Raw genomic sequence first — 57,544 nt, forward strand, 5'->3', positions numbered from 1 at the left:
ACCCCCGCTACGCGGTGGAGAAGGCGGTCATCGCCATCACCGCCGCCCGCGCCGGCTGACGCGGCGCGCGGACGCGTGGTCTCCCACCGGGGGAGGCCAGCGAGCCCCGGGCCAGGTGTGGAGGCTGGGTGCCGCTTCCGGCGCTGCACCCGGCACTGAGGCTCCCCGCTGGCGCTCAGGCTCCCCGCCGGTGTGGCGCGCACGCGCTCGACCCGTGGCGGGGACGACGAAGGGCGGGGACGGACTCGCGTCCGTCCCCGCCCTTCGAGGAGAGCTGTGGTGCCCCTGCCTCAGGAGGCGCTGGACACCGTCTTCGCCAGGGCCGACTTGCGGTTGGCGGCCTGGTTGGAGTGGATGACGCCCTTGGAGGCGGCCTTGTCGAGCTTGCGCCCGGCCACCTGCAGCGCGGCGGTGGCCTTCTCGGCGTCACCAGCGGCGACGGCCTCGCGGACGTGGCGAACGGCGGTGCGCAGCTCGGACTTCACGGCTTTGTTGCGCAGGCGGGCAGCCTCGTTGGTGCGGATGCGCTTGATCTGGGACTTGATGTTGGCCACGGGCCGGTCTCTCCGTCGCGTCTGGGGTCTTTGAACTGTGCTGGTGGCGGGCGGTGGCAGCTGGTGCCCCGACCGCCGAAGCCCTCGTGCGGCCCCGTCGCAGGTGGGCGGAGCGCGCGCAGCCACCCAGGTTACCAGCGCCGGGAAGCACCCCGCGACGCGCTCGTCGACCCGTCACCCGGGGCGCCAGGACGCGCCCGAGACTCGCCAGCGACTTGGCGGTCAGCGTGCCCACGGAGCCTCCGCATCGATACGGTCGCGACCATGGACGTGGGGTCGTCGGCCAGCAGCGCTGGCGGTGGTGTGGACGAGCTCTCCGGGGGCCTCTTCGACGGGTACGGCGAGGCCTCGGCGGCGAGCGGCGCGTGGGACGAGATGTTCACCGCGGACGGGTCGGTGCGCGAGGCGAGCGCGCCCGTGCACGCGGCGCTGGCGAGCACGGCGGTGCGCGACCTGCGGGGCCGCGCCGACGCGCTGGCCACCTCCTACACCGACAAGGGCATCACCTTCGCCGTGGGCGGGGAGGAGCGGCCGTTCCCGCTCGACGTCGTCCCCCGGGTGGTCAGCGCCCAGGAGTGGGCCGTGGTGGAGGCCGGCGTGGCGCAGCGGGTCCGCGCGCTCGAGGCCTTCCTCGCCGACGCCTACGGTCCGATGCGCGCCGTGGAGGACGGCGTGGTCCCCCGGGGGGTCATCACGTCCTCCTCGCACTTCCACCGCGTGGTGGCCGGCATCGAGCCGCCCAACGGCGTGCGCGTGCACGTGGCCGGGGTCGACCTCATCCGCGACGCCGACGGCGTCTTCCGGGTGCTGGAGGACAACGTCCGCGTGCCCTCCGGCGTCAGCTACGTGCTCACCAACCGCTCGGCCATGGCCGGTGCGATGCCCGAGGCGTTCAGCGACCAGCGGATCCGCCCCGTCGCGGCCTACCCCCGCCGGCTGCTGGCCGCCCTGCGCGCGGCGGCGCCGGTGGGCATCGAGGACCCGACCGTCGTGGTCCTGACCCCCGGCGTCTACAACAGCGCCTACTTCGAGCACGCGCTGCTCGCCCGCAGCATGGGCATCGAGCTGGTGGAGGGCCGCGACCTCGTCTGCCGAGGCGGCCGGCTGCACATGAGGACCACGGCCGGCCTGCGGCCCGTGCACGTGGTCTACCGGCGCGTGGACGACGAGTACCTCGACCCGGTGCACTTCCGCTCCGACTCGATGCTCGGCTGCCCGGGCCTGCTCAACGCCGCCCGCGCGGGCAACGTGACGATCGCCAACGGCATCGGCAACGGCGTCGCCGACGACAAGCTGCTCTACACCTACGTGCCCGACCTGGTCCGCTACTACCTGGACGAGGAGCCGGTGCTCCCCAACGTGCCCACCTGGCGGCTGGAGGAGCGCGAGGCCCGCGAGGAGGTCTTCGACAGGCTCGCCGAGCTGGTGGTCAAGCCCGTCGACGGCTCCGGGGGCAAGGGCATCGTCATCGGTCCCGCGGCGAGCCCGGCGCAGCTGGAGCAGCTGCGGGCGCGCGTCAGCGCCGACCCGCGCGGCTGGATCGCACAGCCGGTGGTGCGCCTGTCCACCGTGCCGACCCTGGTGGGGGACCGCGTGGCCCCCCGTCACGTGGACCTGCGCCCGTTCGCCGTCAACGACGGCTCGCGGGTGTGGGTGCTGCCCGGTGGTCTGACGCGCGTGGCGCTGCCCGAGGGGGAGCTGGTGGTCAACTCCTCCCAGGGCGGCGGCAGCAAGGACACCTGGGTGCTCGCCGACGACAGGCCCGACGAGGCAGCGCCGTCGCGCACCCGCTCGGCCGCCGCACCGACGCTGCCGGGTGCACCTCCGGACCGCGGGCCCGGCGTCGCCGGGACCGCGGACGTCAGGGACCAGCAGCAGCAGCAGCAGCAGGCAGCGCAGACAGGGGAGGGGCAGCCGTGCTGAGCCGCATCGCCGAGGCGCTGTTCTGGATCGGGCGCTACGTGGAGCGTGCGGAGGACACCGCCCGCCTGCTCGACGTGCAGCTGCAGCTGCTCGTGGAGGACCCGTGGCTGGACGAGGGCACCGCCTGCGCCAACCTCCTGGCGGTCATGGGCGCGCCCCTGGAGCCCGGCCAGGTCGGTGAGGACGGCGCCGCGGCGGTCGCCGACCGCCGCACCGTGCTCGACCGGCTCGGCTACGACCCGTTCTCGAGCGCGTCGATCGTGGCCTCCATCGGCGGCGCCCGCGAGAACGCCCGCCGGGCCCGCGAGACGGTCTCCACCGAGATGTGGGAGGTGCTCAACACCGCCTACAACGCCGTCCCGTCGGGGCGCTGGCGCGCGGTGAGCCCCCACACGTTCTTCGCGTGGGTGCGCGACCGCACGTCCACCGTCACGGGCATCGCCGACTCCACGATGAGCCGCGACGACGGCTGGCTGTTCCTCGTGCTGGGTCGCAGCATCGAGCGCGCCGACATGACGGCCCGCCTCATCACCTCCACCGCGAGCCTGGGCGGGCCGGCGAGCCGCTGGCCGTCGCTGCTGCGGGCCTGCGGCGCGCACGAGACGTTCCTGCGCACCTACCGCGGCCTGGAGGACGAGACCGAGGCCGCGGAGTTCCTCCTGCTCGACAGGCTCTTCCCGCGCTCGATCGTCCACGCGCTGGCGCAGGCGGAGAAGTGCCTGGCGGACCTGGAGTCGAGCGGGCAGCGGGCCGGCGTCTTCGACGAGGCCCAGCGGCGCCTGGGACGGGCACGGGCGGAGCTGGAGTACCGCCCGCTGACCGACGTCCTGGCGCACCTGCCCGACGAGATGGAGCGCGTGCAGCGCACCTGCTCGGCCGCCTCCGACGCGGTGGCCCGTCGGTACTTCTCCAGCGCCGAGGCGCTGACCTGGGTGGGAGGCACCGCATGAGCGCGCGGCTGCGCATCGCGCACCACACCGGATACCGGTACGGCACGCCGGTCACCAGCTCCTACAACGAGGTGCGGGTGGCCCCCATGACCACGCCGGAGCAGACGGCGCTGCGCACGCGCCTGGAGGTCCGCCCCGCGCCGTGGCAGCACGTCTACCACGACTACTGGGGCTCCCAGGTGACCGTGTTCGAGGTGCACGAGCCGCACTCGGAGCTGGCCGTCACCGCCACCTCCACCGTGGAGGTGGACCGGCCCGGCACCCCCGCCCCCGGCGGTGGCTGGGACGTCCTGCGCGACCCGCGCGCCGCCGACGAGATGGTCGAGCTGCTCGCCACCTCCCGCGCGACCGCCCCGCCGGAGGAGCTCGCCGACCGCGTCCGGTCGCTGGCCGCCTCCGGCGCCAGCCCCGACGACCTCGCCGCTGAGGTGTGCTCCCTGCTGCACCGCGAGGTCCGCTACGTGGCCGGCGCCACCGGGGTGCACTCGCACGCGGCCGACGCCTGGGGCGAGCGCGCCGGGGTCTGCCAGGACATGGCGCACCTCGCCCTCGGCGCACTGCGCACCGCGGGCATCCCCGCGCGCTACGTCTCCGGCTACCTGCACCCCGACCCGTCGGCGCCCGTGGGCACCACGGTGACGGGGGAGTCCCACGCCTGGGTGGAGTGGTGGACCGGGGAGTGGTTCGGCTGGGACCCCACCAACGACGTCCCCCCGGGGGACCGGCACGTCATCGTGGCCCGCGGCCGCGAGTACTCCGACGTGCCGCCGCTCAAGGGCGTCTACGCGGGCAGCGCGCCCTCGGAGATGGTCGTCAAGGTGGACATCACCCGCCTGGCCTGAGCCGACCCCGCGGCCCGGTCGTCGTCCTCCCCGGTGCGCCGGGGAGGACGACGACGTCGGGTGCCGGTCAGCCGGCGGTCGGGAGCAGGCGCGGGGCCCTGCGGGCGTCGACGGCGGCCTCGAAGGCCGCCGCGTAGCCGAGCACGTCCACGTCGTCCCACCGGGCGCCGGTGAAGGTCACCCCCACCGGCAGCACGTCGCCGGGGCCGGCGAAGCCCGCCGGCACGGTGACCGCCGGGTACCCCGCGACCGCGGCCGGGGTGGAGCTGGCGTAGACGAACGCCGGCGGCTCGCCGTCGGTGTTCTGGTAGCTGATGAGGTCCGGCGGCGTTCCCGTCAGCGAGACGACGGCCGCGAGGTCGTCGTCGCCGCCGGGCCCCTGCGCGAGCACGGTGTCGATCGAGGCGCGCGCCAGCCGCCGCGCGTCCGCGCGGGCCGCAGCGACCTGCGGGGAGTCCGCGCTCGGCCCGGAGGCGGCGGTGGTGAAGGTCTCCTGGCCGAACAGGGCCAGCTCCACCGGGTCGGCGGCGTTGAAGGCGATCAGGTCGTCGAGGGTCTTCGGCAGCGGCGCGCCGGCGGCCCCGGCGCCGAGCCCGCCCAGGTGGGCGTCGACGTCGCGCTCGAACTCCGGTCCCAGGGCCAGGCCCTCCCCGGCCCCGACCGCGTCCTGGTCGGGCAGCTGCACCGGCACGAGCGTCGCCCCGGCCGCCTGCATCGCGGTCACCGCGGAGGCGTAGACGGCCTCGGTGCGGTCGTCGACGGCGGCGGACTGCTCCGGCGTGAGCGTCCAGTAGCCGAGGCGGGCCCCGGACAGCGACGGGCCGTTGCCCTCCGCCACGCGACCGAAGGACGTGTCGACGCCGTCCGGGCGCTCCAGCGTGGCCGGGTCCGCAGCGTCGGTGCCGTCGAGGACCTCCATGGCCAGCGCCGCGTCGACGGCGTGCCGGGCCAGCGGGCCGGCGGTGTCCTGCTCGAGCGACAGCGGCACCACACCGGTGCGGCTGACCACGCCCAGCGTCGGCTTCACGCCGACCACGCCGTTGGTGGCCGCCGGGCACACGATCGACCCGTCCGTCTCGGTGCCGATGGCGAGCTGCGCCAGCGAGGCGGCCACGCTGGCGCCCGAGCCGGAGGACGAGCCGCACGGGTCCCGGTCGAGGGCGTACGGGTTGCGCGTCTGCCCGCCGACGCCGCTCCAGCCGCTGGTGGCGCTGGTGGAGCGGAAGTTCGCCCACTCCGACAGGTTCGCCTTGCCGATGACCACCGCGCCGGCCGCGCGCAGCTGCGCGGTGAGGAAGGCGTCGGGCGCGAGGTTGCCCAGCAGCGCACGAGAGCCCGCCGTCGTCGGCAGCCCGGCGGAGCCGATGTTGTCCTTGAGCAGCACCGGCACCCCCTCGAGCGGGCTGCGGGCGCCGTGCGCGGCGCGGTGGGCGTCGCTGGCGCGCGCCTGCTCCAGCGCCGTCGGGTCGAGTGCGAGGACGGCACCGACCTGGGGGTCGACGTCGCGGATGCGCTGCAGGTACGCGGCCGTCAGGCCCTCGGCGGTGAGGTCGCCGGCCTCGACGCGCTCCTGCACCTCGGGGACCGTCAGCGGGTCGAGGTCGAGCTGGGGCACCTGCAGCCCCGCGGCCTGCGCGGCGGCGAGCAGCTCGCCGGCGCGCGCAGGGGCGGCCGTGCCGGTCTTCGCCGGGTCGGAGGCCGTGGGGCCGCCGACCGCGCCCGCGCCGGCGGCTGCGGGCGGGCCCGCGGCCTCGACGTCTGCGGCCGGGGGCGCGGTCGGGTCGAGGCCGGCGGCGGAGGCGGACAGCGCACCCGCCGGGAGGACCAGGGCGGCGACCAGGGCCGACGCGGCGGCGCGCTGGCCCCGACCGCCAGGGCGCGCGGCTCGGCGGGCGGCTCGACGGACGGGACGGGGCACGGGGACCTCCCGGAGTGCTGGGCGCCGGCTCGTCGACGGACTGACCGGCTGGGCCTTCGAGTGGTTCGTCACCGTACGGGTGGTTCGTCCCGCTGTCTCCTGGGTGTGCGGTGCTGGCAGCGGTGGACCCGTGGGAGTGACGAGGTCGTCACCGGGATGGGGCCACCGCTGCCAGCACCCGGGACCGGGCTCCGGTCGCCACCGCCGTCGGCGCCGATGGCGGGTCCGCTGCATGGGAGCATGGGCCAGTGCCAGCGTCCCCCACGTCGTCGTCCGCCGGGCTGGCGGGCATCCAGCCCGCGTCCACGGCGCCGGAGCGCCTCCGCAACTTCTGCATCATCGCCCACATCGACCACGGCAAGTCGACCCTGGCCGACCGCATGCTGCAGATCACCGGCATCGTCGACGCGCGCGCCATGCGCGCCCAGTACCTCGACCGCATGGACATCGAGCGCGAGCGCGGCATCACCATCAAGAGCCAGGCCGTCCGCATGCCGTGGACGCCCCAGACGAGCACAGCACCGGGGCGGGTCGGCCAGGCGTACGCGCTCAACATGATCGACACGCCGGGGCACGTCGACTTCACCTACGAGGTCTCGCGGTCCCTGGCGGCCTGCGAGGGCGCCGTGCTGCTGGTCGACGCCGCCCAGGGCATCGAGGCCCAGACGCTGGCCAACCTGTACCTGGCGATGGAGAACGACCTCGCCATCGTCCCCGTGCTCAACAAGATCGACCTCCCGGCGGCGCAGCCCGAGCGCTACGCCGAGGAGCTCGCCGGCCTGGTGGGCGGTGACCCGGCCGACGTCCTGCGGGTCTCCGGCAAGACGGGCGTGGGCGTGGAGGCGCTGCTCGACAGGATCGTCGACGTCGTCCCCGCCCCCGTGGGTGACCCGGACGCCCCGGCGCGAGCCATGATCTTCGACTCCGTCTACGACACCTACCGCGGCGTGGTCACCTACGTGCGCGTGGTCGACGGTGTGCTGCGTCCCCGCGAGCGCATCGCCATGATGTCGACCCGCGCGCAGCACGACCTGCTGGAGATCGGCGTCTCCAGCCCGGAGCCGACCCCGTCCGAGGGCCTGGGCGTGGGTGAGGTGGGCTACCTCATCACCGGCGTGAAGGACGTGCGGCAGAGCCGCGTCGGCGACACGGTGACGTCGGCGTCCAAGCCGGCGAGCGAGCCGGTCGGCGCCTACGAGGACCCCAAGCCCATGGTCTTCTCGGGCCTGTTCCCCATCGACGGGTCCGACTACCCGCTGCTGCGCGACGCCCTCGACAAGCTGAAGCTCAACGACGCCGCCCTGGCCTACGAGCCGGAGACGTCGGTGGCGCTGGGGTTCGGGTTCCGCTGCGGCTTCCTGGGGCTGCTGCACCTGGAGATCACCCGCGACCGCCTGGAGCGCGAGTTCGGGCTGGACCTCATCTCCACCGCGCCGTCGGTGGTTTACGAGGTCACCCTCGACGACGGCCGCGAGGTCACCGTCACCAACCCCAGCGAGTACCCCTCGGGCAAGGTCTCCGAGGTCCGCGAGCCCGTGGTCAAGGCCACCGTGCTCACCCCGGCCGACTACATCGGCACCGTCATGGAGCTGTGCCAGCAGCGCCGCGGCGAGCTGCAGGGCATGGACTACCTCTCCGAGGACCGGGTGGAGATGCGCTACCGCCTGCCCATGGCGGAGATCGTCTTCGACTTCTTCGACGCGCTGAAGTCGCGCACCCGCGGGTACGCGAGCTTCGACTACGACGTCGACGGGGACCAGGCCGCCGACCTCGTCAAGGTCGACATCCTCCTGCAGGGCGAGCAGGTCGACGCGTTCAGCGCCATCGTCCACAAGGACAAGGCCTACGCGTACGGCGTGATGATGGCGAGCAAGCTGCGCGAGCTCATCCCGCGCCAGCAGTTCGAGGTGCCGGTGCAGGCCGCGATCGGCGCGCGCGTCATCGCCCGCGAGACCGTCCGGGCCATCCGCAAGGACGTCCTCGCCAAGTGCTACGGCGGTGACATCACCCGCAAGCGCAAGCTGCTGGAGAAGCAGAAGGAGGGCAAGAAGCGCATGAAGATGGTCGGTCGCGTGGAGGTCCCCCAGGAGGCGTTCATCGCCGCGCTCTCCACCGACGCGCCCACCGGCAAGGACGCCGCCGCCAAGAAGTGAGCCGTCAGCCGCAGCGGGCCGTCATCGCCCGCTGCGGCCCGGCGTCGCCGCCCAGGTAGCGGCCGACGTCGGCGAACCCGGCCTTCGCGTACGCCCGCAGGCCGGCGGGGTTGCGCTCGTTGACCGTCAGGACGACGACGCGCGCGGCCGGCGCGACGGCCGGTGCCAGCGCCACGGCCTCGCGGGCCGCGGCCGTCCCGGCCCCCGGCCCTGGTGCTGCTCCCCGATGACGAACGAGCGCAGCAGCACCGCGGTGGCCGGGTCCCCGCCCGCGGCGGTGAGCAGCTGCGCCAGCTCGGCGTCCTGGTCGGGTGCTGCCGCACCGGCGTGGAGGACCCCGGCGCCGACCACGCGCTCGTCCTCGATCTCACCGCTGAGGACGACGAACGGCGTGCGGGCGGGGTCTGCGAGCGCCAGGGGGAAGGACTCCGCCGGCGGCTTCGCGAACCGCGCCTGCTCGTCGCCGATGCGCAGGTGCTGCGCCTCGGCGAGCAGCGCGTCGTCGTCAGGTCCCACCACCACGAGCCTCACCGCCACAGCACCCATCCTGCCGTCGCGGAGGCCCCCCTCCCGCACGATCATGCACCTGAGCGCCACCTCCGGGGCATGATCGGGCGCCGTGGGAACCCTGATCGCCGTCTGCCGCGTGCACCAGCTGCTGCCCGACGCCGGGACCGTCGGCGTCACCGCCATCGACAAGCGGCCCGTCGACGGGCCGGTCAGGGTGCGGGCGCTGGGCGCCTACGGCGACGTCCAGGCCGACCGGTACGACCACGGCGGCCGCGACAAGGCGCTCTACGCCTACGCGCAGGAGGCCGCCGACCGCTGGGCCGCCGAGCTGGAGCGCGAGGTGCCGCCCGGGCTCTTCGGGGAGAACCTGCGCACGTCCGGGGTCGACGTCGACGGCGCGGAGGTCGGTGAGCGCTGGCGCATCGGCACCGGAGACGACGCCCTCGAGGTGGAGGTGACGATGCCCCGCACGCCGTGCGCCACCTTCGCCCGCCGGATGGGCGAGGAGCGGTGGGTGAGGCGCTTCGCCCGTTCCGGCGCTCCCGGGGCGTACCTGCGGGTGCTGCGCGCGGGGACGGTCGCCGCCGGTGACCCCGTGGAGGTGCTCTCGCGGCCGGGCCACGGGGTGGGCGTGGGCCGTTGGCTGGCGCAGACCGACCCCGCTGACGCGCGGACCCTCCTGGCGTGCGCCGCCGACGGCGGCCTCGACCTCGCCCCCGACGTGCGCGAGGTGGTGGAGGTGGTCGCCCGCCGCTGACGCGGCTCGTCAGCGGGGCTGCAGCGCCGCCACCATGACCACCTGCGGGTCTGCGGCCTGCGCCATCCACCGCGCGCCGCTGTCGGCGAAGCCCGCCCGGGCGTACGCGGTGCGCGCGGCGGTGTTGGACTCGTGCACGCACAGCACGAGCAGCTGCGCCTCCGGCTCCAGCGCGTGCGCCAGCGCCCGCGCCTGCCGCGCGGCCGCCGTCCCGTAGCCGCGGCCCTGGTGGGGGCGCCCCACGTAGAAGGCGCGCAGCAGCAGCCCGCGGGCCGGGTCGTCGAGGAGGTGCTCGAGCTGGCCGTGCCGGTCGAGGGTGCCGAAGCCGACCACGCGCTCCCCAGCGCCGGGACCGGGCAGCTGCGCCATCACCGCGAACGGGAGACGCAGCGGGTCGGCGCTCGCGGGCGGGTACGTCATGGAGGCTGGAAGGCAGTACCGGTCTTGCCCGGGCCCCGGCCTGAGCGCCAGCACGGACGCGAGGAGGCGCGGGTCGGTGGCCTCCGACAGCGCCTCCAGCCTCACCGCAGGCAGCGGCCGGGGCGCGCTCGCAGCTCCTCCACCCACGTCCCCCATCCCAGCACTGCCCGCCGTCAGGCGCGGCAGGGGTGGGATCGGGTGCGACGATGGACGGCGATGAGCCCCGCCCTGCCCGACGGCGACCCCGCCCCCGCCGACGGGCTCCTCCCGCCGACCGCGGCGGTCAGCGCCGCAGCCCGCGACCTCGGCGTCTACCTGCACGTGCCGTTCTGCCGCGTGCGCTGCGGCTACTGCGACTTCAACACCTACACCGCCTCCGAGCTCGGTCCGCCCGAGCTGCCCGGCGCCTCCCAGGCCGGCTACGCCGGCGCCCTCGTGGAGGAGGTGGCGCTCGCGGCACGGGTGCTCGACGCCTCGGGCCTGCCGCGCCGCGAGGTCTCCACGGTCTTCGTCGGCGGCGGCACGCCCACGCTGCTGCCCGCCGCCGACCTGGCCCGCGGTCTCGACGCCGTGCGTGAGCACCTGGGCCTGGCCGCGGGTGCGGAGGTGACCACCGAGGCCAACCCCGACTCGGTGACCCCCGCCTCGCTCGCCGAGCTCGCGGAGGCCGGGTACACGCGCGTCAGCTTCGGCATGCAGTCGGCGGTGCCGCACGTCCTCGCCGTCCTCGAGCGCACCCACGACCCCGCCCGCGTGCCGCAGGCCGTCCGCTGGGCCCGCGAGGCGGGCCTGGCCGTCAGCCTCGACCTCATCTACGGCGCGCCGGGGGAGTCGCTGGACGACTGGCGCACCAGCCTGGACGCCGCGCTCGCCTGCGAGCCCGACCACCTCTCCGCCTACGCCCTCGTGGTGGAGGACGGCACCGCCATGGCCGCCCGCGTGCGCCGCGGCGAGCTGCCCGCGCCCGACCCCGACGACGAGGCCGCCCAGTACGAGCTCGCCGACGCCGTCCTGCGCGAGGCCGGCTACGGCTGGTACGAGGTGAGCAACTGGGCGCGCACCCCCGCCGACGCCTGCCGCCACAACGTCGCCTACTGGCGCGGCCAGGACTGGTGGGGCGCAGGCCCCGGTGCGCACAGCCACGTCGGCGGAGTCCGTTGGTGGAACGCCAAGCACCCCGCCGCGTGGGCCCGCCGCCTGGCCGCCGGCACCAGCCCCGCGGTGGGCCGGGAGGTCCTCGACGACGACGCCCGCGCGGTCGAGGCCGTGCTCCTCGGCGTCCGCCTGGCCGAGGGGCTGCCGACCGCGCTCGTGCCGCCCGCCGGGCTCGCGCAGGTGCCGCGCCTCGTGGCCGACGGCCTGCTGGAACCCCCGGCGACCGGCGCAGCACGCGACGGCGCCCCCGACACCGACCAGCCGCGGCTGCGGCTGACGCTGCGGGGGCGCCTGCTGGCCGACGCCGTCGTCCGCGCCCTCCTCGGCTGGGATGGGCAGGACGACGACGCCACCGGCGTCACTTCACGAGCCGCCAGTTGACCGGGTAGCGGTAGTCGACGCCCTGGTTGGCCTTCACCGCCGCGATGATCACGAACACGAGCGCCGCGACCCCGACCGGCAGGTACAGCAGCAGGCCCAGGCCGAACGTGACCACGGAGACGACCCCGAGCGCCAGGAACACGACGTTCACGAGGATCTGGAAGTCCAGCGCCTCGGCGGCCTGGCTGCGGACGAAGTGGCCGCGGTCCTTCAGCACCAGGTAGATCACCAGAGGGCCCACGAAGGTCAGCCCGATGATCGAGCTGACGATCGACGACACGTGCGCCAGGCACGCCCACAGGCGCTGGTCCTGCGGGCTGATCTCCGCCGGGAGGGCGTAGCCCTGCTGCGGGTGGCCCTGCTGCTGGTACCCGGACTGCGGGTGGCCCTGCTGCGGGCCGGGCGCGGAGTACCCCTGCTGCCCCGGGTGCGCGTACCCCTGCTGCGGGGGCGGCGGCTGCTGGCCGTAGGGCGGGGCCTGCTGGCCGTAGGACGGGGCGGACGCTCCCGGCGCCGTCGCGGTGCCGGGCTCGGTGGGCTGCTCGCCGTAGCCGCTGCCGTACTGCCCGTGCTGCGGCGGTGGCACCTCTCCGGGCTGGTCAGGCTGGTCGGACGGCCGGCCGTGCTGCTCGGGCACTTCTCCTCCTCAGGGCCCGGGGCTGTCCGCGGACCCGCCCCCAGCGTCTCGGAAACGCGGGCGCGGCACCAGCGCCACACGCCCGGACGGCGGCCCTCGTCGTCGTCCTGCTCGGTCGAGGCGTCAGCGGTCGAGCTGGTCCCCGGTGACGAAGTCGATGAGCTCCTCCACCCGCCCGGACAGCGTCGGCTCGAGGTCGGCGATGGTCCGCACGCTGGCCAGCACCCGCTGCCAGCCGCGGGCGAGGTCGGCGGGGGTCTCGCGCGGCCAGCCGAGGGCCTCGAGCACGCCCTCCTTCCAGGGGCGCCCGCGCGGCACCACGGGCCAGGCGTCCAGGCCGAGGCGCGCCGGGCGCACGGCCTGCCACACGTCGACGTAGGGGTGGCCCACCACGAGCACGTGCTGGGCGGCGCCCGGCGCCGCCCTCAGCGCGTCCGCCACGAGCCGGGTCTCCTTGGAGCCGGTCACGAGGTGGTCGACGAGCACCCCGACGCGCCGCCCCGGACCGGGCTGGAAGTCCGCCACCGCCGCCGCGAGGTGGTCCACGCCCTGCAGGCCCTCCACGACGACGCCCTCGACGCGCAGGTCGTCCCCCCAGACCTTCTCCACCAGCTCGGCGTCGTGCTTGCCCTCCACCCAGATCCGCGACCCGCGGGCCACGCGGGCCCGAGCCCCTTCCACGGCGAAGGACCCGCTGGCGGTGCGGCCCGGGCGCAGCGGGGCCGCCCCCGAGGCCGTCCGGGCGGCGGCGGGGGGAGCGACCGGTGGCACGAGCCTCACGGGCTGGCCCTCCTCGAGGAACCCGGCGCCGAGGGGGAAGGAGCGCGTGCGGCCCTTCCAGTCCTCCAGCACCACCACGTGCACGCCGCCGGCCTTCTCGACGCGCACCACGGCGCCGCTCCAGCCGGTCTCGACGTCCTCCACCACGAGGCCGGGGGACGCGGGGACCTCGCGGCTGGCGGCGCGGGCGCGGCGGCGGCCGGTGGTGGGGTCGGTGACGGTGTCGCCGCGGCGCAGCGGCTCCCGAGCGCCCCACCCCCCGTACAGCGCTGAGGACGACGACGCGGGCGGCGCCGAGCGAGGTGCGGACGCGGGCCGGCGCGGGGGTGTCGGGGGAGTCGGCACCCGATCGACGCTACCTGCGCCTCCGGCCGGACGGCGTAGGATTGGCACTCCGCGCCGCTGAGTGCCAGAGCCCGTGCCGGGCCCGCCGCACCGGAGGCGCCGCAGCACCGACAGGACCGTCGACAGCAGGGAGGGACGCACCGTGACCGAGCCCCGGCGCCTCGCCGTCCTGCGGGCCATCGTCGAGGACTACGTCGCCACGCAGGAGCCGGTCGGCTCCAAGGCGCTGGTCGAGCGGCACGCCCTCGGGGTCTCCCCGGCCACCATCCGCAACGACATGGCGGCGCTGGAGGAGGAGGGGCTCATCGCCCAGCCCCACACCAGCGCCGGGCGCGTCCCCACCGACAAGGGCTACCGCGCGTTCGTCGACGGCCTGCCCGCCGTGCGCCCGCTGTCACCGGCGGAGAAGCGCGCCATCGACAGGCTGCTCGGCGGGGGCGGCCAGCCGGTCGACCTCGACGACGTGCTCGAGCGCACGGTCCGCGCGCTCGCGCAGCTGACGCACCAGGTGGCCGTCATCCAGTACCCGTCCCTGGCGCGGGCCCGGGTGCGGCACGTGGAGCTGGTGCAGCTGGCGCCGCGGCGCCTCGTGCTCGTCCTCATCACCGACAGCGGCCGCGTGGAGCAGCGCTCCGTGGAGGTGGCACCCGAGGCCCCCGAGGTGGCCGCTGACCTCGTGACCGAGCTGCGCGGCAGGCTCAACGCAGCCACCGCCAGCCGTCGCGCCGACGAGGCCGTGGCCGCCCTCGACGCCCTCGTCGCCAGCACCCGTCCCGAGGACGCCGCGGCCGCCGCCGCGGTGGCCGGTGCGCTGCGGTCGGCGCTGGACGCCACCCGCGAGGAGCGGATGGTGCTGGCCGGCACCGCCAACCTCGTGCGCGGCGCGGGCGGCTTCTCCGCCTCCGTCGCGCCGGTGCTGGAGGCCATCGAGGAGCAGGTGGTGGTGCTGCGCCTGCTCGCCGAGATGGCCGACGACCCCGCCAGCGGCGTCTCGGTGCGCATCGGCCGCGAGATCGTGCACAGCGGCCTGTCCGACGCCGCCGTGGTCGCCTCCGGCTACGGCTCGGGCGGCGAGGTGGTCGCCCGCCTGGGCATCCTGGGTCCCACGCGCATGGACTACCCCACCTCGATCGCCGCGGTGCGCGCCGTCGCCCGCTACCTCAGCAGGGTGCTGGCGCGGTGAGCCGCCCCGGCTCGTCCGCCGACCCCTCCCGACTCCTCAGGAGCATCTGACCCGTGCCGACCGACCACTACACCGCCCTCGGGGTCCCGCGCGACGCGAGCACCGAGGACGTCAAGAAGGCCTACCGCAAGCTCGCCCGCCAGCTGCACCCGGACGTCAACCCCGACGCCGGCGAGCGCTTCAAGGAGGTCTCGGCCGCCTACGAGGTGCTGAGCAACCCCGACAAGCGCCGCGTCTACGACGCGACCGGCAGCTCCGGCGGTCCCGGCGGCTTCGGGGGCGGCGGCTTCCCCGGCGGTGCGCAGGCCTTCGACCTAGGCGACCTGTTCGGCACCTTCTTCGGCGGCGGGGGCGGTGCCGCCCGCGGCCCGGTGCCCCGCGCGCAGCCGGGCCAGGACGCGCTGATCCGCCTCGAGGTCGACCTCGCGGAGGCGGTCTTCGGCGCCGAGCGCGAGATCACCGTGGACACCGCCGTCGTCTGCCCGACCTGCGGCGGGAACTGCGCCGCGCCGGGCACGCAGGTCCGCACCTGCGACGTCTGCCACGGCCAGGGGCAGGTGCAGCGCGCCGCCCGGTCGCTGCTGGGCCAGGTGCTCACCACCTCCCCGTGCCCCGCCTGCGGCGGCTACGGCACCACCATCCCCGACCCCTGCAACGAGTGCGCCGGTGACGGCCGCGTGCGCCGCCGCCGGACGCTGACCATCCGCGTGCCCGCGGGTGTCGACACCGGCACCCGCATCCAGCTGTCCGGCCAGGGCGAGGTCGGCCCCGGTGGTGGCCCCGCGGGTGACCTGTACGTCGAGGTGGTCCAGCGCCAGCACGACCTGTTCACCCGCCGCGGAGAGGACCTGCACGCCACGCTGCCCGTGCCGATGACCGCCGCGGCGCTGGGCACGGTGCTGGAGATGGAGACCCTCGACGGCATGCGCGAGGTCGAGGTGCGCCCGGGCACCCAGCCCGCCGAGGTGGTCGTGCTGCGGGGCCTGGGCGCGGCGCGCCTGCGCTCCGGTGGCCGCGGGGACCTGCACGTCCACATCGACGTGCAGGTGCCCAGGGGCCTGGACGACGAGCAGGCCGACCTGCTGCGCCAGCTGGCGCGGCTGCGCGGCGAGGAGCGCCCGGAGGGGCGCCTGTCGCCGGCCTCCGGCGGGGTGTTCTCCCGCCTCAAGCGCGGCTTCTCCGGCCGCTAGGCCGGCGTCAGCCGACGGTGAAGGTGACCTTGGCGGCGCCGGTGGGGACGGTGCCCTCACCGGCGGACTCGTCGGGCACCCAGACCTCGGCGGTGCACGGCGTGCAGGTGCCCTCCTGCACGGTCTGCGGGATGGAGAAGTCGCCGACCTGGCCGTTGGCGCCGGCGTCGGTGTAGCCGTCGGACAGCACCGCGCCGTCGGCCTGCGTGATCCTGTAGAGCAGCGTGCCCTCGGGCGCCGAGCCCTGGCCGACGATCCCCATCGGGCCGGCGGGGAGCCGCTCGCCCTCGGTGGGGGCGGTGATCACCACCGACGCCGACCTGCCGGTCCCGGTGGCCGCCGGCCCCGCGGCGGTGGCCGCGGACGCGCTCGCCGTGGTCGTGGCGCTGGAGGACGACGACGGCGGAGCGCTCGTGCCGGACGCGCCCGCGCTGCTGGTGCCGCCGCCGACCGGCTCCGTCTCGGGGGAGGCCTGCCCTCCGCACCCGGCCAGCAGGAGCGCGAGGGCGGCGGCGGGGACGGCCGTGCGGACCGCGAGGCGGGCGGTGCGACGGGCGGTCGTACCCGCGGTGGTGCGGCGCGCGTGCTGGGTCCGGGTCTGGGCTGGCATGCCCCGTTCCTACCGCTGCGAGCGGTCCGCGGGGGGTGGAACGCGCCGACCGCGTCGGCCGGGTGACCCGATCGTCACCCGCTGGGTACGGTCGGCGCGTGGCCCAGGACCCCGACTGCATCTTCTGCCGCATCGCCTCCGGCGACGTGCCCGCAGACGTGGTGGCGCGCACCGACCGCGTCGTCGCCTTCCGCGACCTCGACCCGCAGGCCCCGCTGCACGTGCTGGTGGTGCCCGTGGACCACCACCGCGACGTGCCGGCCCTCGCCGCCGCCGACCCCGAGGCCCTCGCCGAGCTGACCGGCACCGCCGCGCGCGTGGCCGCCGAGCTGGGCGACGGGCAGTTCCGCTTCGTCTTCAACACCGGCGCGGGCGTGGGGCAGAGCGTCTTCCACGTGCACGGGCACGTGCTCGGCGGGCGGCCGATGGGCTGGCCGCCCGGCTGAGGCTCAGCGCCCCGCGTGCTCGTGCACCGTGACGGCGGCGTTGACGAGCGCCAGGTGGCTCAGGGCCTGGGGCAGGTTGCCCAGCCAGTCGCCCGTGGCCGGGTCGACCATCTCAGCCAGCACCCCGACGTCGTTGAGCACCGGGGTCGGGCCGTCCACCAGCTGCTCCATCAGCGCGCGGGCCTCCTCGCCGCGGCCGCACAGCTGCAGCGCCGAGACCATCCAGAACGAGCACGCGACGAACGAGCCCTCCTCGGCCGCCGCGCCCGTGTACCGGTACAGGTGCGGCCCGTGCCCCAGCTCGCGGCGCAGCGCGTCCAGCGTGGAGCTCATGCGCTCCCCGCGGTCGAAGCCGCTGACCGCGTGCAGCAGCACCGAGGCGTCGAGGCGGTCGGTGCCGGGGTACCAGGTGTAGGCGCCCACCTCAGGTGACCAGCAGTGCTCGGCCACCCACTCTCGCACCAGCTCGGCCTCCGACCGCCAGCGCGAGGGGTCGCCGGGCACCTGGCCGAGCTCGGCGAGGTGGACGGCGTGGGTCAGGGCCTGCCAGCAGCCCATCTTGCTGCTCGTGTAGTGGCGGGCGGTGTGCAGCTCCCACATCCCGGCGTCGGGCTGGCGCCACCGGTCGCAGGCGACGTCGGCCGTGGAGGCGAGCAGCCGGCCGGTCTCGGCGTCCAGCGCCCCGCCACCGTCCACGTACAGGCGCAGGATGCTGAACAGGTCGCCGTAGACCCCCAGCTGCAGCTGCGAGGAGGCGGCGTTGCCGCGCACCACCGGTCCCGCGCCGCGCCACCCGGGCGCCTGCATCTGCTGCACCTCGCCGCGGGGGACCTCGCCCGAGAGCGCGTAGAAGACGTCGGGGGCGGTGCCGCGCTCGCGGATGGTGCGCAGGAGCCAGCTCACGGCGGCGTGCGGCTCCTCGCGCAGCCCGAAGCGCATCATCGCCTCGAGGGCGTAGGTGGAGTCGCGCACCCACGCGAACCGGTAGTCCCAGCACTTGCCGCCCGCCGGGTCCTCGGGCAGCGACGTGGTGGCCGCGGCGGCCATCGCCCCGCTGGGCGCGTGCAGCAGCAGCTTGAGCACCATGACGCTGCGGCGCACCGCGGCCTCCCACGGCCCGTCCCAGGAGACGGTCCGGGAGTAGGCGCGCCAGTTGTCCGCCGTCCTGTCGATGCCGGCGTCCACGGCCCGCCCCGAGGGCATCCACAGCGGCTCGGCGGCGGTGGCGACCAGCCCGAGCACCGACCGCGAGCCGGCGGTGACCTCGAGGTCCACGCGGACCTCGCGCTCGGCGTCGGTGCGGTGCAGCCGCGTGGGCCCCTGCACGTCCTCGCCGGGCTCGAGCACCTCGGCCACCACGGCCATGGTCAGCCCGTCCACGCGCAGGAGCGCCCCCGCGGAGGACCCCTGGACCCACGGGCCGGCCGTCCCCAGGCAGGTGCCGGGGCGCACGACGGCCCTCATCGGCACGCGCCCCTCGAGCCCCTCCACCCGGCGGCCCAGCTCCGCCCACGGCAGCCGGCCCGCGACGCCCGTGCTGAGCGCGTCGGTCACGCGGACCCGGCCGCTGGCCGTGGTGTACGTCGAGGCGAGCACGTTGGTGTGCGGCACGTGCTCGCGGGAGGCCGTGAAGGGCTCCACCGGGCGCAGCTCCACGCACCCGCCGTCCGCCGGGTCGAGCAGGGCCGCGAAGGCGGGGGTGTCGTCCAGGTCCGGCAGGGGCAGCCAGTCGACCTGGCCGTCGCGCGCCACCAGCGCCACGGTCCGGCCGTCGCCCACGGCCGCGTAGGTGCGCAGGTCGGCCCAGCCGTGCTCGTCCCGCTCCAGGACCGGGGCGGGGTCGGGCGCGCCGCCGCCGGACCACAGCACGGGAGGGACGCCCCGGTGGGACCCGGGCACGGGGGACCGCCGCGCCTCGTCGGCGCGCAGCCGCTCGGACGAGGCGCCGCCGGGGTGGTGGGGGGCTGCGCCGGACGGGGACGACGCGCGGGTGCTGTCAGTGGTGTCGATGCCCTCGACGCTAGGTGGGTCGCGCCCGACGCGCCTCGCGGAACGCGCCCGCGGGGCAGCCGGCTCGGGCCGGCTGACCGTGCTCGACGGCTGACCGGCGCTACCCTTGACCTCGATCGGCCCCGGTCAGGGGCCCGGCCCGCAGGAGACCGGGGCGTCCAGCCCCTCCCATGCCCGACTCCACCCCGCCCGCCGGCCCCGCGTCCGCTCCGGGCGCGCGCCCCGCAGGCAGCCAGCCCGCCGTCGTCCACACCATCGTGGTGCCCCCCGAGGTCTCCATGGTGGCCCTGCTCGGCACCCGTGACGAGCTCGTCCGCGCCGTCGAGCGGGCCTTCCCGCGCGCCGACGTGCACGTGCGCGGCAACGAGGTCACCGTCACCGGCAACCCCGCCGACGTCGCCCTCGTCGAGCGCCTGCTCGACGAGATGACCGCCGTCGTGCGCACCGGCCAGCAGCTCACCGTCGACGCCGTCGAGCGCTCCCTGGGCATGCTGCGCGCCCAGACCGCCGAGCGCCCCGCCGACGTGCTGACCATGAACATCCTGTCCGGGCGCGGGCGCTCCATCCGGCCCAAGACGCTCGGCCAGAAGCGCTACGTCGACGCGATCGACAGCCACACGATCGTCTTCGGCATCGGCCCCGCGGGCACCGGCAAGACCTACCTGGCCATGGCCAAGGCGGTGCAGGCGCTGCAGGCCAAGCAGGTCAGCCGGATCATCCTGACCCGCCCCGCCGTGGAGGCGGGGGAGCGGCTCGGCTTCCTGCCGGGCTCGCTCACGGACAAGATCGACCCGTACCTGCGCCCCCTGTACGACGCGCTGCACGACATGCTCGACCCCGACTCGATCCCCAGGCTCATGGCCGCCGGGACCATCGAGGTCGCACCGCTGGCCTTCATGCGCGGCCGGTCGCTGAACGACTCCTTCGTCGTCCTCGACGAGGCGCAGAACACCAGCCCCGAGCAGATGAAGATGTTCCTCACCCGCCTCGGCTTCGACTCCAAGATGGTCATCACCGGTGACTCCACCCAGGTCGACCTGCCGGCGGGGACCCAGTCCGGCCTGCGCGTGGTCGAGTCCATCCTGTCGGGCATCGAGGACATCCACTTCTCCCGCCTGACCAGCCTCGACGTGGTCCGCCACCGGCTGGTCGGAGAGATCGTCGACGCGTACGGCCGCTGGGACGAGGCGCACCAGCAGCCCGGCTCCGCGGCGCGCGCCCAGCAGGGCCGCCGCGGCGGGGGTCCCCGATGAGCGTCGAGGTGGTCGACGAGTCCGGCTTCACCGACCCCGCCGGCACCGGTGGTCCCGGCGTCGCCGTCGACGAGGTCTCGGAGCTGGCGCGCTTCGTGCTGGCCGAGATGCACGTGCACCCCGCCGCCGACCTGTCGGTGATCCTGGTCGACACCACGGCGATGACGGCCCTGCACGAGCAGTGGATGGACGAGCCCGGCCCCACCGACGTCCTCAGCTTCCCCATGGACGAGCTGCGTCCCGGCAGCGAGGACGAGCCCAGCCCGCCCGGGCTCCTCGGCGACGTGGTGGTCTGCCCCGAGGTCGCCGCTCGGCAGGCGCGCGAGTCCGGCCACTCCACCGCCGAGGAGGTGCTGCTGCTCGTCACCCACGGCTGCCTGCACCTGCTCGGCTTCGACCACGCCGAGCCCGACGAGGAGCGCGAGATGTTCGCGCTGCAGCGCCGGCTGCTGCTGACCTTCCTGTCGCGCCGGCCCCAGCCCTCGTGACCCGCCCGTGACCCGCGTGGGTCGGTCGTGACCCCGGTCCCGGACGCCTCGCTGCCGTGGCTCGCGGCCGCCGCGGTGCTCGGGCTCGTCGTGGCCGGCTACCTCGCGGCCGCCGAGGCGGCGCTGTCGCGCCTGACGCGCGCGGAGGCGCAGCGCCTGGCGGCCGACGGGCGCCGCGGCGCGCCCGCGGTGGTGGCCCTCGTGGCCGACCCGGTGCCCGCCCTGTCGGTGGCCACCCTCGTGCGGGTCACCTTCGAGGCGCTGGCCACCGTGTGCGCAGCGCTCGCCTCCGCCGCGCTGTTCTCGCAGTGGTGGGCGGGCCTGGTCACCGCCGTCGTCATGGGCGGGGTGGTCTTCACCCTCCTCGGCGTGAGCCCGCGCACCGTCGGCCGGCAGGACCCGGAGGGGATGGCGCTGCGCTCGGCGGGGCAGCTGCGCGCGCTCACCACGGCGCTCGGCCCGCTCTCCCGCGGTCTCGTGGCCCTGGCCAACGCCGTCACCCCCGGGCGCGGCTACCGCGACGGCCCGTTCTCCACCGAGGGCGAGCTGCGCGAGCTGGTCGACCGGGCGAGCGAGTCGGCGATCATCGAGGCCGGCGAGCGCGAGATGATCCACTCCGTCTTCGAGCTGGGTGACACCATCGTCCGCGAGGTCATGAGCCCCCGCACCGACATGGTGACCATCGGCGAGGACACCGGCCCCGGGGAGGCGCTCGACCTCTTCCTGGCCTCCGGGCACTCACGGCTGCCGGTGGTGGGCTCCACCGTGGACGACGTGGTGGGCGTGCTCCACCTCAAGGACGTCGTCAGGGTGCTGCACGACCGGCCCGTCCGGCGCCGCGGCGCCACCACCCGGGCCCGCGACCTGGCCCGGCGGCCGGTGTTCGTCCCGGAGACCAAGCAGGTCGACGCGCTGCTGCGGGAGATGCAGGGCGCCTCCCTGCACCTGGCGCTGGTCATCGACGAGTACGGCGGGGTCGCCGGGCTGGTGACCCTGGAGGACCTCCTGGAGGAGATCGTCGGGGAGATCACCGACGAGACCGACACCGAGACCCCCGACGTCGTGCCCCTGGAGGACGGCGGCTTCCGCGTCAGCGCCCGGCTGCACGTGGAGGACCTCGGGGACCTGTTCGGCCTCGAGATCGACGAGGACGAGGTCGACTCCACCGGTGGCCTGCTCGCCAAGGCCCTCGGCACCGTCCCCGCCGAGGGCGACGAGGCCGAGGTGGCCGGCCTGGTGCTGCTCGCCGACGAGGTGGACGGGCACCGCATCACCACCGTGGTCGTCCACCGCGCCGAGGAGCCCGAGACGGGCGAGGACGACGACGAGGACGAGCGCGCCCGCGAGCAGCAGGAGAAGGCCGAGCGCAAGCGGGAGAAGCGCGAGCGCAAGGAGCGCGAGCGCGAAGAGCGCAGGCAGCAGGACGACGAGCGCAAGCAGCAGGACGAGGAGCGCGAGCGCGCCCTCGAGCAGCAGCAGCAGGAGCAGGAGCTGGTCCACGGTGAGCACTGACAGCAGCGAGGTCGCGCCCGGCACGGGCGGCGCAGGCGACGGGCACCGCTCGGGCTTCGCCTGCCTGGTGGGACGGCCCAACGCCGGAAAGTCCACCCTGACCAACGCCCTCGTGGGCGAGAAGGTGGCCATCACCTCGTCGCGGCCGCAGACCACGCGCCACACGGTCCGCGGGATCGTGCACCGGCCCGACGCGCAGCTGGTGCTGGTGGACACCCCCGGACTGCACCGCCCGCGCACCCTGCTGGGGCAGCGCCTCAACGACCTCGTCCTCGGGACGCTGGCGGAGGTGGACGTCATCGCCTTCTGCCTCCCCGCCGACGAGCGGACCGGTCCCGGTGACCGCTGGATCGCCGCGCAGCTCGCGCAGGTGCGTCGCACGCCCGTCGTCGCCGTCGTCACCAAGACCGACAAGGTCGACCGGGGGCGTCTCGCGGAGAGGCTGCTCGAGGTGACGGCGCTCGGTGAGGAGGAGGGCCACCGGCCGTTCGCCGACGTCGTGCCGGTCTCGGCCACCGGTGACTTCCAGGTGGACGCCGTGACGCGCGTGCTGAGCTCCCACCTGCCTCCCGGGCCGCCGCTGTACCCCGACGGCGAGCTGACGGACGAGCCGGAGGCCGTCATGGTGGGCGAGCTGGTCCGCGAGGCGGCGCTGGAGGGCGTGCGCGACGAGCTGCCGCACAGCCTCGCGGTGGTGGTGGACGAGATGACCCCGCGCCTCGGTGAGGACGGGCAGCCCACGGGTCTGCTCAAGGTGCACGTGCTGCTCTACGTGGAGCGCGACAGCCAGAAGGGCATCGTCATCGGTCGGGGCGGGGCCCGCCTCAAGGAGGTCGGCACCACCGCGCGCCAGAACATCGAGGCGCTGCTGGGCACCCGGGTGCACCTGGACCTGCGGGTCAAGGTGGCCAAGGACTGGCAGCGCGACCCCCGCCAGCTGGCGCGCCTGGGCTTCTGAGGCTCCGGGCGGGGCTGTGACGGGACCGTCACGGCGAGGTGCGGGACTGCCACAGCCGTGACGCCCGGCGGGCGCTCCTCCGGCGTCAACTGGTGGTGTCCGCAGGAAACCATCGCAGTCCCGGAGGTCCTCCCGTGCGCTCCACCCCCGTCCTCGTCGTCGCGGCCGCCCTCGTCGCCGCCACTGTCGCCGGTGGCCCGGCCCTGGCCGCTGTCGCCGCCCCCGTCCCCGCCGCCGCGAGCACCGCGGTCAGCGCTGCGGCGCGCTCGACGACCCCGGTCCGCTTCGCCCCGGGCGCCACCGCCGCCGCGGTGCGGGGCCACCTGGCCGCCGGCAGCTCGCGCACCTACGCCCTCGACCTGCGCGCCGAGCAGGTGCTGGAGGTCTCCTTCCAGCGGGGGTCGACCACGCAGGCGTTCACGCTCGTGGCACCGGACGGCACGCCGCTGCACACCGACCACGGGCAGGACCAGAGCGGCGGCACCTTCGTCGTCCCGGTCACCGGCACCTACCTGCTGGCGGTCCGCTCGGGCGCCGGCGCCGGCGCCGGCGCCGCCTACGCCCTGCACCTGACCGTCCCGCAGCAGCTGCGCTTCGCACCCGGTGCCACCTCCACGAGCGTGCGCGGCCAGCTGCCCGCCGGGGACGACCACCCGTACAGCTTCGCCGCGCGGGCCGGGCAGCGCGCCACCGTCTCCTCCAGAGCCTCCCGCCCTGACGCGGTGTGGTTCCTCGTGGGGCCCGACGGCAGCCCGCTGCACACCGACCACACCAGCGCCCAGCAGGGCAGCACCACCGTCCAGCTGCCCGTCAGCGGCACCTACCGGCTGGACGTGCGCTCCGGTGCGGCGACCAGCTACGAGCTGGCCCTGTCCGTCCCGCGCTGACACCAGCGCCAGGGGGGGCGCCAGCGGTCGCGGACGGGTCGACGCGCGGGTGGCTGGCCCGGCGGGGCGGCCGGGGGGTAGGTTGGCCGCGATGTTCGCGGTGAGCCTCCTCCTCGGCTGCCGCGACGAGGTCTCGCAGCCCTAGGTCGGCTCCCTCGTCGCGGAGTCCCGTCCTGCCGGCCGCCCCCACGGGGCTGCTCGCCGCAGCCCGGACCCAGGAGAGCCAGTCATGCGCAGCACCCAGAAGCCGTCCCCGATGGCCGCCCACCGCTACCCGCCGTTCGCCTTCGGCGTCGACCTGCCCGACCGCACGTGGCCGGGCCGCCGCATCGAGACCGCCCCCCGCTGGTGCGCGGTCGACCTGCGCGACGGCAACCAGGCCCTCATCGACCCCATGGGCCACGACCGCAAGCTGCGGATGTGGGACCTGCTGGTCTCGATCGGCTACAAGGAGATCGAGGTCGGGTTCCCCTCGGCCTCCCAGACCGACTTCGACTTCGTGCGGTTCCTCATCGAGACCGGCCGCATCCCCGACGACGTCACCATCCAGGTGCTGACCCAGGCGCGCGAGCACCTCATCGAGCGCACCTACGAGGCCATCCGCGGCGCGAAGACCGCGATCGTGCACCTGTACAACTCCACCTCGGCGCTGCAGCGCGACGTCGTCTTCGGCATGGACCGCGACGGCATCGTCGACCTGGCGCTGCAGGGCGCTCGGCTGTGCAAGAAGTTCGAGGAGGGCGTGGCCGACCAGACCGAGGTCTTCTACGAGTACTCCCCGGAGAGCTACACCGGCACCGAGCTCGACTTCGCCGCGCGCATCTGCAACGAGGTGATCGAGGTCTTCGACCCCACCCCCGAGCGCAAGATGATCATCAACCTGCCCTCGACGGTGGAGATGAGCACGCCGGACCTGTACGCCGACTCCATCGAGTGGATGACCCGCAACATCCGCCGCCGCGACGAGGTGCTCATCTCGGTGCACCCCCACAACGACCGCGGCACGGCCGTCGCCGCAGCGGAGCTGGGCCTCAAGGCCGGCGCCGACCGCGTCGAGGGCTGCCTGTTCGGCAACGGCGAGCGCACCGGCAACGTCGACCTGGTCACCCTGGCGCTGAACCTCGTGGTGCAGGGCGTCGACCCGCAGGTCGACCTGCGCGACGTCGACGCCGTGCGCCGCGCCGCAGAGCACTGCAACCAGATCGCCGTCCACGAGCGCCACCCCTACGCGGGCGACCTCGTCTACACCGCCTTCTCCGGCTCCCACCAGGACGCCATCAAGAAGGGCTTCGACAAGATGGGCGAGCGCTCGGCGGCTGCTGGTGCCGCCGTCGAGGACGCCGAGTGGGCCGTGCCGTACCTGCCGATCGACCCGCGCGACGTGGGCCGCTCCTACGAGGCCGTGATCCGGGTCAACAGCCAGTCCGGCAAGGGCGGCGTCGCCTACCTCATGCGCACCGAGCACTCCCTGGACCTGCCGCGCCGCCTGCAGGTGGAGTTCTCCCAGGTGGTGCAGGCCCGCACCGACTCCCAGGGCGGCGAGGTGACCGCCGCTCAGCTGTGGGAGGTGTTCGCCGACGAGTACCTGCCGTCGGCCGACTACGCGGAGGACGGCGCCGCGACCGAGGCCTGGGGCCGCTTCGCGCTGCGCGGTCTGCGCACCAACTCCTCCGCCACCCGCGACGGTGGCGCCGGGGGCGTCGACAGCATCGAGGTCGACCTCCTGGTCGACGGCGAGCAGCGCACCGCGAGCGGCGCCGGCAACGGCCCCATCTCGGCGTTCGTCGCGGCCCTGGCCTCCCAGGGCACCGCGGTGGCCGTGCGCGACTACTCCGAGCACGCGCTCGGTGCCGGCGGCGACGCCACCGCCGCCGCCTACGTCGAGTGCGAGGTGGGCGGCCGCGTCCTGTGGGGCGTGGGGATCGACGCCAACACCACCGTCGCGTCGCTGAAGGCGGTCGTCTCCGCGGTGAACCGCGCCGCTCGGGGCTGACACGCTGCTGACCGGTTGACCGGCTGACCGCCAGGTGGGCGCCGGGGCTCAAGCCCCGGCGCCCACCTGCCGAAGCCACGTCGACGGCGGAGTGCGGGGGCGCTCGGCCGGGGGAGGTCGACGTGGCTGGTGGAGCGCTCGTGGTGCACGGGCTGCCCGGACCCTTCCACGCGGTGGTGGACGAGGCCGGGGACCTCCTCGACGCGTGCGACTTCCGCGCCTGCGCAGCCCGTTGCGAGGCCGCGCTGCCGTGGGTCGAGGCGCTCGGGGACCGCAGCACCGCCGGCTACCTGCGCTACGTCGGTGCCCTCGCGCTGGTGGAGCTGGTCGAGCTGGACCGCGCCGGTGAGCTCCTGGAGGAGCTCCTGGGCGCCCCTGCGGGCCAGGACCCGCTGTGGCGGGCCAAGGCGCTGGCCCTGGCCGCGGAGATCGCGTTCACGCGGGGTCGGCCCGCCCGGGGCGTCGAGCACCTCGCGGAGGCCCTCGGCCTGCTGGAGTCCACCGGGTCGCGCCACGTCAACCGCCTCTCCGCGACCATGGCCTCCGGCCTGGCGCTGCAGGCGGCGGGCGTCCACCCGGAGGCGGAGGTCCTCCTGCGGCGAGTGCTGGCCGACGTGCCCGGCACTCCCGGTGTCAGTGAGCTCAACGTGCTGCCCGAGCTGGTGCTCCTCGTGGCCGAGCGCGCCGCCGGCGCGCAGCTGCGCGGTGAGCCGGCCGAGGCCGACCACCAGTGGGGCAGGGTGCTGGAGCTCTCGCTGCGCTGGCGCCGGCGCGGTGTCCTCGAGGGCGAGGCGTCGCAGGTGCTGAGGTCGTCCGCTGCCGAGGCGCTCGCGTGGCAGCGGCTGGGTGACCACGCCGCGGCCAGCGCGGCCGGCGCCGCCGTCGGGAGCGGCCTGCTCGGCGCTGCCCGCTCGGGAGCCCTCCTGGGCAGGGTGGAGGGCGTCATGGCGCGGCTGCACCTGGCGGGGGAGGCGCACCACCGCGGCCATGCCGCGGCCGCTCGCACCCACCTCGACGAGGCCCTCGCCGAGACCCGCCGCACCGAGCCCGGCGTGTGGGCGTACACCGTGCTCGCGGCGCTGGCTGAGCTGGACGCCGAGGAGCGGCGCTCCCTGCACGGCGAGGACGCCCGCCCCGACCGCTGGAAGGAGCTGGCCCAGGCGCTGCTGGTGCGCACCGCGGCGAGCAGCCGCGCGATCGCCTCGGAGCTGGAGGCCCGCCGCCGCGCCGCGCGCGCCGCGGACGCGCACGACGCCGCGGCCCTCGCCGTCCTCACCGATCCCCTGACGGGGGTGACCAACCGGCGTGGCCTGGACGAGGCGCTCCGGGCAGCGGCTCGCGACGGCACCGAGGTGGCGGCGTGCTTCGTGGACGTCGACAGGTTCAAGGCCGTCAACGACGGCTTCTCCCACGAGGTGGGCGACGAGGTGCTGCGCCGCGTGGCGACGCTGCTCGTGGACGTCACGCGCGGCCACGACCTCGTGGCGCGCTACGGCGGCGACGAGTTCGTGGTGCTCAGCGGCCATCCACGAGACCTCGCCGCCCTGGGGCAGCGCGTGGTCGACGAGGTGGCGGCGCTGCCCTGGGCGCAGGTGGCGCCCGGTCTGCGGGTGAGCGTGTCGGTGGGCGTGACGGGACCGCTGGCCGCCCACGCCGTGCTCGCCTCCGCGGACGCGGCGATGCTCGACGCCAAGCGGCGGGGCCGCGCCCGCGCCGTGGTGCGCCGCGCCTCCTGACCCTCAGGCGGCGGGTCGCACGCCGCGGGCGCGCACCACCAGCGGTGCGGCCAGGACGAGGACGGCCGCGACCACGGCGACCACCGAGACCACCGGCGCCTCCGGCTGGCCCGACCACCGGCCGACGGCGATCCACGCCAGGCCCCACGCGAGCGACAGCGCGGGAGCGACCCTTCCCCGGCCGGCGACGGCCAGGACCCAGCCGACCCCCGCCGCCACCACGAGGACGACGACGGCGAGCGCGGTCGCGAGCGCACCCGTGGCCGGCGCGCCACCGGCGACGAGGGCCGCTGAGGCGTTGGCGACGGTGGCGATGCTGACCCAGCCCAGGTAGAGGCCGATGACGCCGTCGAGCAGCACCGGCTGCAGGGAGGAGCGTGCGCCACCCCGGCTGGACGAGGCCGTCGACCTCAGCCGGGAGAAGGCCACGACCAGCACCGCCAGCAGCGCGAGGATCGCCACCAGCGAGCCGAGCACCGACCCGGCCTGCACCACGAGGATCCATGCGGCGTTGAGGAGCAGGGACGCCACCACCCACCAGCCGGTGGCCCGCTGGCGCTCGTCGTGCCGCTGGGAGGGCAGGAGCTGGTGGACCGCCAGCGCCACGAGCCCGGCGTAGACGACCGACCAGATGGCGAACGCCGGGCCCGCCGGCGCGACCAGCGTGGAGCTGGCCGACAGGGCGCCGCCGGCCGCCTGGGCGATGGGGGTGCCCACCACGGCGCCCGACCCCAGGAAGCCGCCGACGACGGCGACGACGGCGCTGACGGCGACGGCGGCGGTGCGCGTGCCGTCGGACGAGCGCCGGTCCGCGGTGCCGAGGCGGGCTGCGGCTGTCGGGCTGCTGGACATGCGATCACGGTAGGTCTGTCGGAGCTGTGCGGCACGATGAGTCCGTGCGCACCTACCGGGACGAGGCCGTGGTGCTGCGAACCCACAAGCTGGGCGAGGCCGACCGGATCGTCACGCTGCTCACCCGCCACCACGGGCGCGTGCGGGCGGTGGGCAAGGGGGTGCGCCGCACCTCGAGCCGGTTCGGGGCCCGGCTGGAGCCGTACATGCTGCTCGACGTGCAGCTGCACGTCGGCCGCTCCCTCGACGTCGTCCAGCAGGTCGAGACGCTGGCCCCCTACGGCAGGTTCCTCGCGGAGGACTACGCGCGGTGGACGGCGGCAGCTGCCATCGCCGAGACCGCCGAGCGGATGACCAGCGAGGAGCGCGAGCCGGCCACCCAGCAGTTCCTGCTGGTCGTGGGCGCGCTGCGCACCCTGGCCGGCGGGCAGCACGACGCCTCCCTGGTGCTGGACGCCTACCTGCTGCGCGCCATGGCGGTGGCGGGGTGGGGCGCCAGCCTGGCGGCGTGCGCCGTGTGCGGCGACCCGAGCGCCGCTTCGGTCGACCACCCGGCCTTCGCCGTCGCCTCCGGGGGAGTGGTCTGCCGGGAGTGCCGTCCGCCGGGGGCCGCCGCACCGGACGTGCGGACCCTCGCGCTGCTGCAGCAGCTGCTCTCGGGAGACTGGGACCGTGCCGACGCCTCCGAGGTGCGCCAGCGCCGGGAGGGCAGCGGCCTGGTGGCCGCCTACCTGCAGTGGCACCTGGAGCGGGCGGTGCGGTCGCTGCCCCTGGTCGAGAGGGCGTGAGCGCGTGGGCCGTGCAGAGACGGTGAGCAGCCGGTGAGCAGCGTCGTGGGGAGCACCTGGTGAGGGGCCGGCGGTCGTCGTCGTCGACGACGGCGGGGGCGCCCCGTCGCACCGCGCCCGTCGTCGCGCCGCCCCCGCACCCCTCGGGCGCGCGCCCTCCGGCCGTGCCGTCCGAGCTGGTGCCGAAGCACGTGGCCATCGTCATGGACGGCAACGGGCGGTGGGCGAACGCCCGCGGGCTGCCGCGCGTGGAGGGCCACAAGATGGGCGAGGCGTCCCTGCTGGACGTGGTCGCCGGTGCCGTCGAGATCGGCGTCCAGCACGTCTCGGCCTACGCGTTCTCCACGGAGAACTGGAAGCGCTCCCCGGAGGAGGTGCGCTTCCTCATGGGCTTCAACCGCGACGTCATCCGCCGCCGCCGCGACACCATGCACGAGTGGGGCGTGCGCGTCCGGTGGGCGGGCCGCCGTCCTCGGCTGTGGCGCAGCGTCATCAAGGAGCTGGAGGAGGCCGAGCAGCTGACCGCCGGCAACTCCACCTGCACCCTCACCATGTGCGTCAACTACGGAGGCCGGGCGGAGATCGCCGACGCCGCCAAGGCGCTGGCCCGCGAGGTGGCGGCCGGGCGGCTCGATCCCGAGAAGATCGATGAGCGCGCCCTGGCCCGCCACCTCGACGAGCCCGACCTACCGGACGTCGACCTCTTCCTGCGCACCAGCGGTGAGCAGCGGACGTCCAACTTCATGCTGTGGCAGTCCGCCTACGCGGAGCTGATGTTCGTCGACACGCCGTGGCCCGACGTCGACCGCCGCGTCCTGTGGCGCGCCGTCGAGGACTACGCCCGCCGCGACCGCCGCTACGGAGGAGCCCTGGACCGGCCGGCCGAGGCCGAGCCCGCGGGTGCGGGCCTGGCTGGCGGTCAGACCGGCTGACCGGCCGTCCCTGGCGCTGGGCTCGGTGAGCCTGACGAGCCCGGGACGGCGGTCGCTCTTCAGCGACCAGCGGTTCACGCGGCGCCCAGGGCGCCGCCCGAGCGCTGGCGCAGCTCCTCGAGCTGGGCCAGCAGCGGAGCGGGGACCCGGTCGCCGAAGAGCGCGAAGAGCTCGGCCACGCCGTCGGCCTCGCGGGCGTAGTCGGCCGGGTCGGCCGTGAGCAGCTCCTCGAGGGCCTCGCGGGCGAGGTCGATCCCGGCGACGTCGAGGTCCTCCGTGCGCGGCACGAGACCGGCGGGGGTGTCGACGGCGTCGACGCGGCCCTCGAGGCGGGCCACCACCCACTCCAGCACGCGGCTGTTCTCGCCGAAGCCCGGCCACAGGAAGCCGCCGTCGGCGTCCTTGCGGAACCAGTTGACGGAGAAGAGGGCGGGGGCGTTCTCGCCGAGCAGCTCGCCCTGCTCCAGCCAGTGGCTCCAGTGGTCCGCGGCGTTGTAGCCGGTGAAGGGGAGCATCGCGAACGGGTCGCGGCGGACCTCGCCGACCACGCCCTCGGCGGCGGCGGTCTTCTCCGAGGCCATGGTGGCCCCGAGGAACACGCCGTGCGCCCAGTCGCGGGCCTGGGCCACGAGCGGCACGGTGGTCGCGCGTCGGCCGCCGAAGAGGATCGCGTCCACGACGACGCCCTCGGGGTCGTCCCAGGAGTCGGCCAGCGTCGGGCACTGCTCCGCCGCCACGGTGAACCGGGCGTTCGGGTGGGCGGCGGGCCTGCCGGACTCCGGCGACCACGGCTGGCCGGTCCAGTCGACCAGCCCCAGCGGCGGGGTGGGCGTGAGCCCCTCCCACCAGACGTCGCCGTCGGCGGTCTGGGCGCAGTTGGTGAAGATGGTGTTGCCCCACAGCATCTGGTGCGCGGCCGGGTTGGTCGCCTCGGAGGTGCCGGGGGCCACGCCGAAGAAGCCGGCCTCGGGGTTGATGGCGCGCAGGCGGCCCTGCTCGTCGCGACGCATCCAGACGATGTCGTCGCCGAGGGTCTCGACCTTCCAGCCGGGCAGGCTGGGCGTCATCATCGCGAAGTTGGTCTTGCCGCACGCCGAGGGGAACGCGCCGGCCACGTGGTACTGCCTGCCCTCGGGGCTGGTGACGCGCACGAGGAGCATGTGCTCGGCGAGCCAGCCCTCCTCGCGCCCCATGGCCGAGGCGATGCGCAGGGCGAAGCACTTCTTGCCCAGCAGCGCGTTGCCGCCGTAGCCGGAGCCGAAGCTCCAGATCTGCCGGCTCTCGGGGAAGTGCGCGATGAGCTTGGTCTCGTTGGAGGGCCACGCGACGTCCTCGCGCACCGGCTGGCCGAACTCGTCCTCCAGCGGGTACCCGACCGAGTGCACCGCGGGCACCCACGGGGCACCGGCCTCGATGAGCTCGCGGGCAGCGGTGCCCACGCGGGTCATCGTGCCCATGGAGAGCACGGCGTAGAGGGAGTCGGTCACCTGCACGCCGAGCTGGGAGATGGGACCGCCGACCGGGCCCATGGAGAAGGGCACCACCCACATGGTGCGGCCGCGCATGCTGCCGTCGAAGAGCTCGACCAGCTCGGCCTCGAGGTCCACCGGGTCGCGCCAGTTGTTGGTGGGGCCGGCGTCGTCGGGGTCGGTGGTGGCGATGACGGTGCGGTCCTCGACGCGGGCGACGTCGTCGGGGGCCGAGCGCACGAGGTAGCTGCCGTAGTGGGGCTCGGGCAGCGGCTCGAGGGTGCCCTTGCGCACGCCCATGGCGATGAGGCGGTGGCGCTCGGCGCCCGAGCCGTCGCACCACACGACGCGCGCCGGCTTGGTGAGCTCAGCGATGCGGGCCACCCACGCGTGGACGTCGGGGACCTCGGAGCCGGTGGTGGTGGGGTTGTCGTCGATGAGGGTCATGTCGGCTCTCCTCGGTGGGGGGTTCGGGGGTGCTTCGGGCTTCTGACCCCTACAGTTCCCCGTCCGCAACCCCCTCTACAGGCCTGCGCCTTGTGAAGAAGCGCGTTTCTTGCGATAGCGTCAAGTCCGTGACGGCACCCGGCGCCTCCACGGACCCGCTGACCCTCGGGCGGCGCGTCCGCCACCTGCGCACCCAGCGCGGGCTGACGCTCGACCAGCTCGCCGCGGACACCGGCGTGTCCGCCAGCCAGCTCTCCCTGGTGGAGAACGGGCACCGCGAGCCCAAGCTCGGGCTGCTCTCCGCGCTCGCCGCCGCCCTCGGCGTGCCCGCGGGCTCCCTGCTCGACCCCGAGCCGCCCACGCGCCGCGCCGCCCTGGAGATCGCCCTGGAGCGGGCGCAGTCCAGCCCGGCCTACGCCCGCCTCGGGCTGCCCGCCGTGCGGCCGTCCAAGACCCTGCCCACCGAGGCCCTCGAGGCGCTCGTGGGCCTGCACGGCGAGCTGCGCCGCCGCGACGAGGCCGCCTCCGCCACGCCAGAAGAGGCGCGCCGCGCCAACACCGAGCTGCGCCAGACGATGCGGGCGGTCCACAACCACCTGCCGGAGCTGGAGGAGCTCGCCGAGCGCCAGCTGCGCGCCGCCAAGCACGCCGGCGGCCCGCTGACCCACCGCACCGTGGCCCGCATGGCCGCCGACCTCGGCCTGACGATCATCCACGTCGACGACCTGCCGCACTCCACGCGCACGGTCACCGACCTCGAGAACGGCCGCATCTACCTGCCGCCGGTCTCGATCCCCGGCGGCCACGGCCTGCGCTCCCTGGCGCTGCAGGCCATGGCCCACCAGCTGCTCAAGCACTCAGCCCCCGTCGACTACGCCGACTTCCTGCGCCAGCGCATGGAGATCAACTACTACGCGTCCGCGTGCCTGGTGCCCCGCACGCCCGCGCTGGAGCTGCTCAGGTCCGCCAAGGCCGCCAAGGACCTCGCCGTGGAGGACCTGCGCGACGCGTTCGGCATCACCCACGAGACCGCGGCCTGGCGCCTCACCAACCTCGCCATGCACGACCTCGACATCCCCGTGCACTTCCTGCGCGTCACCGAGGACGGCTCCCTGACCAAGGGCTACGAGGACGACGGCGTCGGGTTCCCCGCCGACGCCGGCGGCGCCGTCGAGGGGCAGTACGTCTGCCGGCGGTGGGCCGCGCGCGCCGTCTTCAGCCAGCGCGACCGCACCACCGAGTTCCACCAGTACACCGACACCCCCGCCGGCACGTTCTGGTGCAGCGCGCAGACCGGCCGCGACGCCACCGGCAAGCGCTTCTCGATCACGGTGGGCGTGCCCTACGTGCACGCCAAGTGGTTCCGCGGCCGTGACACGCAGGTGCGGGCCCGGTCCACCTGTCCCGAGGAGGCCTGCTGCCGCCGCCCGCCCACCGAGCTGGCAGACCGCTGGGAGGGCAGGAGCTGGCCGTCGGCCACCATGCACGCGCACGTGCTGGCGCCGCTGCCCACCGGCGCCTTCCCCGGGGTCGACGACGCCGAGGTCTACGACTTCCTCGAGCGCCACGCCCGCTGACCCGCCCCGACCCTGCGAGAGACCTGGGAAGATCCTCCGATGCCCACTGACCCCCTGGCCGACCAGCCGAAGCCGCTCATGGTGGTGACGGAGGACCGGCGCCGCATCGCCACCTACGACCTGGGCGCCTCCGACGGCCCCGCGGACGCCCCGGTGGTGCTCGCCGTCCACGGCTTCGCCTCGAGCTTCGTGGCCAACTACGTGCGCACCGGCTGGACGCGCGACCTGCAGCGCGCCGGCGTGCGGGTGCTCGGCGTGGACCAGCGCGGCCACGGCGCCTCCGAGAAGCCCCACACCCGCGACGCCTACTCCCTGGACCACCTGGTCGAGGACCTGCGCGTGGTGCTCGACACCTACGGCGTGCACGAGGTGGCCTACGTCGGCTACTCCCTGGGCGCCCGCGTCGGGTGGCGCGCCGCGCTCGACATGCCCGAGCGCATCACCCGCGCGGTGCTCGGCGGCATCCCCGACGGCGCGCCGCTGACCCGCTTCCGCGTGGAGGAGGCCAAGCACGCCCTCGCCACCGGCGAGACCCCCTCGGACCGCGTCACCGCCGGCTACCTCACCATGGCCAGCGCCGTGCCGGGCAACGACATCAACGCGCTGGTGGCGCTCGTGGAGGGGCTGCGCCGCGGTGGCCCCGACGACGACCCCGACCCCCACGACCCGCCGCACATGCCGGTGCTGTTCTGCACCGGCAGCGAGGACGGCATCATCGGCGGCTCCAAGCGGCTCGCCGAGGCCACGCCGGGCGGCCGCTTCTACGAGATCCCGGGGCGCCACCACTTCAACGCCCCCGTCTCCCGGCAGTTCCGCGAGACGGCCATCGACTTCGTGCTCGGGCGCTGAGGGGGCCGGCGGCCGTCGTCGTCCTGGCGGCGCCGGGTCCTAGGCTGGAGCGTCCACCGACACGCCAGCCGGAGAGGGTCCCCGCCGTGAGCGCCCCCAGCACCAAGCCCAGCAAGAAGAAGTCCAGCCTCGACGACGTCGTCAGCCTCGCCAAGCGGCGCGGCTTCGTCTTCCCCTCCGGGGAGATCTACGGCGGCACCCGCTCGGCGTGGGACTACGGACCGCTCGGCGTGGAGCTGAAGGAGAACATCAAGCGCCAGTGGTGGCGCTCGGTGGTCACCAGCCGCGACGACGTCGTCGGCCTGGACTCCTCGGTCATCCTGCCGCGGCAGACCTGGGTGGCCTCCGGCCACGTCGGCGTCTTCACCGACCCCCTCACCGAGTGCCAGCAGTGCCACAAGCGCTACCGCGCCGACCACCTGGCCGAGGAGTTCGAGGAGAAGAAGGGCCGCGCCCCGGCCGGGGAGAACGGCGGTCTCGAGGAGATCACCTGCCCGAACTGCGGCACGAGGGGCCGCTGGACCGAGCCCCGCGACTTCAACATGATGCTGAAGACGCACCTCGGCCCGGTCGAGGACGAGTCCGGCCTGCACTACCTGCGCCCCGAGACCGCGCAGGGCATCTTCGTGAACTTCGCCAACGTGATGGGCTCGGCGCGCAAGAAGCCGCCGTTCGGCATCGGCCAGATCGGCAAGTCGTTCCGCAACGAGATCACGCCCGGCAACTTCATCTTCCGGACCCGTGAGTTCGAGCAGATGGAGATGGAGTTCTTCGTCGAGCCCGGCACCGACGAGACCTGGCACCAGTACTGGATCGACGAGCGCACCGACTGGTACGTCGACCTCGGCATCGCCCGCGAGAACCTGCGCCACTACGAGCACCCCGCCGAGAAGCTGAGCCACTACTCGACGCGCACCGTCGACATCGAGTACCGCTTCGGCTTCTCCGGCAGCGAGTGGGGCGAGCTCGAGGGCATCGCCAACCGCACCGACTTCGACCTCAAGACCCACTCGGAGCACTCCGGGACCGACCTCAGCTACTTCGACCAGGCCAAGGGCGAGCGCTGGGTGCCCTACGTCATCGAGCCCGCCGCCGGCCTGACCCGCTCGCTCATGGCGTTCCTCATCGAGGCCTACGCCGAGGACGAGGCGCCCAACGCCAAGGGCGGCGTCGACAAGCGCACCGTGCTCCGCCTCGACCACCGCCTGGCGCCGGTCAAGGCCGCGGTGCTGCCGCTGTCGCGCTCGGAGGACCTGTCGCCCAAGGCGCGCGACCTCGCCGCGCAGCTGCGGAAGAACTGGAACGTCGACTTCGACGACGCCGGCGCCATCGGCCGCCGCTACCGCCGCCAGGACGAGATCGGCACCCCGTTCTGCCTCACCGTCGACTTCGACACCCTCGAGGACCAGGCCGTCACCGTCCGCTCCCGCGACACGATGACCCAGGAGCGCGTAGCCCTCGACAAGGTGCAGAGCTACCTCGCGGGGCACCTCGTCGGCTGCTGAGCACCGCACCAGCGCTTCCGCTGGAGGGGCCGGCCCACGACTCCTCCAGCGGAAACGCTGACTGCGACACGCCGCGAGCCCTAGGCTGGCCAGCGTGTTCGTGACCCCCGACCAGGTGCCGCCGGTGGGCGGCCCCGTGCGCCTCCTGCCGATCTCCGGGGGGCCCGAGCAGCGCGGGACCCTGTCCGACTGGAGCACGAGCCCCGCGGGGCTCGTCGCCACCGCCGTCGTCACCCTCGACGACGACGCCGCTGCCACCCTCGCCGACCAGCCCGTCTGGGCGCACCTGCAGGGCGCCGGCGGAGCGGCTGTGGTGCTGGAGGCCCTGGCCGAGGGCACCGCCGTGGACGGCGAGCTGCTCCTCACGGGCGTGCTGGCCCTCGCCACCGAGCAGCAGCGCGCCGAGCCCCGCGCCGACATCGCCCGCCGCGCCCAGCTGCGCGGCCGCGTGGCCGCTGCGGCGCGCACCATCGACCTGTCCCGGACCGGCGCCCGCGTGGTGCTGGCCACGGACGCCGCGCTGGCCAACCTCGGCGCCGCTGCCGACGACCAGGTGGAGCTGGTGGTCGAGGTCGACGCCCACGAGACCGTGACCGCCGCCGCGCGCGTCGTCCGCGTCGACGCCGAGCGCTCCGAGGTCGCCCTGAGCTTCATCGACCTGTCCGAGGCCGACGCCACGCGCATCGAGCGCGCCGTGCTCGGGCAGATCAGCAGCGACCGCGAGCAGGCCGGCGCCACCTCCGCCTGACCCAGTCGTCCCCCGTCCCCCCCGTTGGGTGCAGGGTGGCCCTGGTCCCGCAGGACTGGACCAGGGCCACCCTGCACCCGTCCGTGAGCGGACCAGATCCACCCAGTGCCGTTCTCGCTGCACGTCAGGATGCGGCGCGGCCTCGTCTCGCCGCGCACACACGGAGGAACTGCAGCACCTCTCGGCAGATGCCTTCGAGGTCCTCGTCGATCTCGCTCGGCAGCACCGAGATGGTGCTCCGCCCCGACATGACGACCACCCGCTGGCGTTGGGTCGTCTTCTTGAAGCGGCCCGGACTGAGGTGCCAGGCGGTCGAGTTGATCTCCAGCTCGGCATCGAGGTCCTCCCAGTACGCGTCGAGGACGACGACGAGCTGACCGTGCTCGTCGCGGACTTCGACGTTCCAGTCCGGCTGGGGCACCCCGAACCTGTCGAAGCCCTCTCTCAGCCTCGCCTCCGCCACTGACCGGATGCCGGCCGCCACCTCCGCCAGGACCTCACGAGACAGCGCCGTCCGCTGGCGCTGAGCCAGGTGGACCTCGTCGGCGACGTGGGCGACGGTGCAGAAGCGCTGCTGCACGACGGCCGCTACCAGTTCGCGGACGTCATCGAGGTCGTCGAGCCAGCGACAGGCGTCGATCGCCGCGCGCGCCGCAGGTACGACCCGCAGGCCACCGCGACGCAGGTCTCCGACGGCTCGGCGGGTGCGGGTGACCAGTGCGAACCCGTGCGAGGTCTTCTGGCTGGTGTGGGGGATGAGGACGTGGACGCGGTCGGACCGCTTCGCCCGGTGGCGCACCCCGTGGAGGTCCAGCGCATCGAGTCCCGTGAGTGCGCTGTCGGGACCGGCGTACTTCAGAGCACCGAGACGGCGCTCGTAGAGGGTCAACACCCCTCGGTGCCCGGCGACGACACCTGGCAGGACCCGCTGCCACGGTCCGGTCCGCGAGATGCGCCGCATGATGGTCGAACTGGGTACGCCCACCCCGCGGAGCTCGGCGTGCGTTGCGACGGAGGCGCCGGGGCGCAGCAGTGTGGTGAGTCGGATCTGGTCGATGGTGGCGCGGCGAGGCACGAGAGGCAGCGTGGCGGTGCAGGGCACGGCATGGCCGTCGGCGTCATGGGCCCTGTGGATGTCGACGCGGATCGGGTGCCCTGTGGGCGCATGAGCGACGGCGGCCACGTCGGCGTCCCTGTGTCAGCCGTGGGGTGTGCGAGCCGGCCCGGGGATCGAGCGTGGTGGGGGACTCCAGTCCACTCCGCGCTGGGTGCGGGGTGGCCCTGCTCCAGTCCCGCGGGACCAGGGCCACCCTGCACCCACGAGGGAGGCGGGAGGCTGCCCCGGGAGCAGACGCACCGAGCGCCGGCCTCCTCGGGGGAGACCGGCGCTCGGGCGTCGGGGTGGGGCGGGTCAGCGCTGGGCGCTGCCGACCAGGGGGCGGTCGCCCGAGAGGACCAGGTCACCGTCGCGCTCGGACGGGGCGTCCGGGCCGGCGGTGGGGGCGCCGTGGCCACCGTCGGCGGCCAGGGAGCTCTCGTCGAAGGGCAGGTCGCCGGAGAGGACGGCCTTGACGCGGTCCTTGTCGATCTCCTTGGTCCAGGTGCCGACGAGCACCGTGGCCACCGCGTTGCCGGCGAAGTTGGTGACGGCGCGGGCCTCGGACATGAACCTGTCGATGCCGACGATGAAGCCGACGCCGGGGACCAGGGCCGGGGCGTGGGCCTGGAGGCCGCCGGCCAGGGTGGCCAGGCCAGCGCCGGTGACGCCGGCCGCGCCCTTGGAGGCGAGGATCATGAAGGCGAGCAGACCGATCTGCGCCGGGATCGACAGCGGGGTGCCCATCGCGTCGGCGATGAAGATCGAGGCCATGGTCAGGTAGATCGCGGTGCCGTCGAGGTTGAAGGAGTAGCCGGTCGGCACGACGATCCCGACCACCGGACGGGCCACGCCCAGGTGCTCCATCTTGGCGATGAGGCGGGGCAGCGCGGTCTCGGAGGAGGACGTGGAGACGATGAGCAGGAACTCGCGGCCGAGGTACTTCAGCAGGCTGAAGATGTTCAGGCCGGTGACGACCCGCAGGATCGTGCCGAGGATGACGAAGACGAAGACGGCGCAGGTCAGGTAGAAGGCGCCCATGAGGATCGCGAGGGCCTTGAGGGCGTCGACGCCGGTCTCGCCGACCACGCCGGCGATCGCACCGAACGCGCCGATGGGCGCCAGCCACATCACCCAGGCGAGGATCTTGAAGACGAGCTTCTGCAGGTTGCCCACGAGGTCGAGCAGCGGCTTGCCGGTCTCGCCCATGGTCTGCAGCGCGAAGCCGACGACGAGGGCGATGACCAGGACCTGCAGCACCTGCTCCTGCACGAGGGCGGAGAACAGGGTGGTGGGGATCAGGCTGGTGACGAAGCCGATGACACCGCCGGCCTCGGAGGACGCCGCAGCGGCCTTCTCGGCGGCCGCAGCAGCGGCGGCCGCGTCGGAGTCGGAGATGGTCAGGCCGTCACCGGGGTGGATGACGTTGCCCACCACCAGGCCGATGACCAGGGCGAAGGTCGACATCGCCAGGAAGTAGCCGAGGGCGATGCCGCCGACCTTGCCGACGGTCGCGGCCTTCCGGATGGACCCGATGCCCAGCACGATGGTGCAGAAGATGACCGGGCCGATCATCATCTTGACCAGGTCGATGAAGGCCGCGCCGATCGGCTTCATCTCCTTGGCGGTGTCCGGGGCCACCAGGCCCAGGACGATGCCGGCCGTCACGGCGACGATCACGCCGATGTAGAGCCAGTGCGACTTGTCCTTGTGCTTCTTGGGGGCCGCCCCGGTCGGGACCGCTGCTGCTGAGCTGCTCATGGTCAGCGCACCTCCACGTCGTCGTGAGACCGGAGCTTCCCCGCTCCGGTGTGCCTCGGGTCACACCCGTCTGTCCATGAGGTTGCCCGCGTGCGCCGGTGGTGTCGTCGTTGTGAACCTTGTGTTCACGGCCGCCTGACCAGCACGTCATCCTGGTGCGGTGCTCATGACCCGGGTGCGGGCGATGTCGCTCGCTCGCCAGCTGCTGGCCCTGCAGGCGGCGCTGCTGGTGGTGCTGCTCGTCGGGGTGGCCGTGCTCGACGCCGTCCTCGACGTCCGCAGCGACCAGCGGGCGGCGGGGGAGCGCGTGCTGGGCATCGCCGAGGCGATCGCGCTGAGCTCGGTGGTGGTCGACGCCGCCGAGCGCGACGCCACCGCTCCCGGGACGGCGACCGCGGCGCTGCAGCCCTTCGCGGAGGCGGTGCGCGCGGAGACGGGGATCTCCTTCATCACGATCATGGCGCCCGACGGCACCCGGTGGACCCACCCCCGCCCGGAGGAGATCGGACGCACCTACCTGGGCTCGCGGGAGCAGGCCCTCGCCGGTGAGCCGTACGTCGAGACGTACACCGGGACGCTGGGCCCCTCCGTGCGCGCCGTGGTGCCCGTCTTCGGCGCGGCCGCGGCCGGCGACCCGCGGCCGGTGGTGGCGCTGGTGGCCGTCGGTGTGACCACGGCCCAGCTCGACCAGGAGTTCGTGCGCAGCCTGCCGGTGCCGCTGGCCGCCCTGGGTGCCCTCATGCTGGTGGCGCTGGCCGGCAGCGCGCTGGTCTCCCGGCGCCTGCGGCGCCAGACGCACGGCATGGGCAGCGAGGAGATGGAGCGGATGTACTCCTCCCACGAGGCGGTGCTGCACTCGGTGCGCGAGGGCCTCGTGGTGGTCGACCCCGACGGGAGGGTGGGCGTGGCCAACGACGAGGGCCGGCGCCTGCTGGGCCTGGCCGAGGGGGCCGCCGACCCGGTGGGCCGCCCCGCGGCCGACCTGCCGGTGGCGCCCTCGCTGCGCGACCTGCTGGTCGAGGGCAGGCCGGCCACCGACGAGACCCACCTCACCGACGAGCGGGTGCTGGTGGTCAGCCAGTCGCGGGTGGAGTGGGCGGGGCGCCGCCACGGGACCGTGATGACGCTGCGCGACCGCACGGAGCTGGAGGCGCTCACCGGTGAGCTGGACTCCACCCGCGCCCTGTCGGAGGCGCTGCGGTCCCAGGCGCACGAGGCCGCGAACCGGCTGCACACCGTCGTCGTCCTCGTGGAGACGGGCCACCCGGAGCGGGCTGTCGAGTACGCCGTGGAGCAGCTGGAGCTGAGCCAGCGCCTCACCGACCGGGTGGTGGAGAGCATCGACGAGCCCGTGGTGGCCGCGCTGCTGCTGGGGAAGACCGCGCAGGCCGCCGAGCGCGCCGTCACGGTGCGGGTGGAGCCGCACTCCTACCTGCCGGCGGGTCTGGCCTCGAGCCCCGCGGCCGGCAGGGACCTGGTCACCGTGCTGGGCAACCTGGTCGACAACGCGGTGGACGCCGTGGCGACCCTCGACGACGACGACGAGCGGGAGGTGCTGGTGGGCCTCCGGCCCGACGGGAAGGACCTGCTGCTGCGGGTCAGCGACAGCGGCCCCGGACTGCCCGACGACCTGGTCGACGCCGCCTTCACCCGCGGGTGGACGACCAAGGTCTCAGCGACCAGCGCCGGGCGGGGCCTGGGGCTGTCCCTGGTCGACCAGGTGGTGCGCCGCCGCCGGGGCACCGTCGACGTCGACGGCTCGACCTTCGAGGTCCGCCTGCCGCTGGAGGGGCTGCGGTGACGGCCAGCAGGGGGCCCGTGCGGGTGCTCGTGGTCGAGGACGAGCCGATCATGGCCGCCGCGCACGCCCAGTACGTCACGGGTGTGCGCGGCCTGGTGCTCGCCGGGACCGCGGGGACGGTCCGCGACGCCGTCCGAGCGCTGCGCTCGGCGCCCCGGGACGCGCCGGTCGACCTCGTGCTGCTCGACCTCGACCTGCCCGACGGGCACGGCCTCGACCTGGTCCGCTCGCTGCGGGCGGCGAAGTGGACCGGCGACGTCATCGCCGTCACCTCCACCCGCGACCTCGTGGCGGTGCGCGCGGCGGTGTCCCTGGGGGTGGTGCAGTACCTGCTCAAGCCGTTCACCCGCCGCTCCTTCGAGGAGAAGCTGGCCCGCTACCTCGACTTCCGGGCGCAGCTGCACGGGGAGGGCGGAGCGGACGAGGCGCCGCTGGACCAGGGCGACGTCGACCGCGCCTTCGCGGCCCTGCGCAGCAGCACCGGTGCGGCGCTGCCCTCGGGGCTGGCGCAGGAGACCCTGGACTCCGTGCGCCGCGCGGTCGCCGCGGCGGGGCCCGCCGCGGGCGCCTCCGCCTCCGAGGTGGCCACCGCGTGCGGGACCTCCCGGGTCACCGCGCGCCGCTACCTGGAGCACCTGACCGAGGCCGGCGAGCTGGAGCGCCACCAGCGGTACGGCGGCACGGGCCGCCCCGAGGTGGAGTACCGCTCCGCGCAGCGACATCGCTGATCCCCGCCCGTGACTGCCCGTGACAGGTGTCACGGGCAGGTCGTGACGGTGGGCCCGGGGACGACGGCGGTCGCGCGGCCAGGCTCTAGCCATGAGCACAGCGACCACGCGGGTCCCCGCGCCGCCGGCGCCCGCACGCCACCCCGACCCGGGCGCACCTGCCCTGCTCCTGAGGGGGCTCACGCAGCGCTTCGGGTCCGTGACCGCCGTCGACGGCATCGACCTGGAGGTCGCCCCCGGTGAGGTGGTGGCCTTCCTCGGCCCCAACGGCGCTGGCAAGACCAGCACCCTCGACGTGGTGCTCGGCCTGGCGCAGCCGACCTCGGGCACCGTCGAGGTCTGCGGCACCACCCCGCGCGACGCCGTCGACAGGGGGTGGATCTCCGCGGTCATGCAGACCGGCGGCCTGCTCAAGGACCTGACCGTCGCCGAGACGGTGGAGCTGACCGCGAGCCTGTTCTCCAGCCACCAGCCGCTGGACGCCGTCATGGAGCGGGCGGGCGTCTCCGGCATCGCCGGCCGCCGCGTGGGCAAGTGCTCCGGAGGTGAGCAGCAGCGGCTGCGCTTCGCGATGGCGCTCCTGCCCGACCCCCGCCTGCTCGTGCTCGACGAGCCCACCACCGGCATGGACGTGGAGGGCCGGCGCGCCTTCTGGAAGGCGATCAGGGACGACGCCCAGCGCCCTCACCGGGGCCGCACGGTCATCTTCGCGACGCACTACCTCGAAGAGGCCGACACCTACGCCGACCGCGTGGTGCTGGTCAGCCGCGGGCGCGTGGTCGCGGACGGCACCGCCGCGCAGGTGCGGGCCATGTCGTCGGGGCGGACCGTCCGCGCCACCTGGCCGGGAGCCACCCCGGCGGAGGTCGACAGGCTCGGGCTCCTCGGCGGCGTCGAGTCCGTCTCCCTGGTCGGCAGCACGGTCACCGCGCACACCACCGACTCCGACGCGCTGGCCCGCCACCTGCTCAGCGCCACGCCCTGCCGCGACCTGGAGGTCACCGCCCGCGGCCTGGAGGACACGTTCCTCGCCCTCACCCAGCCCACGAACGCGCAGGAGCAGCGATGACCACCACCAGCCCCACGACGACGACGAGCGTCCGCGCCGCGGCGCCCGCCCGCGTCCGCCGCCCGCTCGTCAACCCGACCTACCTGCGGCTGGAGCTGCGCCGCCTGCTGCGCAACCGGCGCACCCTCGTCTTCAGCGTGGTGCTGCCGGTGGTGTTCGTCCTGAGCTTCTCCGGTGCGCAGTCCGACCCGCAGGGCAAGGCCTACGTCGCCGTCAACTTCGCCGTCTACGGCGCGATGGTCGCCGCGGCGGCCACCGGGGCCGCCGTCTCGGTCGAGCGCAGCTCCGGCTGGAGCCGGCAGCTGCGCCTGACGCCGCTGCGCCCCGCCGCCCAGGTGGCCACCAAGGTCATGACCGCGCTGGTGCTGGCGGCGCTGCCCGTCGTCGTCGTCCTGGCGGTGGGGGCCGCGATGGGCGGGCGGCTGCCCGCGGGGGACTGGGCCGCGGCGGCGCTCGCGGCGTGGCTGGGTGCGGTCCCGTTCGCCGGGCTCGGCCTCGCGGTCGGCTACCTCGTGCCCGCGGAGAACGCGATGCAGGTGGTCGGTGCGGGCATGTCGCTGCTGGCGATGGTGGGCGGGCTGTTCGTCCCGCTGTCGATCTTCGGCACCACCATGCGCCACGTCGCCGCCCTCACCCCGGCCTGGGGCCCGAGCGTGCTGGCCCGCCACCCCTTCGCCCACGAGTCCACCGTGACCGCGGGCGCGGCCAGCCTCGTGGTGTGGGCGCTGCTCTTCGCGGCCGCCGCGGCCTGGCTGTTCCGCCGCGACACGGCCCGCGTGTGACGATCGCCCCCGTGAGGACGAGCGCGCCGTCGGCCGCAGCACCCTCTGCTGCGGCCGGTGGCGCGCCGCCGCCGTCGCGGGCCGCCCAGCGGTGGCGCCGCTGGGGCTGGCTCATGGCGGCGGTGTGGCTGGTGTTCCTGCTCAACCCCCTGCTGCCGGCCCTGCGCAACCCCGACCGCGCCTCCGGAGCGGTCTCGGTGGTGGCGGTCGTCGCGTTCGCCGCGCTGTACCTGTGGTCGCTCGCGTTCCGCGACCGCCAGCGCGACGCCCACGGGTGGGCGCTGGAGCAGGAGCCGCGGGTCGCGTGGACCACCTTCGCCGCTCTGGTGGTGCTGTCCGCCCTGTCCTTCGTGGGGGCCGGCCTCGACGGGGCCGCGACGTTCGTGTTCCTCGCCGTCTACGCGATCTTCGCCCTCCCCCGGGTGGCGGGGGTCGTCATCTCGCTGGCGATCGTCGTGGGCTGCCTGCTGGTCCCGCTCGTGGCCCCGCGGCTGGGTGACCTCGACTCCATCGCCCTGTCGACCGCGCTGGCAGGGACCACGATCTTCGGCGTGACCGCCACCGCGCGCCGCGGCCGCCAGCTGGCGGTGGCCCAGCAGGACCTCGCGCGCCTGGCCGTGGTGGAGGAGCGGGGCCGCGTGGCGCGGGACCTGCACGACCTGCTCGGTCACTCCCTCACGGTGGTGACCCTCAAGGCGCAGCTGGCGTCGCGGCTGCTGGAGGCGGACGGCGCCGACAGCCGGGCGCGCGCCGCCGCGGAGATGGCCGAGGTGGAGCGCCTCTCGCGCGACGCCCTCGCCGACGTCCGCGCCGCGCTGGCCGGGTACCGCGAGGCGAGCCTGGGGACGGAGCTCGCCGGGGCCCGCCAGGCCCTGGCCGCGGCGGGCGTCACCGCGCACCTGCCGGCCACGGTCGACGCGGAGCTGCCCGCCGAGCTGCGCGAGGTCTTCGCGTGGACGGTGCGGGAGGGCGTCACCAACGTGATCAGGCACGCGCGCGCGAGCACCTGCTGGGTGGAGCTGTCGCCCACGGAGCTGGTGGTCAGCGACGACGGCCGCGGCCGTGCCGAGCAGGTGGCCGGGGGTGTGGGTGGCAGCGGGCTGGCCGGTCTCGCCGAGCGCGCCCGCCGCGCGGGCGCGCGGGTGAGCACGGGCCGGTCCAGCGCCGGCGGCTTCCGCCTGGCGGTCACCTCCGGCGCCGCCGCTGAGGACGACGACGGCGCCGTCGGCGCCCGTGCCCGGGGAGGTCGCCCGTGACCGGGCTGCGCCTCCTGCTGGCCGACGACCAGGCCCTGGTCCGCGGTGCGCTGGCCGCGCTGCTGCAGCTCGAGAGCGACCTCGACGTCGTCGCGGAGGTCGCCCGCGGCGACGAGGTGGTGGACGCCGTCCGCGAGCACCGGCCCGACGTCGCCCTGCTCGACGTGGAGATGCCCGGCCTGGACGGCATCGCCGCCACCGCCGCCGTGCGCGCCGCCTGCCCGGGCACGCGCGTGCTCGTCGTCACCACGTTCGGGCGGCCCGGCTACCTGCGCCGCGCGATGGAGGCGGGTGCGTCGGGCTTCGTCGTCAAGGACACCCCGGCCCGCGAGCTCGCCGACGCCGTGCGGCGCGTGGCCGCCGGCCTGCGCGTCGTGGACCCCGCGCTCGCGGCCGAGAGCCTGGCCGCGGGCACGAGCCCGCTCACCGAGCGGGAGACGCAGGTGCTGCGCGCCGCCCGTGACGGGGGCACCGCCGGCGACCTCGCCGCCGCGCTGCACCTCAGCGAGGGCACGGTGCGCAACCACCTCTCCTCGGCCATCGGCAAGACCGGCGCCCGCACCCGCGCCGAGGCCGTCCGGCTGGCCGAGCAGAACGGCTGGCTCCTGGGCTGAGGGCACCGAGCGGCTGGTGCCCGGGGCACCTAGCCTGGTGCGAGTGAGTGCGACGAGCGGGGGCGTCGGGCTGCGGTCCGAGCGCGGACCCGTCCTCCTGGGCGTGATGCTGTCCACGGCGCTGGTGGCCGTCGACGCCACCGTCATCGCCACCGCCGTCCCCTCGGTGGTGGCCGACCTGGGCGGCTTCTCGCAGTTCCCGTGGCTGTTCAGCGCCTACCTGCTGGCGCAGGCCGTGACCGTGCCGGTCTTCGGCAAGCTCGCCGACGTCTTCGGGCGCAAGCCCGTGATGCTGGTCGGCATCGGTCTGTTCCTGCTCGGCTCGGTGCTGTGCGGGGCCGCGTGGAGCATGGGGTCGCTCATCGCCTTCCGAGCCGTGCAGGGCCTGGGCGCCGGCGCGGTGCAGCCGATGTCCATGACCATCGTCGGAGACGTCTACTCCGTGGCCGAACGGGCGAAGGTCCAGGGCTACATCGCCAGCGTGTGGGGCGTCTCGTCCGTGGTGGGACCGACCCTGGGCGGGGTGTTCTCCGAGTACACGAGCTGGCGGTGGATCTTCTTCATCAACATCCCGCTGTGCCTGGTGGCCGCCGCGGCCATCGGCTGGCGCTTCCACGAGCGGGCGCAGCGGCGGCGGGTCCAGGTGGACGTCCTGGGCGCCTCGGTGCTGACGGTGGCGCTGACCCTGCTGGTGCTCGGCGTGCTCGAGGGGGGCCAGGCGTGGGCGTGGACCTCGGTGCCCGGGGTCGGCGTGCTCGGCGCCGGGGTGCTGCTGCTGGTCGTCTTCGTGCTCGTCGAGCGGCGCGCCGCGGACCCGGTGGTGCCGCTGCACCTGCTGCGCCGCCGCCTGCTGGTCACCACCTGCGCCGCCTCCGCGTGCATCGGCGCGGTGCTCCTGGCGCTCACCTCCTACGTCCCCACCTTCGTGCAGGTGTCGCTGGGCACCGGGCCGCTCGTGGCCGGCTTCGCCCTGGCCGCGCTGACGCTGGGGTGGCCGGTGTCGGCGTCGCAGTCCGGCAGGGTCTACCTGCGCGTCGGCATGCGCACCACCGCGGTGGCCGGGGCCGTGGTGGTGCTCGCGGGCTGCCTGCTCCTGCTGCCGCTGGGCTCCTCCTCCAGCGTGCTGGCCGTCGCCGGAGCCTCCTTCGTCATCGGCCTCGGCATGGGCCTGACCGCCGCCCCGACCCTCATCGCCGCGCAGGCCGCTGTGGGCTGGGGCGAGCGCGGCGTCGTGACGGGCCTCAACATGTTCGCCCGGTCCGCCGGCAGCGCGGTGGGCATCGCCGTGTTCGGCGCGGTGGTCAACGCGAGCCTCGGCGGTCGCTCCGCCGACTCCGGGGCGGTGGCTCCCGGGGAGCTGGCCGACGCCGTCCACGTGGTGTTCCTCGGCGTGGTGGCCCTCGCCGTGGTGCTGCTCCTCGCCGTCGTCCTCATGCCGAAGGACCGCCCCGCGCCGCGCAGCAGCGACGAGTCCGACCCGGACGCCTCGGCCGTCGCCGCCTGACCACCGGCGCGGTTCGCGCTCGCGGGGGCGGCCCCGGGTGAGACTGCCCGCGTGGACCACGACGACGACGGCGGGCGGACCGCCACGCAGCCGCCGCTGCTGCGCCCGCGCCGCCCCCGCCGTCGGCGGCGCAGGGCCCTGTCAGCGGTGCGCGAGGGGGCCGCGGTGGTGGTGGCCGCGCTGCTGCTGTCGCTGCTGGTGACCACGTTCCTCGCGCGTCCGTTCTCCATCCCCAGCGCCTCGATGGAGCCCGCCCTGGTCGCGGGCGACCGCGTCATCGCCACGCTGCTGGTCCCCGGCCCGCTGCCGCTGCGGCGCGGTGACGTGGTGGTGTTCGCCGACGAGCGCGGCTGGCTGGAGGGCGAGGCGGTCCCGGGGGCCCCGGACGCGAGCTCGGGAGCGGCGCAGCGGGGGCCCGTGGCGCGCGCTGCCGCCGTCGTCCTGACCCGGCTGCGGGTGCTGCCCGACCCGGCGCAGGGGCACCTCGTGAAGCGGGTGGTCGGGCTGCCGGGAGACCGCCTGGTGTGCTGCGACGCGGCCGGCCGGACGTCCGTGGACGGCGTGGCGCTCGACGAGGGGCCCTAGCTGCGGCCGGGGACCACCACCACGCAGGTGGCCTTCGACGTCACCGTGCCCGCGGGTGAGCTGTGGGTCATGGGCGACAACCGCGGCGACTCCCGCGACTCGCGCTACCACCAGGACGTCGACGGCGGCTTCGTCGCGCAGGACGCGGTGGTCGGCCGTGCCGTGCTGCGCGCGTGGCCGCTGGACCGGGTCGGCTGGCTGCCGCGCCACGGCGAGGTCTTCGCCGACGTCCCCGCGCCGCCACCCGCGCGCTGAGAGCGCGAGGATCGTCGTCGTGGACGGTGGAGACCTGCTGCCGGAGCCGCCCGCGGCCGCGCTGGACTTCCCGGTCGCGGTGCCCGCCGACCTCCCGCTCGTCGACGTGGGTGTGGTGGGCAGGGGCTGGGGCCGCGCCGGCGGGTCGGGCGCCCCGGTGCTGTGGGGGAACGTCGAGGTGGCCGACCGGAGCTCCCTGGTCGGGGAGGACCCGCGGACCTGGCAGCTCGAGACCCGGCCGAGGCGCGGGGTGCGGCCCGCTGGACCGGCGGGCCAGCTCGGGCTGGGTCTGCTCGTCGACCCCGACGTCGCGACGCTCGCCGGGGACGCCGTGCACCGGATGCTCCGCAGCCGCATCCCGGCAGGGCTGGGCGGTGACGAGACCCGGCACCGCATGCAGGCGTGCTGGGAGCGCTCGCAGGAGCTGCGCGAGGTCTTCAGCCCGCTGCCGCCGCCCGGGTCCCCGTGGCTGCGGCGCGACGTCGACGTCGACGGGCAGCGGTTCGCGTGGTGGGTGCACGAGGACGAGCTCGGCTGGGCGGGGGCGGCGGACCTGGGGGCGGTCTTCGTGGTCGGGCACGGCCTCGGCGCTGCGCCGGCAGACCGGTCGCTGCGCCTGCTGGCGCCACCGCAGGCGGCGCAGCTGCTGGCCGAGGACTGAGGGCGACGGGCTCCGGACCCTCCGTCTCAGGAGCCGCGCACCACCACGTCGGTGCTCCACGCACCGACCGGTTCGGTGTGCAGCTGCCAGTAGCGCTCGGCGAGGAGGTCGGGGTCGAGGTCCGTGCCAGGGGCGATGACGCCCACCACGGTCACGCTCGCCACGTGCACGCCCTCCGGCGCCAGCTGGTCGTGCAGCACCGTGACGGCCGCCCGCAGGGCCGACTTCCCCAGCGTCAGCGAGGCGTGCTCCGGGTCCGGCACCAGCCCGGGACCGCCACCGGTGACGAGGAGCGTGCCGGTGCCGGCGCTGCGCATGGCCGGCGTGAAGACCTGCGCGGCGGTGACCGCGCCGACCGCGTCCACGGCGAGCGCGTCGAGCAGGTACCGGGGGCTGCTGGTGAGGAGCTGGTCGGCCGCCACCAGGGCGGCGTTGTAGACCACGACGTCCGGCGGGGTGCGGCGGGCGACCTCCCGCAGCGCCGCCCCGAAGCCCTCGACGTCCGCGGCGTCGGCGACGGCGACGGCGACGTCGGCACCGGTGGAGCGCAGCTGCGCCGCCAGCTCCTCCAGCGCGTCGGCGCTCCGGGCGACCAGCGTCACCGCCGAGCCCTGGCGGGCGAACCGCCGCGCCACCGCGGCACCGAGGCCGGGCCCGGCGCCGATGACGACGACGCGGCGCGGGTCTGGCGCAGGCGGGGGCGGGACCGTGGTCATCCGCCCAGTCTCGGCGGGCTGCACCGACCGGGCGAGGTGAGCTCCTCCGGGGTGCCGTGAGCCGTGGCCGCTGGGAGGATCGCAGCGGTCGACGGCCTGACCCCAGCCACCACGTGGGCGGTCCGCCGCCGGGGAGCGACATGAGCATCACGACGAGCACGGCGAGCCAGACGGGCGACCTGCCCGGTGCCGACGACGTCGTCGTCGTGGCGGTCGAGGGCGACCTCGACATCCGCACCGCCCCGGACCTGCGGGAGGTGCTGCGCTCCCTGCTGCGGCCCACCGGTGCCGCGGGCGCCCAGCACGTGGTGGTGGACCTGCGCCGGGTGACCTTCATCGACTCCTACGCCCTCGGCGTGCTCGTGCAGGGCTACAAGCTCTCGCGAGCACACCGCCGCACGTTCGAGCTGGTCTCCACCGGCTCGAAGGTGGCCGGTCTGTTCCGGGTGACCGGCATGCAGCACGTCATGCCCCTGCACCCGGACGTCCCCTCCGCCCTCCACGAGCGGCGCACCGCCCGCGTCGGCTGAGAGCTGGAGACGGGCCGCACAGCTGGTGCGGTGCGGGAGGATGGGGGTGTGAGCACCGCACTCGACGCACCCCCCCAGGCCGGTGAGCTGGCTGCGCCCCTGCTGCCGCCGCTGCGCTTCGGCCAGCACGTCGTCGACGTCCCCGTGGTCCTCGCGCCGATGGCCGGGGTCACCAACGCACCCTTCCGCAGCCTGTGCCGCGAGCACGGCGCCGGCGTCTACGTCTCCGAGATGGTGACCAGCCGGGCGCTGGTGGAGCGCACCCCCGAGAGCCTGCGGCTGGTGCAGCACGAGCCGGGCGCCAGCCCCCGCAGCGTGCAGCTGTACGGCGTCGACCCCACCACGGTGGGCGCGGCGGTGCGGATGCTCGTCACCGAGGACCTCGCCGACCACGTCGACCTCAACTTCGGCTGCCCGGTGCCCAAGGTGACGCGCCGCGGTGGCGGGTCAGCGCTGCCGTGGAAGCGGGACCTCTTCCGCGACGTCGTGAGGGCCGCGGTGCGTGCGGCGCAGACCTCCGCCGGCCCCGACGTGCCGGTCACGGTGAAGATGCGCAAGGGCATCGACCCCGACCACCTCACCTACCTCGACGCCGGGCGCGCCGCCGAGACCGAGGGCGCCGCGTGGGTGGCGCTGCACGGCCGCACCGCCGCCGACGGGTACGCCGGCACCGCCGACTGGGAGGCGATCGCCCGCCTCAAGGAGGCCGTGACGACCATCCCGGTGCTCGGCAACGGCGACGTCTGGTCCGCCGAGGACGCCGTGCGCATGGTCGAGCGCTCCGGCTGCGACGGCGTCGTGGTGGGGCGGGGCTGCCTGGGGAGGCCGTGGCTGTTCGCCGACCTCGCCGCGGCGATGCGCGGTGAGCCGCAGTGGGTGCGGCCGGGCCTGCGCTTCGTGGCGCAGACCCTGCGCCGCCACGCCGAGCTGCTCGTGGAGCACTTCGGCGACGAGCTGCGCGGCTGCCGCGAGATCCGCAAGCACGTCGCCTGGTACCTGAAGGGCTACGTCGTGGGCGGCCAGCTGCGCGCGCAGCTGGGCCTGGTGGACTCCCTGGCCGCGCTCGACGCGCTCATCGACACCCTCGACCTGGACCAGCCGCACCCCGGCGAGGCCGCCGAGGGCTCCCGGGGGCGCACCTCACCGGCCCCGCGGGTGGTGCTGCCCGAGGGGTGGCTCGACTCCCGCGAGCTCGACGGGGCGGCTCTGGACGTGGTGCGCGCCGGCGAGCTCGACCCGGCCGCGACGGCCGGCGGCTAGGCGTGAGCAGGGGACGCGGCTCCGACCCCCAGCGGGGGGCCCACTGCGAGGTGGACGGCGAGGTCAGCGGCTACGGGGAGCACGCCCGCGCCCGCTGGGCGCCGGAGGCGCCGAAGAGCTACAAGCGCAGCGCCTTCGCCCGCGACCGCGCCCGCGTGCTGCACTCCTCCGCGCTGCGGCGCCTGGGTGCCAAGACGCAGGTGGTGGGCCCGGGCTCGGACGACTTCGCCCGCACGCGCCTGACGCACTCCCTCGAGGTGGCGCAGGTCGGGCGCGAGCTGGGCGGCGCGCTGGGCTGCGACCCCGACGTCGTCGACACCGCCTGCCTGTCCCATGACCTGGGCCACCCGCCGTTCGGCCACAACGGCGAGTCGGCGCTGGCGCAGCTCACGGCGGCCATCGGCGGCTTCGAGGGCAACGCGCAGACCCTGCGGCTGCTCACCCGGCTGGAGCCCAAGACCCGCTTCCCCGACGCCGAGGGCGGTGGGCCGGCCGGGCTCAACCTCACGCGGGCCAGTCTCGACGCCACCACCAAGTACCCCTGGCACTCCGGTGACGACCCCCGCGGGGTGACCCGCAAGTTCGGCGTCTACGCCAGCAGCACCGCCGGCGGCCGCGACGGGGACGACGCGGTCTTCGCCTGGCTGCGCGAGGGCGCCCCCGACCGCCGCCGGTGCATCGAGGCGCAGGTCATGGACCTGTCCGACGACATCGCCTACTGCGTGCACGACATGGAGGACGCCGTCGTGGCGGGCCGCCTGGACCTGCGGGCCCTCGCCTCGCGCGACGAGCGCGGCCACATCGCCGGCGCCGTCCGCGCCTGGCACCTGCCCGACGCGGCCGACGTCGAGGTGGACGCCGCGCTGGACCGGCTGGTGGCCGCGCCCTACTGGGTGGACCACTACGACGGGTCCTGGGCCTCGCTCGCGGCGCTGAAGGACACCACCAGCCAGCTCATCGGGAGGTTCTGCGCCGCGGCGGAGCGGGCCACCCGTGCCGTGGCCGGGCCCGGACCGCTGACCCGGTACGCGGCCGACCTCGTGGTGCCGCGCTCGACGGAGGTGGAGATCGCCGTCCTCAAGGGCGTCGCCGCGGCCTACGTGCTCACCAACCGCGACAAGGCCTCCACCTACGCCGAGGAGCGCCAGGTGGTCACCGACCTCGTGCGGGCGCTGCTGGAGCAGCCGCACGTCATGGAGCCGCCGTTCGCGGCGTGGCACGCCCAGGCCGACGACGACGCCGGCCGCCTGCGCGCCGTCGTGGACCAGGTGGCCTCCCTCACCGACACGAGCGCCCTGGCCTGGCACGCCCGCCTGGTGATGACCTACCCCTGAGCGCCGGCCCCGCGGCAGGTCACTGCAGGGACGAGGTGAGGCGGCAGACGTTGTCGAAGAGCTTGCTGCGCCACGGCCGCTGCAGCCACTCGCTGAGCAGCAGCTCCCGGCTGACGGCGCGGTAGCCGTCCTCCACCTGGCGCAGGTCGTCGACGAAGGAGCGGCCGCGGACCATGACGGAGATCTCGAGGTTCAGGCTGAAGGACCGGATGTCCATGTTGGACGAGCCGACCACGGCGACGTCGTCGTCGATCGACACGTGCTTGGCGTGGAGGATGTACGGCGCCGGGTAGAGGAAGATCCGCACGCCGGCCCGCAGCAGCGCCTCGTAGTAGGAGCGCTGGGCGTGGAAGACCAGCCACTGGTCGCCCACCTCGGAGACGAACAGGTCCACCCGCAGGCCGCGCTCGGCAGCGGTGGTCACCGCGTAGAGCAGCGAGTCGTCGGGGACGAAGTACGGGCTGGTGATGATGACGCGCTCCTGGGCGTAGTACATGAGCGCGTTGAAGAGCTTGAGGTTGTTCTCGCCGTCGAAGCCGGGACCTGACGGCACCACCTGGCAGTCGAGCAGGCCCTGGTGCCCTGCGGCGACCACGGGCGCGGCGTCGGCGGTACCGCCCTCCAGGGGGGCGGGGATCGCGGCCTCCGCCTCGGCCTCGAGCAGCTCGTCGGTCTCCGAGTACCAGTCGGTGATGAACAGGGCGTTGATCTCGGCGACCACGGGTCCCTCGAAGCGCACCATGACGTCCTGCCAGGCCAGGTTCCGTCGGCCGTACCGCTTCTTGTGGTAGCCGCGGTCCACGGCGTTCTGGCTGCCGGTGAACGCCACCAGCCCGTCCACCACCACGATCTTGCGGTGGTTGCGCAGGTCGGGCCGCTGGAACTTCCCCCGCAGGGGCTGCACGGGGAGCATCTCGTGCCACTGGGCGCCCAGGTCGTCCAGGGCCCGCAGGGTGCGGTGGTAGCCGGGCGTGCGCAGCGAGGCGACGTGGTCGAGCAGCACCCGCACGGTGACGCCGCGCGCCACCGCCCGCTCCATGGCCTCGAAGAGCGGGCGCGTCGCGTCGTCGAGGTTGAGGATGTAGAACTCCACGTGCACGAAGCGCTGCGCTGCGTCGACCTCCTCCGCCAGCTGCAGCAGCACCTCGTCGTAGTCGGTGGAGATCTCCGCGGCGTTGCGGGCGACCAGCGGCATGGCCCCGGCGTGGCGGTTGAGGCGCACCAGGGACGCGAGCCAGGGGGGCCACGGGTCGTCCTCGCGCATGAGGTCCATGCCCTCGGTGCGCGCCATGATCAGCCGGTTGATGGTGCGCTGCTTCTGGCGCCGCGCCCGCGGCAGCTTGGGGGAGCCGATGAGCCAGAACGCGGCGATGCCCAGGTAGGGCAGGAAGAAGATGGCCAGCAGCCACGCCATCGCCGAGGAGGGGCGGCGGTTGGTGGGGACGACGGCGACGGCGACCACGCGGATGACGGCGTCCACGGCGATGAGTGCGACGCTCAGCCAGAGGGGCAGGGTGGGGACGAGCGACGGCAGGTCGCCCAGCCGCTCCAGCAGGTCCGTCACCTCCCGAGCGTAGGTCTCGGGGCACCGGGCGACTGCTGCGCACAGGGCGGCGTCGCCCGACCGGCGGCGGCAGGAGAGCCACCTAGACTCCTGGGGTGGCGGGGAAGATCCGGCGTGAGGACGTCGACGCCGTCCGCGAGCGGGTGCGGATCGACGAGGTGGTCGGTGAGCAGGTCGTGCTCAAGTCCGCCGGCGTCGGCTCCCTCAAGGGCCTGTGCCCCTTCCACGACGAGCGCACGCCGTCCTTCACCGTCCGCCCCTCGACCGGGCGCTACCGGTGCTTCGGGTGCCAGGAGAGCGGCGACGTCTTCGACTTCCTCGTCAAGACCACCGGGGTCACCTTCGTCGAGGCCGTCGAGACGATGGCCGGTCGTGCCGGGATCACCCTGCGCTACGAGGACGGCGGCGGCGCCCGTCCCGCCCAGGACGTCGGCAAGCGCCAGCGCCTCCTGGACGCCCACCGGGTGGCGGCGGAGTTCTACGCCGAGCGGCTCTTCTCGCCCGAGGCGCAGGTGGGCCGGCAGTTCCTCAAGGACCGCGGCTTCGACAGGGCCGCGGCCGAGCAGTTCGGCGTCGGGTACGCGCCCACCGGGTGGGGCGCCCTGACCGACCACCTGCGGGGGAGGGGCTTCACCACCGACGAGATCGTCACCGGCGGGCTGGCGGCGCAGGGCCAGCGCGGCCCGTACGACAGGTTCCGCGGCCGGTTGGTGTGGCCCATCCGCGACGTCACCGGCGCCACCATCGGCTTCGGTGCCCGGCGCCTCACGGAGGACGACTCCGGCCCCAAGTACCTCAACACCCCCGAGACGCCGCTGTACCGCAAGTCGCACGTGCTCTACGGCCTCGACCTGGCCAAGAAGGAGATCGGCCGGCGCAAGCAGGTGGTGGTGGTGGAGGGGTACACCGACGTCATGGCCTGCCACCTCGCCGGGGTGCCGACGGCGGTCGCCACGTGCGGCACGGCGTTCGGCTCCGACCACGTGGGCATCGTCCGCAGGATGCTCGGCGACGACGACGGCGCCGGCCAGGTGGTCTTCACCTTCGACGGCGACGCCGCCGGCCAGAAGGCGGCGCTCAAGGCGTTCGAGCACGACCAGGAGTTCGTGGCCGCCACCTACGTGGCGGTGGAGCCGCGAGGCATGGACCCGTGCGACCTGCGCATCGCCGACGGCGACGAGGCCGTCGTGGCCCTGGTCGAGGCGAAGCGGCCGATGTTCGAGTTCGCCGTCCGCTCGGTGCTCGCCGGGTGGGACCTGGAGACCGCCGAGGGGCGCGTCAAGGCGCTGGCGGCGGCCGCCCCGGTGGTGGCCGGCATCAAGGACCGCCAGCTGCGCGAGGAGCACACCCGCCAGCTGGCGCGGATGCTCGGCATGGACCTCGGCGCGGTGCAGCGGGCCGTGGGCAGCGAGGTGCCGCGCGTGGCCCGTGGTGCGTCGGGGCGACCGGGTCAGGGTGTGGGGCAGCAGTCCGGTCGCGGCGGCGGCCAGCGGGGCGCCGGCCGGCCGGGTGAGCGCGACGCCGTCGCCGACGCCGAGCGGCAGCTGCTGGCGCTGGTGGTGCAGGCGCCGGCGTCGGTGCCCGACGCCTTCGACGCACTCCCCGAGGACGCGTTCGTGCTCGCTCCCTCCCGCGCCGTCCACGAGGCGGTGCGCACGGCGGGTGGGGTGGTGGCCGGCCGGGCGGCCGGGGTCTCGTGGGTGGAGCACGTCATGGACGCGTGCGCCGACGGCACGGCCGACCAGGTCCGGCCCCTGCTGGGGGCCCTCGCGGTGGTCCCGCTCCCGGTCGACTCCGAGGAGGGGCTCGCGCGACTGGCAGCGGGCCTGGTGGGCGGCGTGCGGCTGCGCGAGCTGGCCCGCCGCGAGGCCGACCTCAAGGGCAGGGCGCAGCGGCTGGAGTCCGCGGGGGAGCACGAGGCCGCCGCGGAGGCGTACGCCCAGCTCTTCGCCCTGGCCTCCGAGCGCCAGCGCATGCGCGCCGAGGCCTCGGAGGGCGGCGTCTGAGCTGGGTGTGACTGTCCGCATTTGTTCGGTTGCTCTGCGTGTCGCTGCCTGGATCCCGAAGGGTCCGCGCGTAGCGTTCACGCGGTGATCGCAGCGCCGCGCCCCACACCCGGTCCGCTCCCCGGCGACCTGTACCTCGACCCCGCCGTCCCTGACTGCGAGCGGGTCACCATCAGTCGCAACGGCTGGTCGGCGCAGGCGTCGCACGTGTGGACCGGCGTGGGGTGGACCCGTCTGGCGCCGGGTGTCGTGCACGACGTCCCCGCGCACCCCGAGGTGACCCTGCCGAGCGCTCGCCCCGCCCCCGTGGTCGACCCGCTCTCCGCCGAGGGCCTCGACAGGTGGCGCCACCGGCGCGCGGCGCTGGAGCAGGCCAAGGAGGACGCCCAGACCGCTGCTGCTGCCCACGGGGTCGCCGACGCGAGCTGACGGAGCCGGCGCCTCTCGGGTGGGGCCACCCGGGAGGTCGAACACCCGTTCGCACCTACGCGGGTGGTGGTGCCATCCTGGTCCCGTGGCAGGCGGCAGCAACCGAGCGAGCACCGGGCTCCCCGCCTGGCTCGTCGCCGCCAACGAGAGCACCCGCCTCGCCGCGGAGGAGGCGCTGGCCCAGCGCCGGCCCCAGCGCCGCGTGCACTGCTGGGTCCACGCCACCGGCGCCGACCACCCGGGACTGGTGCTCGAGTGGCGCCGCGAGGGCGCCGGCTGGATGGCCCGGGTCGTCTGGACCACCGGAGGCGGCGACCTCGTGTGCACCTGGCTCGACGCGGAGCAGATCGAGCCCGTCTGAGGACGGGGCGCCGCGGGTAGGGGAGCGTCGTGGACGCGACGCAGGTGCTGCAGGCCGGGCTCGACCAGGTGCGCGACGTCGTCGTCGCCGCGCTGGACGAGCTGACGGACGCCCAGCTGGTGCAACCGCTCGAGCCCGGGACCAACACCGTCGCCTGGCTCGTCTGGCACCTGGTGCGCGTGCAGGACGACCACGTCGCCCACGTCGCCGGCGCCGACCAGGTCTGGACGTCCAGCCGACCGGGAGCGAGCGGTGGCAGCGGCACCAGCTGGGCGCGCCGCTTCGACCTGCCCCTGGACGACGACGAGATCGGCTACGGCTTCGACGAGGCCCGGGTCCTCGCCGTGAAGGCGCCCTCACACCTGCTGCGGGGCTACCTCGACGCGGTGCACCAGCGCACCTCCGCCTACCTGGCGGGGCTGTCCCCGGCAGACCTCGACCGCGTCGTCGACACCTCCTGGGACCCGCCGGTGA

At 75.0% G+C, this 57,544-nt stretch carries 53 protein-coding genes and 1 pseudogene (2 of these 54 cut by a window edge); 39 read left to right on the plus strand and 15 right to left on the minus strand.

Annotated elements, in window-relative coordinates; genetic code table 11:
- A protein-coding gene (gene holA / locus FMM08_RS06620; RefSeq protein ID WP_222710485.1) for a DNA polymerase III subunit delta crosses the window boundary here: on the plus strand, window positions 1–59 show its 3' end. It extends 1,009 nt beyond the left edge of the window; only the last 59 of its 1,068 coding nucleotides appear in the window; its start codon lies beyond the left edge, outside the window; it ends in the stop codon at window positions 57–59.
- A 231-nt stretch (window positions 60–290) separates the two neighbouring features.
- Here holA and rpsT read toward each other — a convergent pair whose 3' ends face one another.
- Window positions 291–554 carry a 30S ribosomal protein S20 gene (gene rpsT / locus FMM08_RS06625; RefSeq protein ID WP_147925551.1) on the minus strand — a complete coding sequence of 88 codons (264 nt, stop codon included), beginning with the start codon at window positions 552–554 and terminating at the stop codon, window positions 291–293.
- Between the two features lie 264 nt (window positions 555–818).
- On the opposite strand from rpsT, the gene FMM08_RS06630 reads away from it, so the two are divergent.
- Genes FMM08_RS06630 through FMM08_RS06640 form a run of 3 tightly spaced genes read left to right on the plus strand, consistent with a single transcriptional unit; the run spans window position 819 to window position 4,269 of the window.
- Window positions 819–2,477: a circularly permuted type 2 ATP-grasp protein gene (locus FMM08_RS06630; RefSeq protein ID WP_147925552.1), complete on the plus strand. Its 1,659-nt coding sequence runs from the start codon at window positions 819–821 to the stop codon at window positions 2,475–2,477.
- Complete coding sequence (locus FMM08_RS06635) at window positions 2,471–3,427, plus strand: alpha-E domain-containing protein (RefSeq protein WP_147925553.1); 957 nt, start codon at window positions 2,471–2,473, stop codon at window positions 3,425–3,427. Before FMM08_RS06630 ends, FMM08_RS06635 begins: the two co-directional genes overlap by 7 nt.
- The gene (locus FMM08_RS06640; protein ID WP_147925554.1) at window positions 3,424–4,269 is read left to right on the plus strand and encodes a transglutaminase family protein; all 846 of its coding nucleotides are present in this window, start codon (window positions 3,424–3,426) and stop codon (window positions 4,267–4,269) included. The genes FMM08_RS06635 and FMM08_RS06640 overlap by 4 nt, the downstream gene beginning before the upstream one ends.
- Window positions 4,270–4,336: 67 nt before the next feature.
- Here the strand turns inward: FMM08_RS06640 and FMM08_RS06645 are convergent, their stop codons facing one another.
- Window positions 4,337–6,187 (minus strand): amidase family protein, encoded by a 1,851-nt coding sequence (locus FMM08_RS06645; protein ID WP_222710486.1) that lies wholly within the window; start codon window positions 6,185–6,187, stop codon window positions 4,337–4,339.
- 248 nt (window positions 6,188–6,435) lie between these two features.
- Between FMM08_RS06645 and lepA the strand changes: the two genes are divergently transcribed.
- Window positions 6,436–8,340 (plus strand): translation elongation factor 4, encoded by a 1,905-nt coding sequence (lepA, locus tag FMM08_RS06650; protein WP_369431672.1) that lies wholly within the window; start codon window positions 6,436–6,438, stop codon window positions 8,338–8,340.
- 4 nt (window positions 8,341–8,344) lie between these two features.
- On the opposite strand, the gene FMM08_RS22915 is transcribed toward lepA, so the two are convergent.
- Window positions 8,345–8,515, minus strand: a complete 171-nt coding sequence (locus FMM08_RS22915; RefSeq protein ID WP_187279594.1) for a hypothetical protein — start codon at window positions 8,513–8,515, stop codon at window positions 8,345–8,347.
- A complete protein-coding gene (locus FMM08_RS06655) occupies window positions 8,467–8,877 on the minus strand; it encodes a hypothetical protein (RefSeq protein ID WP_147925556.1) in 411 nt (136 codons plus the stop codon). Before FMM08_RS06655 ends, FMM08_RS22915 begins: the two co-directional genes overlap by 49 nt.
- Window positions 8,878–8,959: 82 nt before the next feature.
- Between FMM08_RS06655 and FMM08_RS06660 the strand changes: the two genes are divergently transcribed.
- On the plus strand, window positions 8,960–9,607 hold the full coding sequence (locus tag FMM08_RS06660) for an MOSC domain-containing protein (RefSeq protein ID WP_147925557.1): 648 nt from the start codon (window positions 8,960–8,962) through the stop codon (window positions 9,605–9,607).
- A gap of 9 nt (window positions 9,608–9,616) precedes the next feature.
- On the opposite strand, the gene FMM08_RS06665 is transcribed toward FMM08_RS06660, so the two are convergent.
- Entirely contained in the window at window positions 9,617–10,174 is a 558-nt protein-coding gene (locus FMM08_RS06665) for a GNAT family N-acetyltransferase (protein ID WP_187279595.1), read from the minus strand.
- Window positions 10,175–10,243: 69 nt separating this feature from the next.
- Here FMM08_RS06665 and hemW point away from each other — a divergent pair, with 69 nt between their 5' ends.
- Window positions 10,244–11,563 carry a radical SAM family heme chaperone HemW gene (gene hemW, locus FMM08_RS06670; protein ID WP_147925559.1) on the plus strand — a complete coding sequence of 440 codons (1,320 nt, stop codon included), beginning with the start codon at window positions 10,244–10,246 and terminating at the stop codon, window positions 11,561–11,563.
- Here the strand turns inward: hemW and FMM08_RS06675 are convergent.
- Together FMM08_RS06675 and FMM08_RS06680 are read right to left on the minus strand one after the other, a co-directional pair.
- Window positions 11,541–12,200, minus strand: a complete 660-nt coding sequence (locus FMM08_RS06675) for a DUF4870 domain-containing protein (RefSeq protein ID WP_147925560.1) — start codon at window positions 12,198–12,200, stop codon at window positions 11,541–11,543. The genes hemW and FMM08_RS06675 overlap by 23 nt on opposite strands.
- A gap of 123 nt (window positions 12,201–12,323) precedes the next feature.
- Entirely contained in the window at window positions 12,324–13,217 is an 894-nt protein-coding gene (locus tag FMM08_RS06680; protein WP_369431681.1) for a DUF3097 family protein, read from the minus strand.
- 250 nt (window positions 13,218–13,467) lie between these two features.
- Between FMM08_RS06680 and hrcA the strand changes: the two genes are divergently transcribed.
- The gene (gene hrcA / locus FMM08_RS06685; RefSeq protein ID WP_147925562.1) at window positions 13,468–14,508 is read left to right on the plus strand and encodes a heat-inducible transcriptional repressor HrcA; all 1,041 of its coding nucleotides are present in this window, start codon (window positions 13,468–13,470) and stop codon (window positions 14,506–14,508) included.
- Window positions 14,509–14,561: 53 nt separating this feature from the next.
- The gene (gene dnaJ / locus FMM08_RS06690) at window positions 14,562–15,698 is read left to right on the plus strand and encodes a molecular chaperone DnaJ (RefSeq protein ID WP_147925563.1); all 1,137 of its coding nucleotides are present in this window, start codon (window positions 14,562–14,564) and stop codon (window positions 15,696–15,698) included.
- Between the two features lie 7 nt (window positions 15,699–15,705).
- Here dnaJ and FMM08_RS06695 read toward each other — a convergent pair whose 3' ends face one another.
- The gene (locus FMM08_RS06695) at window positions 15,706–16,308 is read right to left on the minus strand and encodes a Gmad2 immunoglobulin-like domain-containing protein (protein ID WP_147925564.1); all 603 of its coding nucleotides are present in this window, start codon (window positions 16,306–16,308) and stop codon (window positions 15,706–15,708) included.
- 98 nt (window positions 16,309–16,406) lie between these two features.
- On the opposite strand from FMM08_RS06695, the gene FMM08_RS06700 reads away from it, so the two are divergent.
- On the plus strand, window positions 16,407–16,754 hold the full coding sequence (locus FMM08_RS06700; RefSeq protein WP_147925565.1) for an HIT domain-containing protein: 348 nt from the start codon (window positions 16,407–16,409) through the stop codon (window positions 16,752–16,754).
- Window positions 16,755–16,757: 3 nt separating this feature from the next.
- Here FMM08_RS06700 and FMM08_RS06705 read toward each other — a convergent pair whose 3' ends face one another.
- Window positions 16,758–18,653 carry a glycoside hydrolase family 15 protein gene (locus tag FMM08_RS06705; protein WP_222710487.1) on the minus strand — a complete coding sequence of 632 codons (1,896 nt, stop codon included), beginning with the start codon at window positions 18,651–18,653 and terminating at the stop codon, window positions 16,758–16,760.
- 281 nt (window positions 18,654–18,934) lie between these two features.
- On the opposite strand from FMM08_RS06705, the gene FMM08_RS06710 reads away from it, so the two are divergent.
- The 7 genes from FMM08_RS06710 (at window position 18,935) to FMM08_RS06740 (ending at window position 27,591) form a co-directional block, all read left to right on the plus strand.
- Window positions 18,935–20,017, plus strand: a complete 1,083-nt coding sequence (locus FMM08_RS06710; protein ID WP_147925566.1) for a PhoH family protein — start codon at window positions 18,935–18,937, stop codon at window positions 20,015–20,017.
- Window positions 20,014–20,505: an rRNA maturation RNase YbeY gene (gene ybeY / locus FMM08_RS06715; protein ID WP_147925567.1), complete on the plus strand. Its 492-nt coding sequence runs from the start codon at window positions 20,014–20,016 to the stop codon at window positions 20,503–20,505. Before FMM08_RS06710 ends, ybeY begins: the two co-directional genes overlap by 4 nt.
- A 27-nt stretch (window positions 20,506–20,532) precedes the next feature.
- Window positions 20,533–22,017: a hemolysin family protein gene (locus tag FMM08_RS06720; RefSeq protein WP_187279596.1), complete on the plus strand. Its 1,485-nt coding sequence runs from the start codon at window positions 20,533–20,535 to the stop codon at window positions 22,015–22,017.
- Window positions 22,007–22,975 carry a GTPase Era gene (gene era, locus FMM08_RS06725; protein WP_147925568.1) on the plus strand — a complete coding sequence of 323 codons (969 nt, stop codon included), beginning with the start codon at window positions 22,007–22,009 and terminating at the stop codon, window positions 22,973–22,975. Before FMM08_RS06720 ends, era begins: the two co-directional genes overlap by 11 nt.
- A 134-nt stretch (window positions 22,976–23,109) precedes the next feature.
- Window positions 23,110–23,862, plus strand: a complete 753-nt coding sequence (locus FMM08_RS06730; RefSeq protein WP_147925569.1) for a hypothetical protein — start codon at window positions 23,110–23,112, stop codon at window positions 23,860–23,862.
- 229 nt (window positions 23,863–24,091) lie between these two features.
- Window positions 24,092–25,855, plus strand: a complete 1,764-nt coding sequence (gene leuA / locus FMM08_RS06735; RefSeq protein WP_147925570.1) for a 2-isopropylmalate synthase — start codon at window positions 24,092–24,094, stop codon at window positions 25,853–25,855.
- A gap of 122 nt (window positions 25,856–25,977) precedes the next feature.
- Complete coding sequence (locus FMM08_RS06740) at window positions 25,978–27,591, plus strand: GGDEF domain-containing protein (RefSeq protein ID WP_147925571.1); 1,614 nt, start codon at window positions 25,978–25,980, stop codon at window positions 27,589–27,591.
- 3 nt (window positions 27,592–27,594) lie between these two features.
- On the opposite strand, the gene FMM08_RS06745 is transcribed toward FMM08_RS06740, so the two are convergent.
- Window positions 27,595–28,443, minus strand: a complete 849-nt coding sequence (locus FMM08_RS06745) for a TspO-related membrane protein (RefSeq protein WP_147925572.1) — start codon at window positions 28,441–28,443, stop codon at window positions 27,595–27,597.
- A gap of 44 nt (window positions 28,444–28,487) precedes the next feature.
- Between FMM08_RS06745 and recO the strand changes: the two genes are divergently transcribed.
- Both recO and FMM08_RS06755 read left to right on the plus strand, forming a co-directional pair.
- Entirely contained in the window at window positions 28,488–29,231 is a 744-nt protein-coding gene (gene recO / locus FMM08_RS06750) for a DNA repair protein RecO (RefSeq protein WP_147925573.1), read from the plus strand.
- Window positions 29,232–29,290: 59 nt separating this feature from the next.
- A complete protein-coding gene (locus FMM08_RS06755) occupies window positions 29,291–30,163 on the plus strand; it encodes an isoprenyl transferase (protein ID WP_222710489.1) in 873 nt (290 codons plus the stop codon).
- A 74-nt stretch (window positions 30,164–30,237) separates the two neighbouring features.
- Here FMM08_RS06755 and FMM08_RS06760 read toward each other — a convergent pair whose 3' ends face one another.
- Window positions 30,238–32,079, minus strand: coding sequence for a phosphoenolpyruvate carboxykinase (GTP) (locus FMM08_RS06760; protein ID WP_147925575.1), 1,842 nt, complete (start codon window positions 32,077–32,079; stop codon window positions 30,238–30,240).
- A 128-nt stretch (window positions 32,080–32,207) separates the two neighbouring features.
- Between FMM08_RS06760 and FMM08_RS06765 the strand changes: the two genes are divergently transcribed.
- The 4 genes from FMM08_RS06765 (at window position 32,208) to FMM08_RS06780 (ending at window position 36,758) form a co-directional block, all read left to right on the plus strand.
- Window positions 32,208–33,656: a helix-turn-helix transcriptional regulator gene (locus tag FMM08_RS06765; RefSeq protein WP_147925576.1), complete on the plus strand. Its 1,449-nt coding sequence runs from the start codon at window positions 32,208–32,210 to the stop codon at window positions 33,654–33,656.
- A gap of 39 nt (window positions 33,657–33,695) precedes the next feature.
- Window positions 33,696–34,505 (plus strand): alpha/beta fold hydrolase, encoded by an 810-nt coding sequence (locus tag FMM08_RS06770; protein WP_147925577.1) that lies wholly within the window; start codon window positions 33,696–33,698, stop codon window positions 34,503–34,505.
- An 86-nt stretch (window positions 34,506–34,591) separates the two neighbouring features.
- Window positions 34,592–36,010 (plus strand): glycine--tRNA ligase, encoded by a 1,419-nt coding sequence (locus FMM08_RS06775; RefSeq protein WP_147925578.1) that lies wholly within the window; start codon window positions 34,592–34,594, stop codon window positions 36,008–36,010.
- 94 nt (window positions 36,011–36,104) lie between these two features.
- Window positions 36,105–36,758 (plus strand): PilZ domain-containing protein, encoded by a 654-nt coding sequence (locus tag FMM08_RS06780; protein WP_187279597.1) that lies wholly within the window; start codon window positions 36,105–36,107, stop codon window positions 36,756–36,758.
- Window positions 36,759–36,882: 124 nt separating this feature from the next.
- On the opposite strand, the gene FMM08_RS06785 is transcribed toward FMM08_RS06780, so the two are convergent.
- Window positions 36,883–37,941: a hypothetical protein gene (locus tag FMM08_RS06785; protein ID WP_147925580.1), complete on the minus strand. Its 1,059-nt coding sequence runs from the start codon at window positions 37,939–37,941 to the stop codon at window positions 36,883–36,885.
- 228 nt (window positions 37,942–38,169) lie between these two features.
- Window positions 38,170–39,615 (minus strand): cation:dicarboxylate symporter family transporter, encoded by a 1,446-nt coding sequence (locus FMM08_RS06790; protein WP_147925581.1) that lies wholly within the window; start codon window positions 39,613–39,615, stop codon window positions 38,170–38,172.
- A gap of 166 nt (window positions 39,616–39,781) precedes the next feature.
- Here FMM08_RS06790 and FMM08_RS06795 point away from each other — a divergent pair, with 166 nt between their 5' ends.
- The 9 genes and pseudogenes from FMM08_RS06795 (at window position 39,782) to FMM08_RS06835 (ending at window position 48,870) form a co-directional block, all read left to right on the plus strand.
- Window positions 39,782–41,416: a sensor histidine kinase gene (locus tag FMM08_RS06795; RefSeq protein ID WP_255472137.1), complete on the plus strand. Its 1,635-nt coding sequence runs from the start codon at window positions 39,782–39,784 to the stop codon at window positions 41,414–41,416.
- Window positions 41,413–42,144 carry a response regulator gene (locus FMM08_RS06800; protein WP_255472127.1) on the plus strand — a complete coding sequence of 244 codons (732 nt, stop codon included), beginning with the start codon at window positions 41,413–41,415 and terminating at the stop codon, window positions 42,142–42,144. The genes FMM08_RS06795 and FMM08_RS06800 overlap by 4 nt, the downstream gene beginning before the upstream one ends.
- A gap of 91 nt (window positions 42,145–42,235) precedes the next feature.
- Window positions 42,236–43,213, plus strand: coding sequence for an ABC transporter ATP-binding protein (locus tag FMM08_RS06805; protein WP_147925582.1), 978 nt, complete (start codon window positions 42,236–42,238; stop codon window positions 43,211–43,213).
- A complete protein-coding gene (locus FMM08_RS06810) occupies window positions 43,210–43,995 on the plus strand; it encodes an ABC transporter permease (protein ID WP_147925583.1) in 786 nt (261 codons plus the stop codon). Before FMM08_RS06805 ends, FMM08_RS06810 begins: the two co-directional genes overlap by 4 nt.
- Before the next feature lie 11 nt (window positions 43,996–44,006).
- A complete protein-coding gene (locus tag FMM08_RS06815; protein WP_147925584.1) occupies window positions 44,007–45,251 on the plus strand; it encodes a histidine kinase in 1,245 nt (414 codons plus the stop codon).
- A complete protein-coding gene (locus FMM08_RS06820; protein WP_147925585.1) occupies window positions 45,248–45,865 on the plus strand; it encodes a response regulator transcription factor in 618 nt (205 codons plus the stop codon). Before FMM08_RS06815 ends, FMM08_RS06820 begins: the two co-directional genes overlap by 4 nt.
- Before the next feature lie 37 nt (window positions 45,866–45,902).
- Window positions 45,903–47,369 carry an MDR family MFS transporter gene (locus FMM08_RS06825; protein WP_439653550.1) on the plus strand — a complete coding sequence of 489 codons (1,467 nt, stop codon included), beginning with the start codon at window positions 45,903–45,905 and terminating at the stop codon, window positions 47,367–47,369.
- Between the two features lie 171 nt (window positions 47,370–47,540).
- Window positions 47,541–48,209: pseudogene (gene lepB / locus FMM08_RS23575) on the plus strand (signal peptidase I).
- A 19-nt stretch (window positions 48,210–48,228) separates the two neighbouring features.
- Window positions 48,229–48,870, plus strand: a complete 642-nt coding sequence (locus FMM08_RS06835; protein ID WP_147925586.1) for a hypothetical protein — start codon at window positions 48,229–48,231, stop codon at window positions 48,868–48,870.
- Window positions 48,871–48,896: 26 nt separating this feature from the next.
- On the opposite strand, the gene FMM08_RS06840 is transcribed toward FMM08_RS06835, so the two are convergent.
- A complete protein-coding gene (locus tag FMM08_RS06840; RefSeq protein WP_147925587.1) occupies window positions 48,897–49,586 on the minus strand; it encodes an SDR family NAD(P)-dependent oxidoreductase in 690 nt (229 codons plus the stop codon).
- A 140-nt stretch (window positions 49,587–49,726) separates the two neighbouring features.
- Between FMM08_RS06840 and FMM08_RS06845 the strand changes: the two genes are divergently transcribed.
- The 3 genes from FMM08_RS06845 to FMM08_RS06855 are packed head-to-tail and all read left to right on the plus strand — an operon-like array spanning window position 49,727 to window position 52,710.
- Window positions 49,727–50,116, plus strand: a complete 390-nt coding sequence (locus FMM08_RS06845; RefSeq protein WP_147925588.1) for an STAS domain-containing protein — start codon at window positions 49,727–49,729, stop codon at window positions 50,114–50,116.
- A 48-nt stretch (window positions 50,117–50,164) separates the two neighbouring features.
- A complete protein-coding gene (dusB, locus tag FMM08_RS06850) occupies window positions 50,165–51,376 on the plus strand; it encodes a tRNA dihydrouridine synthase DusB (RefSeq protein WP_255472128.1) in 1,212 nt (403 codons plus the stop codon).
- 50 nt (window positions 51,377–51,426) lie between these two features.
- Entirely contained in the window at window positions 51,427–52,710 is a 1,284-nt protein-coding gene (locus FMM08_RS06855) for a deoxyguanosinetriphosphate triphosphohydrolase (RefSeq protein ID WP_147925689.1), read from the plus strand.
- Between the two features lie 19 nt (window positions 52,711–52,729).
- Here FMM08_RS06855 and cls read toward each other — a convergent pair whose 3' ends face one another.
- The gene (cls, locus tag FMM08_RS06860) at window positions 52,730–54,265 is read right to left on the minus strand and encodes a cardiolipin synthase (RefSeq protein WP_439653552.1); all 1,536 of its coding nucleotides are present in this window, start codon (window positions 54,263–54,265) and stop codon (window positions 52,730–52,732) included.
- Between the two features lie 104 nt (window positions 54,266–54,369).
- Between cls and dnaG the strand changes: the two genes are divergently transcribed.
- From dnaG to FMM08_RS06880, 4 genes are all read left to right on the plus strand, one after another.
- Complete coding sequence (gene dnaG, locus FMM08_RS06865) at window positions 54,370–56,280, plus strand: DNA primase (protein WP_147925589.1); 1,911 nt, start codon at window positions 54,370–54,372, stop codon at window positions 56,278–56,280.
- 84 nt (window positions 56,281–56,364) lie between these two features.
- A complete protein-coding gene (locus FMM08_RS06870; protein ID WP_147925590.1) occupies window positions 56,365–56,709 on the plus strand; it encodes a hypothetical protein in 345 nt (114 codons plus the stop codon).
- A gap of 85 nt (window positions 56,710–56,794) precedes the next feature.
- Window positions 56,795–57,070, plus strand: coding sequence for a hypothetical protein (locus FMM08_RS06875; protein ID WP_139712143.1), 276 nt, complete (start codon window positions 56,795–56,797; stop codon window positions 57,068–57,070).
- A 29-nt stretch (window positions 57,071–57,099) separates the two neighbouring features.
- Window positions 57,100–57,544, plus strand: the 5' portion of a protein-coding gene (locus FMM08_RS06880; RefSeq protein WP_147925591.1) for a mycothiol transferase. The gene runs 92 nt beyond the window's last position; the window shows 445 of its 537 coding nt (coding positions 1–445); the start codon lies at window positions 57,100–57,102; its stop codon lies off the right edge, out of view.

The organism is Quadrisphaera setariae (assembly GCF_008041935.1).
Taxonomy (GTDB): Bacteria; Actinomycetota; Actinomycetes; order Actinomycetales; family Quadrisphaeraceae; genus Quadrisphaera; species Quadrisphaera setariae.

Bases quoted from the DNA above. Each gene is read 5' to 3' on its own strand.
- FMM08_RS06630 (WP_147925552.1), top strand. From the start codon at position 819: ATGGACGTGGGGTCGTCGGCCAGCAGCGCTGGCGGTGGTGTGGACGAG.
- FMM08_RS06640 (WP_147925554.1), top strand. From the start codon at position 3,424: ATGAGCGCGCGGCTGCGCATCGCGCACCACACCGGATACCGGTACGGC.
- hemW (WP_147925559.1), top strand. From the start codon at position 10,244: ATGAGCCCCGCCCTGCCCGACGGCGACCCCGCCCCCGCCGACGGGCTC.
- FMM08_RS06695 (WP_147925564.1), bottom strand. From the start codon at position 16,308: ATGCCAGCCCAGACCCGGACCCAGCACGCGCGCCGCACCACCGCGGGT.
- FMM08_RS06710 (WP_147925566.1), top strand. From the start codon at position 18,935: ATGCCCGACTCCACCCCGCCCGCCGGCCCCGCGTCCGCTCCGGGCGCG.
- ybeY (WP_147925567.1), top strand. From the start codon at position 20,014: ATGAGCGTCGAGGTGGTCGACGAGTCCGGCTTCACCGACCCCGCCGGC.
- leuA (WP_147925570.1), top strand. From the start codon at position 24,092: ATGCGCAGCACCCAGAAGCCGTCCCCGATGGCCGCCCACCGCTACCCG.
- FMM08_RS06745 (WP_147925572.1), bottom strand. From the start codon at position 28,443: ATGTCCAGCAGCCCGACAGCCGCAGCCCGCCTCGGCACCGCGGACCGG.
- FMM08_RS06760 (WP_147925575.1), bottom strand. From the start codon at position 32,079: ATGACCCTCATCGACGACAACCCCACCACCACCGGCTCCGAGGTCCCC.
- FMM08_RS06770 (WP_147925577.1), top strand. From the start codon at position 33,696: ATGCCCACTGACCCCCTGGCCGACCAGCCGAAGCCGCTCATGGTGGTG.
- FMM08_RS06790 (WP_147925581.1), bottom strand. From the start codon at position 39,615: ATGAGCAGCTCAGCAGCAGCGGTCCCGACCGGGGCGGCCCCCAAGAAG.
- FMM08_RS06795 (WP_255472137.1), top strand. From the start codon at position 39,782: ATGACCCGGGTGCGGGCGATGTCGCTCGCTCGCCAGCTGCTGGCCCTG.
- FMM08_RS06805 (WP_147925582.1), top strand. From the start codon at position 42,236: ATGAGCACAGCGACCACGCGGGTCCCCGCGCCGCCGGCGCCCGCACGC.
- FMM08_RS06810 (WP_147925583.1), top strand. From the start codon at position 43,210: ATGACCACCACCAGCCCCACGACGACGACGAGCGTCCGCGCCGCGGCG.
- FMM08_RS06840 (WP_147925587.1), bottom strand. From the start codon at position 49,586: ATGACCACGGTCCCGCCCCCGCCTGCGCCAGACCCGCGCCGCGTCGTC.
- FMM08_RS06845 (WP_147925588.1), top strand. From the start codon at position 49,727: ATGAGCATCACGACGAGCACGGCGAGCCAGACGGGCGACCTGCCCGGT.